56 protein-coding genes and 2 pseudogenes (1 of these 58 cut by a window edge) are annotated in these 56,912 nt (G+C 57.6%); 20 read left to right on the top strand and 38 right to left on the bottom strand.

What is annotated here, in order from left to right; translation table 11 throughout:
* Positions 1-17: 17 nt before the first annotated feature.
* From AACW30_RS22665 to AACW30_RS22650, 4 genes are all read left to right on the top strand, one after another.
* Complete coding sequence (locus AACW30_RS22665; protein WP_200623442.1) at positions 18-608, top strand: hypothetical protein; 591 nt, start codon at positions 18-20, stop codon at positions 606-608.
* A 10-nt stretch (positions 609-618) separates the two neighbouring features.
* Entirely contained in the window at positions 619-1,233 is a 615-nt protein-coding gene (locus AACW30_RS22660; RefSeq protein ID WP_200623441.1) for a hypothetical protein, read from the top strand.
* Between the two features lie 23 nt (positions 1,234-1,256).
* Positions 1,257-1,736 carry a hypothetical protein gene (locus AACW30_RS22655; protein WP_155401170.1) on the top strand — a complete coding sequence of 160 codons (480 nt, stop codon included), beginning with the start codon at positions 1,257-1,259 and terminating at the stop codon, positions 1,734-1,736.
* A gap of 119 nt (positions 1,737-1,855) precedes the next feature.
* The gene (locus AACW30_RS22650) at positions 1,856-2,680 is read left to right on the top strand and encodes a hypothetical protein (RefSeq protein WP_200623440.1); all 825 of its coding nucleotides are present in this window, start codon (positions 1,856-1,858) and stop codon (positions 2,678-2,680) included.
* A gap of 35 nt (positions 2,681-2,715) precedes the next feature.
* Here the strand turns inward: AACW30_RS22650 and AACW30_RS22645 are convergent, their stop codons facing one another.
* Together AACW30_RS22645 and AACW30_RS22640 are read right to left on the bottom strand one after the other, a co-directional pair.
* Complete coding sequence (locus tag AACW30_RS22645; RefSeq protein WP_155401171.1) at positions 2,716-3,378, bottom strand: hypothetical protein; 663 nt, start codon at positions 3,376-3,378, stop codon at positions 2,716-2,718.
* Positions 3,379-3,468: 90 nt separating this feature from the next.
* The gene (locus AACW30_RS22640; protein ID WP_042560866.1) at positions 3,469-3,819 is read right to left on the bottom strand and encodes a hypothetical protein; all 351 of its coding nucleotides are present in this window, start codon (positions 3,817-3,819) and stop codon (positions 3,469-3,471) included.
* A 128-nt stretch (positions 3,820-3,947) separates the two neighbouring features.
* Here AACW30_RS22640 and AACW30_RS22635 point away from each other — a divergent pair, with 128 nt between their 5' ends.
* Together AACW30_RS22635 and AACW30_RS22630 are read left to right on the top strand one after the other, a co-directional pair.
* Positions 3,948-4,229, top strand: coding sequence for a hypothetical protein (locus AACW30_RS22635; protein WP_042560867.1), 282 nt, complete (start codon positions 3,948-3,950; stop codon positions 4,227-4,229).
* 59 nt (positions 4,230-4,288) lie between these two features.
* Positions 4,289-4,582: a hypothetical protein gene (locus AACW30_RS22630; protein ID WP_042560868.1), complete on the top strand. Its 294-nt coding sequence runs from the start codon at positions 4,289-4,291 to the stop codon at positions 4,580-4,582.
* Positions 4,583-4,714: 132 nt separating this feature from the next.
* Here AACW30_RS22630 and AACW30_RS22625 read toward each other — a convergent pair whose 3' ends face one another.
* The 3 genes from AACW30_RS22625 to AACW30_RS22615 form a co-directional block, all read right to left on the bottom strand.
* A complete protein-coding gene (locus AACW30_RS22625) occupies positions 4,715-5,113 on the bottom strand; it encodes a hypothetical protein (protein ID WP_042560869.1) in 399 nt (132 codons plus the stop codon).
* Entirely contained in the window at positions 5,110-5,883 is a 774-nt protein-coding gene (locus AACW30_RS22620; protein WP_042560870.1) for a ParA family protein, read from the bottom strand. Before AACW30_RS22620 ends, AACW30_RS22625 begins: the two co-directional genes overlap by 4 nt.
* A 443-nt stretch (positions 5,884-6,326) precedes the next feature.
* The gene (locus AACW30_RS22615; protein ID WP_042560871.1) at positions 6,327-8,219 is read right to left on the bottom strand and encodes a recombinase family protein; all 1,893 of its coding nucleotides are present in this window, start codon (positions 8,217-8,219) and stop codon (positions 6,327-6,329) included.
* Positions 8,220-8,269: 50 nt separating this feature from the next.
* On the opposite strand from AACW30_RS22615, the pseudogene AACW30_RS22610 reads away from it, so the two are divergent.
* The 3 genes and pseudogenes from AACW30_RS22610 to AACW30_RS22600 all read left to right on the top strand — a co-directional run.
* Positions 8,270-8,359, top strand: a pseudogene (locus AACW30_RS22610) (pilin assembly protein); the annotation flags it as partial.
* A 283-nt stretch (positions 8,360-8,642) separates the two neighbouring features.
* Positions 8,643-9,068, top strand: coding sequence for a DUF4398 domain-containing protein (locus AACW30_RS22605; protein ID WP_106577199.1), 426 nt, complete (start codon positions 8,643-8,645; stop codon positions 9,066-9,068).
* Positions 9,069-9,122: 54 nt separating this feature from the next.
* Positions 9,123-9,908, top strand: coding sequence for an OmpA family protein (locus AACW30_RS22600; protein ID WP_106577200.1), 786 nt, complete (start codon positions 9,123-9,125; stop codon positions 9,906-9,908).
* A gap of 51 nt (positions 9,909-9,959) precedes the next feature.
* Here AACW30_RS22600 and AACW30_RS22595 read toward each other — a convergent pair whose 3' ends face one another.
* The 16 genes from AACW30_RS22595 to AACW30_RS22520 all read right to left on the bottom strand — a co-directional run bounded on the left by AACW30_RS22595 (position 9,960) and on the right by AACW30_RS22520 (position 26,856).
* Entirely contained in the window at positions 9,960-10,253 is a 294-nt protein-coding gene (locus AACW30_RS22595) for a hypothetical protein (RefSeq protein ID WP_106577201.1), read from the bottom strand.
* Between the two features lie 126 nt (positions 10,254-10,379).
* Complete coding sequence (locus tag AACW30_RS22590) at positions 10,380-10,706, bottom strand: hypothetical protein (protein WP_106577202.1); 327 nt, start codon at positions 10,704-10,706, stop codon at positions 10,380-10,382.
* Positions 10,703-11,608 carry an alpha/beta hydrolase gene (locus tag AACW30_RS22585; RefSeq protein WP_106577203.1) on the bottom strand — a complete coding sequence of 302 codons (906 nt, stop codon included), beginning with the start codon at positions 11,606-11,608 and terminating at the stop codon, positions 10,703-10,705. Before AACW30_RS22585 ends, AACW30_RS22590 begins: the two co-directional genes overlap by 4 nt.
* A gap of 111 nt (positions 11,609-11,719) precedes the next feature.
* On the bottom strand, positions 11,720-12,997 hold the full coding sequence (locus AACW30_RS22580; RefSeq protein ID WP_106577204.1) for a flavohemoglobin expression-modulating QEGLA motif protein: 1,278 nt from the start codon (positions 12,995-12,997) through the stop codon (positions 11,720-11,722).
* Between the two features lie 21 nt (positions 12,998-13,018).
* A complete protein-coding gene (locus tag AACW30_RS22575; protein ID WP_200623439.1) occupies positions 13,019-13,579 on the bottom strand; it encodes a hypothetical protein in 561 nt (186 codons plus the stop codon).
* 128 nt (positions 13,580-13,707) lie between these two features.
* Positions 13,708-14,424, bottom strand: coding sequence for a TetR/AcrR family transcriptional regulator (locus AACW30_RS22570; RefSeq protein ID WP_106577206.1), 717 nt, complete (start codon positions 14,422-14,424; stop codon positions 13,708-13,710).
* A 152-nt stretch (positions 14,425-14,576) separates the two neighbouring features.
* Positions 14,577-16,079, bottom strand: coding sequence for a lysine--tRNA ligase (gene lysS, locus AACW30_RS22565; protein ID WP_200623438.1), 1,503 nt, complete (start codon positions 16,077-16,079; stop codon positions 14,577-14,579).
* Positions 16,080-16,174: 95 nt separating this feature from the next.
* Positions 16,175-17,270, bottom strand: a protein-coding gene (prfB, locus tag AACW30_RS22560) for a peptide chain release factor 2 (RefSeq protein ID WP_096236834.1) whose coding sequence is annotated in 2 segments (ribosomal slippage) — positions 16,175-17,197 and positions 17,199-17,270 — 1,095 coding nt in all. Because the reading frame shifts where the segments join, the coding sequence is not laid out codon by codon here.
* A gap of 236 nt (positions 17,271-17,506) precedes the next feature.
* On the bottom strand, positions 17,507-18,508 hold the full coding sequence (locus AACW30_RS22555; RefSeq protein WP_200623437.1) for a response regulator: 1,002 nt from the start codon (positions 18,506-18,508) through the stop codon (positions 17,507-17,509).
* A 51-nt stretch (positions 18,509-18,559) separates the two neighbouring features.
* On the bottom strand, positions 18,560-19,570 hold the full coding sequence (locus AACW30_RS22550; protein ID WP_106577209.1) for a chemotaxis response regulator protein-glutamate methylesterase: 1,011 nt from the start codon (positions 19,568-19,570) through the stop codon (positions 18,560-18,562).
* The gene (locus AACW30_RS22545) at positions 19,567-21,846 is read right to left on the bottom strand and encodes a hybrid sensor histidine kinase/response regulator (RefSeq protein ID WP_200623436.1); all 2,280 of its coding nucleotides are present in this window, start codon (positions 21,844-21,846) and stop codon (positions 19,567-19,569) included. Before AACW30_RS22545 ends, AACW30_RS22550 begins: the two co-directional genes overlap by 4 nt.
* Positions 21,843-22,544: a chemotaxis protein CheW gene (locus AACW30_RS22540; RefSeq protein WP_200623435.1), complete on the bottom strand. Its 702-nt coding sequence runs from the start codon at positions 22,542-22,544 to the stop codon at positions 21,843-21,845. Before AACW30_RS22540 ends, AACW30_RS22545 begins: the two co-directional genes overlap by 4 nt.
* Positions 22,541-23,800 carry a CheR family methyltransferase gene (locus tag AACW30_RS22535; protein ID WP_200623434.1) on the bottom strand — a complete coding sequence of 420 codons (1,260 nt, stop codon included), beginning with the start codon at positions 23,798-23,800 and terminating at the stop codon, positions 22,541-22,543. The genes AACW30_RS22540 and AACW30_RS22535 overlap by 4 nt, the downstream gene beginning before the upstream one ends.
* Positions 23,797-24,309: a chemotaxis protein CheW gene (locus AACW30_RS22530; protein ID WP_200623432.1), complete on the bottom strand. Its 513-nt coding sequence runs from the start codon at positions 24,307-24,309 to the stop codon at positions 23,797-23,799. Before AACW30_RS22530 ends, AACW30_RS22535 begins: the two co-directional genes overlap by 4 nt.
* Positions 24,309-25,931, bottom strand: coding sequence for a methyl-accepting chemotaxis protein (locus AACW30_RS22525; protein ID WP_200623431.1), 1,623 nt, complete (start codon positions 25,929-25,931; stop codon positions 24,309-24,311). The genes AACW30_RS22530 and AACW30_RS22525 overlap by 1 nt, the downstream gene beginning before the upstream one ends.
* A 217-nt stretch (positions 25,932-26,148) precedes the next feature.
* On the bottom strand, positions 26,149-26,856 hold the full coding sequence (locus tag AACW30_RS22520) for a tellurite resistance TerB family protein (RefSeq protein WP_119738689.1): 708 nt from the start codon (positions 26,854-26,856) through the stop codon (positions 26,149-26,151).
* 168 nt (positions 26,857-27,024) lie between these two features.
* On the opposite strand from AACW30_RS22520, the gene AACW30_RS22515 reads away from it, so the two are divergent.
* From AACW30_RS22515 to AACW30_RS22475, 9 genes are all read left to right on the top strand, one after another.
* Positions 27,025-27,936, top strand: a complete 912-nt coding sequence (locus tag AACW30_RS22515; protein WP_003209548.1) for a LysR family transcriptional regulator — start codon at positions 27,025-27,027, stop codon at positions 27,934-27,936.
* Positions 27,937-28,069: 133 nt separating this feature from the next.
* Positions 28,070-29,527 carry a gamma-aminobutyraldehyde dehydrogenase gene (locus AACW30_RS22510; protein WP_177416146.1) on the top strand — a complete coding sequence of 486 codons (1,458 nt, stop codon included), beginning with the start codon at positions 28,070-28,072 and terminating at the stop codon, positions 29,525-29,527.
* Between the two features lie 72 nt (positions 29,528-29,599).
* The gene (gene ydcS / locus AACW30_RS22505) at positions 29,600-30,751 is read left to right on the top strand and encodes a putative ABC transporter substrate-binding protein YdcS (protein ID WP_200623430.1); all 1,152 of its coding nucleotides are present in this window, start codon (positions 29,600-29,602) and stop codon (positions 30,749-30,751) included.
* A 198-nt stretch (positions 30,752-30,949) separates the two neighbouring features.
* On the top strand, positions 30,950-31,984 hold the full coding sequence (locus AACW30_RS22500; protein ID WP_200623429.1) for an ABC transporter ATP-binding protein: 1,035 nt from the start codon (positions 30,950-30,952) through the stop codon (positions 31,982-31,984).
* A gap of 1 nt (position 31,985) precedes the next feature.
* Complete coding sequence (locus AACW30_RS22495; protein WP_200623428.1) at positions 31,986-32,915, top strand: ABC transporter permease; 930 nt, start codon at positions 31,986-31,988, stop codon at positions 32,913-32,915.
* Positions 32,905-33,714 (top strand): ABC transporter permease, encoded by an 810-nt coding sequence (locus AACW30_RS22490; RefSeq protein ID WP_106577220.1) that lies wholly within the window; start codon positions 32,905-32,907, stop codon positions 33,712-33,714. Before AACW30_RS22495 ends, AACW30_RS22490 begins: the two co-directional genes overlap by 11 nt.
* A gap of 166 nt (positions 33,715-33,880) precedes the next feature.
* Positions 33,881-35,305 (top strand): gamma-aminobutyraldehyde dehydrogenase, encoded by a 1,425-nt coding sequence (locus AACW30_RS22485; RefSeq protein ID WP_169368333.1) that lies wholly within the window; start codon positions 33,881-33,883, stop codon positions 35,303-35,305.
* Between the two features lie 140 nt (positions 35,306-35,445).
* A complete protein-coding gene (locus tag AACW30_RS22480) occupies positions 35,446-37,308 on the top strand; it encodes an NAD(P)-binding protein (protein ID WP_200623427.1) in 1,863 nt (620 codons plus the stop codon).
* A 356-nt stretch (positions 37,309-37,664) separates the two neighbouring features.
* Complete coding sequence (locus AACW30_RS22475; protein ID WP_124416585.1) at positions 37,665-39,290, top strand: glucan biosynthesis protein D; 1,626 nt, start codon at positions 37,665-37,667, stop codon at positions 39,288-39,290.
* Positions 39,291-39,340: 50 nt separating this feature from the next.
* On the opposite strand, the gene AACW30_RS22470 is transcribed toward AACW30_RS22475, so the two are convergent.
* The 3 genes from AACW30_RS22470 to AACW30_RS22460 all read right to left on the bottom strand — a co-directional run bounded on the left by AACW30_RS22470 (position 39,341) and on the right by AACW30_RS22460 (position 42,963).
* The gene (locus AACW30_RS22470) at positions 39,341-39,526 is read right to left on the bottom strand and encodes a hypothetical protein (RefSeq protein WP_106577224.1); all 186 of its coding nucleotides are present in this window, start codon (positions 39,524-39,526) and stop codon (positions 39,341-39,343) included.
* A gap of 302 nt (positions 39,527-39,828) precedes the next feature.
* Entirely contained in the window at positions 39,829-40,935 is a 1,107-nt protein-coding gene (locus tag AACW30_RS22465) for an NADH:flavin oxidoreductase/NADH oxidase (RefSeq protein ID WP_106577225.1), read from the bottom strand.
* 126 nt (positions 40,936-41,061) lie between these two features.
* Positions 41,062-42,963, bottom strand: coding sequence for a potassium transporter Kup (locus tag AACW30_RS22460; protein ID WP_200623426.1), 1,902 nt, complete (start codon positions 42,961-42,963; stop codon positions 41,062-41,064).
* A 556-nt stretch (positions 42,964-43,519) separates the two neighbouring features.
* On the opposite strand from AACW30_RS22460, the gene AACW30_RS22455 reads away from it, so the two are divergent.
* Complete coding sequence (locus AACW30_RS22455) at positions 43,520-44,425, top strand: DUF3800 domain-containing protein (protein WP_200623424.1); 906 nt, start codon at positions 43,520-43,522, stop codon at positions 44,423-44,425.
* A 48-nt stretch (positions 44,426-44,473) separates the two neighbouring features.
* Here AACW30_RS22455 and umuC read toward each other — a convergent pair whose 3' ends face one another.
* Positions 44,474-45,751, bottom strand: coding sequence for a translesion error-prone DNA polymerase V subunit UmuC (gene umuC / locus AACW30_RS22450; protein WP_200623422.1), 1,278 nt, complete (start codon positions 45,749-45,751; stop codon positions 44,474-44,476).
* Positions 45,744-46,169: a LexA family protein gene (locus tag AACW30_RS22445; protein WP_200623418.1), complete on the bottom strand. Its 426-nt coding sequence runs from the start codon at positions 46,167-46,169 to the stop codon at positions 45,744-45,746. The genes umuC and AACW30_RS22445 overlap by 8 nt, the downstream gene beginning before the upstream one ends.
* A 101-nt stretch (positions 46,170-46,270) precedes the next feature.
* On the opposite strand from AACW30_RS22445, the gene AACW30_RS22440 reads away from it, so the two are divergent.
* Positions 46,271-46,972 (top strand): SOS response-associated peptidase family protein, encoded by a 702-nt coding sequence (locus AACW30_RS22440; RefSeq protein WP_200623417.1) that lies wholly within the window; start codon positions 46,271-46,273, stop codon positions 46,970-46,972.
* 5 nt (positions 46,973-46,977) lie between these two features.
* On the opposite strand, the gene AACW30_RS22435 is transcribed toward AACW30_RS22440, so the two are convergent.
* The 12 genes and pseudogenes from AACW30_RS22435 to AACW30_RS22380 all read right to left on the bottom strand — a co-directional run.
* Positions 46,978-47,772: a DNA adenine methylase gene (locus AACW30_RS22435; RefSeq protein WP_200623416.1), complete on the bottom strand. Its 795-nt coding sequence runs from the start codon at positions 47,770-47,772 to the stop codon at positions 46,978-46,980.
* A gap of 149 nt (positions 47,773-47,921) precedes the next feature.
* The gene (locus tag AACW30_RS22430; protein ID WP_200623415.1) at positions 47,922-48,464 is read right to left on the bottom strand and encodes a lysis system i-spanin subunit Rz; all 543 of its coding nucleotides are present in this window, start codon (positions 48,462-48,464) and stop codon (positions 47,922-47,924) included.
* On the bottom strand, positions 48,446-49,009 hold the full coding sequence (locus AACW30_RS22425; RefSeq protein WP_200623414.1) for a glycoside hydrolase family 19 protein: 564 nt from the start codon (positions 49,007-49,009) through the stop codon (positions 48,446-48,448). The genes AACW30_RS22430 and AACW30_RS22425 overlap by 19 nt, the downstream gene beginning before the upstream one ends.
* Positions 49,010-49,057: 48 nt before the next feature.
* Positions 49,058-50,104, bottom strand: coding sequence for a phage late control D family protein (locus AACW30_RS22420; protein ID WP_200623413.1), 1,047 nt, complete (start codon positions 50,102-50,104; stop codon positions 49,058-49,060).
* A gap of 99 nt (positions 50,105-50,203) precedes the next feature.
* A complete protein-coding gene (locus tag AACW30_RS22415; RefSeq protein WP_032888644.1) occupies positions 50,204-50,410 on the bottom strand; it encodes a tail protein X in 207 nt (68 codons plus the stop codon).
* Positions 50,385-51,230 (bottom strand): phage tail protein, encoded by an 846-nt coding sequence (locus tag AACW30_RS22410; RefSeq protein ID WP_119739059.1) that lies wholly within the window; start codon positions 51,228-51,230, stop codon positions 50,385-50,387. Before AACW30_RS22410 ends, AACW30_RS22415 begins: the two co-directional genes overlap by 26 nt.
* Positions 51,231-51,240: 10 nt before the next feature.
* Positions 51,241-54,105 (bottom strand): phage tail tape measure protein, encoded by a 2,865-nt coding sequence (locus AACW30_RS22405; RefSeq protein ID WP_200623412.1) that lies wholly within the window; start codon positions 54,103-54,105, stop codon positions 51,241-51,243.
* Between the two features lie 150 nt (positions 54,106-54,255).
* A complete protein-coding gene (locus AACW30_RS22400) occupies positions 54,256-54,540 on the bottom strand; it encodes a phage tail assembly protein (protein WP_234452500.1) in 285 nt (94 codons plus the stop codon).
* A 39-nt stretch (positions 54,541-54,579) separates the two neighbouring features.
* Positions 54,580-54,855, bottom strand: a pseudogene (locus AACW30_RS22395) (phage tail assembly protein); the annotation flags it as partial.
* A gap of 14 nt (positions 54,856-54,869) precedes the next feature.
* A complete protein-coding gene (locus AACW30_RS22390; protein ID WP_200623410.1) occupies positions 54,870-55,373 on the bottom strand; it encodes a phage major tail tube protein in 504 nt (167 codons plus the stop codon).
* A gap of 12 nt (positions 55,374-55,385) precedes the next feature.
* Positions 55,386-56,552 carry a phage tail sheath subtilisin-like domain-containing protein gene (locus AACW30_RS22385; RefSeq protein WP_200623409.1) on the bottom strand — a complete coding sequence of 389 codons (1,167 nt, stop codon included), beginning with the start codon at positions 56,550-56,552 and terminating at the stop codon, positions 55,386-55,388.
* A 102-nt stretch (positions 56,553-56,654) separates the two neighbouring features.
* A protein-coding gene (locus AACW30_RS22380; protein ID WP_200623408.1) for a phage tail assembly chaperone crosses the window boundary here: on the bottom strand, positions 56,655-56,912 show its 3' portion. It continues 174 nt past the right edge of the window; 258 of the gene's 432 nt are visible here — the last part of the coding sequence; its start codon lies beyond the right edge, outside the window; it ends in the stop codon at positions 56,655-56,657.

Here is a 56,912-nt window from a genome sequence, read left to right as displayed (position 1 = left end):
ACAACTTCTAATTTATTATGAACAACACAATTAAAGGAATATTTGCACTTACTTTGTTAGCATCAGCCACCGCTCAAGCAGCTTATGTTATCTATGTTCCAACTGAAGCTAAACTTGGCGGCCATCTTACTGATGGTTCAATAGTTTTCACAAACAAAAGTCAAGAACCGACTGAACCAGAAGTGCCACAAGAATTATTTTGGGATGTAGAAGTCACCAGAAAGGCTAAATACTACAATTCAACAATGTTCTATTACAAAGAAACTTTGAACAATTCTGGCTTTAACATCGTAGCTGGGGGATTTGACCACTCTGTTTATAACGGTGTTTCAATCGTAAAGTATAAATTTACCGGTGGCACTAATGAGCAATTCGGTTATGAATTTGAAACCTTTACACCACCTGAATCTGTAGAAGCTGAATCCGGGGGTATTATGCTGAAATGTAACAAAACCAGCAGCACTTATGTTCCTTACTATGATGGTACATCAGGTTTTGGAATGTTAAGACCGGCTTCTTACAACGTATCATGGACTTGTGACGGTATATTTCCGGGGCTAGTATCAAATCGCCCACCTGCAATGAAGATGAAGTTCAAGGTTAAATGAGTCTATATCTATGCTAGGGATAATTATTCTAATAAATATAGCAATCATAGCTTCTGGCTTGATTGCTCTTTCTGCTTACGAACACAACAGAACACAGGATTTGATTGTTCAATCACAAGAATATGCTTCTGAAATCCTGATGGTCAAGAAATCGCTTCTGGCTTTATCAACGACTTATACAGAAACCATTGATGATGTTACGACCGTCTACCCGGCTGTTCCTGCAGGTCAGAATCAGGGAATTATTCACACGCTTCCAGCTATGATGATGAAGCCATTAAACCCATTGAAGAAGCCCTATGTCTATTGCCCCTTTGGGGCACGCTCAGACCTTCCATTGACCGAAACCATCAATGGTGGTGCAGGTGGCGACTACAACGCCGGTAAAGCGGTGCTGGTGCAGAATGGTAAATCTAGGGACTACATCACCAGCACGGGACTTAATCAGTTGAACGGCTCAACCATCCTAGCGTTCATCATCAGCCCTAATCCACCATTTACCGGCTCTACACGCTGTCAAGATGTGATGTATGACGCTGACCTTCAACGTTTCGTTGTACAGGGTGGAAGAGTAGAAATAATTACTGCTTTGGAAGTCGAAGCAACCAATCTAAACAAACAATAACAAACAATAACAAAGGAAAACATATGAGAAAATTACTAACATTCACATTATTATCAATCATGGCTAGTACATCACACGCTTCATACACGTATCACCTAGCCCTTCAAAGCACAAATTCAACCACAGGTGCATTGCCTGATGGAAGCATTAGATTTGTCAAAGCGGGTGATGGTACTGGTTTGCCACCAACAGAAATCATCACACCACCTCCTATTGTTGATGGTGGTTCTGGTGAAGTCGAATACAGCGAAGAACAATCATGCTTGGACGAAGGGAATGCAAACAGTGCGAAAGCTCAGGTTGAGCAGTTTCCATCAGTAGTATTTGGTGGACTTTTCTACAATGCCTCATCAGAAAAAGCTTGTATTGCTCATGCCTTACTTCCCATGAAAACGTACAGTTCAGCTTGCAAAGCCAGCAACGTAAACAAACTGAACGGCATAATCTCTAACATGGAATACACCATGTTTGGATTCACATATGAATTTACCGGCAGTTGTTAATCAAGATGATGACAAACAAAACGAACCTCTTAATTGAGGTTTTTTGTGCCTGTCAATAACATAATTGCAATATACAATACAAATGGTAAAATTAAGATATAAACTAAAATAAGGAAGCCATGACTACAAACAATCAAACAAAATCACACATAGTTCTGTTAGAAGAAATGCTTGAACAAGATATTAAAATATTAGTAGCAGCTACTGACAAATACCTCATTGCGAACCCTAACGGCACCGCCTTCATACCTAAGCAATTGCTCAGCGTCTTTGAGAGCCATAGCAGCCTTGCCGGGAAAGGTCGCTATCACAAATCAACTGTTAAATACGCCTACATCTCACCGTGGACGAAAGCACCGCGTAGTAAGCATAATTATCTTACCAGCTTCAAGCAGCACCCGCTAATACACAACCTCTTTTTAGCAATCGCATATCAAGGGTATCAATACACTGACCACACCCTTCTAAGCGTGCTTCCTAGGGTTGTAAAAAGCTCTATCGCCAAACTAGCCTTATGGGGCATCAAAACCATGAACACAACATATGATAATGTTGGTGCTCTATCATCAATCAATAAGGTATTCACCCTTGTGACGGTTGGCACAGAGCTTGATTACTTGAAGCATATAATGAACAAATTCAATCTTGATTTGAACGCTTCTGAAATTAATAGGGTAACGACCATCAAAACCGATTCTGGAGTGAACGTAACGTTCATCGTCTCCGACGCTCATTGTGTGGCGTTGATTGAAGATAAAGTTTATGTGGCGAAGGTAGCAGACGGATTAGAGCTTTGCGTGGGTGATTTAGAATTCTTGCTCACACCAGATGGCGTGACTGTTCAAGAAATGAAATACATACACAATTCAATTACGTCATTTGATTTCAGGCAGGAAGTGAAGCAAACGTTAGCCAGCAAGCCAACCTTCAAGACTAAAAAATAAACCCTCAAATGAGGGTTATAGAACTTGATAGGATATTATCTATATAGTTTAACTAAAACATGAGTATCAGTCGCGGGATAGTCCCATAATTTTCCACCTGTACACGTTAACCAACCTCCTGAACCACCTGTAGCATCCAGCCAGCTAAAACCACTACTACATTCATAACCGTCTACTACTATGCGTTTCACTTGCAATAATATTGCTTTTGCATTCGCGTTCGGAGCAAAAATAGTAATATTATAAAACGATTGAGGTTTTAAATCAGCCCCACACCTGTATCTTTGATTGATTATAATACCCCCTTGAAAGGTTGCGACGGGGCGAACTGGACAGTTATCAATCTTTGCTGGAACATAATCATAAAAGCTGGTTAAGAACGCCGGATTTGTATCTTGTTGAGGTTGGCATAATTCAACATCTTTGTAATTTTGTGGCCAAAACCTTTTCTCAGAAGGAAAATCAGGATTGACATAATCAGCACATTTTTCAGGTACGATTGGCTCATCAGGGTCAATTGGCTCTGGTTCAGTTGGAACAGTTGGTGTAGTCGCACCCCCATTACCGAAAGTGATTGTGCCATTTGGAAGAGAACCACCACCCGCTACTTCAAGTGGTAGTTTATAGACGTAAGCAGCTTGGGCTGTTGATGATAAAGCGATGGTTGCTAATGCTATTGCAAGTAATGATTGCTTCATGATTTCCTTTTGTTGTTTATATAATATCATTATAACATATGAATACCCAATAGCAATTAAAGTCAACCATTATTTGCGATTATTTACAAATTAATTTATGTGTGTGATGGTTGGTTCATACATCTTAAATTTCAAATCTTTCATCATGTAAGCTCTAAAATCAGCTTGTAGCTTTTCAACCTCAGCCATGCTTTTAACACTGACTTCAAAGGTCATGTTGCAATTTGCCATTTCTTTGATTACTGGCTCATTTCTGTTGATAGTAATTTGTGTAAACTTACCCTCAGCATGGGCTTTTTGTAATGCATTATCTAGAGCTGTAACATTTTCCAAGCACTCAGGATTGATAACAGTCACCTTTTGAAAGTCAGCATGAGCGAAAGCAGCAGTCATCACTAAGGCAGTGGTTAATACTAGTTTTTGTAATTTATTCATTGTCATTTTATTTATCCTCTCCCTAAGTTATACCATTCCTTTTCCGTTATACAATATGAATGCCCTATTTTCTTTTATATCATTGACGAATGGTTACTTTATGAGACAATGAACCTATAAACATATGATTAGACATGAACAAAGAAAAAGTAATTGAGCTAAGAGTTATCTTGCAATTCAAGAACCTTCTAGCATTGAAGCTTAAAGAATTGAATGCACCAGCACACGCTGTTAAGTCAATTAACCAAGAGTTACAGAGCCATTTGGACGAGTACAAAGGGTTTGATAGCCCATTGGTTCAGTTCAGCTTGAACCACGCCAGAAGGACTAGATACGGGATTGATATTAGCTATGAAGCAGCGACAAGGCTTCATCACTTTACAGAAAACAAGCTTGAATATTATCTCATCGACTAAACGTCAAAACCCTACTGAGATTAGGAGCAATAAACAATTAATCAACAAAGGTGAAAAATATGGGAAAAGCAAAACAGGTTGAACAAATGATAATCAAGAAATTTGAGAAAGCATTAAATGAGAAATTTCAAGAATTGAATATTTCAGAGAAAGGATTAGACGCATTCCCAATCATCTACAATATGCAAATTTCTGAAATTCAAGCTATGCGTTGTAGAATTAAGAAACTGTTTATAGTAGATGTTATTAAAACATCAGCAAAAACCGCTATTCAGTATCAGATAACCACAGATAGGGGGCCATACTGGTATGAGATAGGTTTGAAGACCATCCCCATGCACACGCTTCATTGAGAACACACAGCCCCTGATGGGGTTTTGTTTTGCCTTCAAGACGCAAGGTCAAAAGCTATTCTGGTGTAAGTCAAAATCAAGAGCGTTAAAAACAACAAAACCCCTAAGAGTGGGGTTTAAAGTGTTGCTGTATTATTGTTCTTTATCTTTCTTCCAAGCTTCAAACTTGTCTTCAATCAGAAAGGATATGAACTTTGATTTAGAGCTGAACATTGATTTTGCATCTTCAAACATAATGTCTAACTTCTTATCAACAACTGGTAGCTTTGTAAAGCTGTCAATCAACGTTCTAGGTTTCTTGCCCGATTCTTCCCACATTTCATTTTCTTCTTTTACCAACTCATCAAGCTCAGCCAAGAGCTTTTCAAGTCGGGACAATGGTTTTGTTTCAACGATGATTACAGGTTCAACCTCAACCACGTTACGTTGATTTGTGGTTGCAGCACCTTTGATGAATGCTTCTTTTGAGTCGGTCACATCAGTGATTTCTGGCTGTGGGGTTGCTCTTTTCCCGAATAATGGTTGATTCATGCTGCCTCCTGTGCATTGTTGATTTGAGCGTAACGAGTTTGGATTTCATCTAAGAGACTGTTGTATTCAGTCTTAGGGTCTAGTGATACACCGCGAGCCGCTTCAAACACGTTGTAGCCTTTGGTCATTTCCCCATAAAACGCTTTGTAAGAAAGCTCAGCCTTTGCGATGAATACATTATTCTCAGCAGCGGTTTTGCCGTTGACAGCAAAGATTTCATCAATGATTGCGTTTACTTCTTCACGGCCTTCACGATTTTTGGCAGTGGCTTTCTTATCAACCTTGTTCAAAACAACCATGACAAGCATATCTGGATTGAATTTCTGTCCCTTCTTGACGATTTTGAGGGTGTCAGCCAATGATTGCTTGTCGAAGCCATAAGGGCTAAGTGGTATCAACAGGATATTTGCAAATGTTGTCACTTCACGGCTTGTGTCGGATTCCGCACCTTTCGTATCAATCACGATGAAATCATGACGTTCTTTAACCAAGTTCACGTAAGACTCAACGTCTTGGTCTTTAAAAATATGTTCGATAGGCTGGAATGGTTGGTAAACACGCTTCACCGTCATACCGCCAAGCTTTGCCCTAGCGTTGCAAGTTTTTGTACTTGTTTGCTGGTCATCAGCGTCCACAAGCAACACATTGAGGTTCATTGATTTGTTATCTTCATCTTTCATATTTGAAATGGCATGTTGAATATTTAAAGCCAACGTTGACTTACCAACACCACCTTTGCCATTTGCTAATGCTATTACGATTGCACTCATGTTTGTATCTCCTTTTGTAGTTTAGTTATTACTTATACTTAATAATGTAGCATGTCTAAATTGAATTACAATATCATTCAGTGATATTTTTTATCATTGAATAGTATTTAATATTATTGAGTATCAGCCACTGATAGCGGCTATCAATGAATAATATTCGCTGATAGTGAATATCATCGGGCAATATTTTTCTGTATTTACAGGATTAACCTTCACACTGATAGCGGTTGATAGTGACTGATATTCATTTTATTCACTGATATTTGATAGTTTTCGCTACCATCACCTATCAGTAACTATTATTAACTATCAACCACTGATAGCGAATATCATTAAATATCACTCACTACTAACCAACCATTTTGGCTACCACTGACTATCATTTCTTATCAGGCAGTGATAGCAGGTATCACACAATATCAATGACTATCACCGGCTATCAGTCACTGATATTCACTATCAACGCCGTTTTCATCGTCCCCCCTATGGCCTAGGTCTACGGCCTGATTGACTTTGGCTTGCTCATCATCATAAATTTCAAGATCAGTGAAATCTGGCACATCAAACCATTCGTCTTGTGCCTTTTGTGCTTCCAGATAATAACCATCGTCTCTAACAACCCCTTGCAGCGTATCAAGGAACAGCTCACCATCACTGTCATAGCTATAAGCAGTGGTTTTGCCTATCAGCATGTGATGACTGAAATCTTTGTTCTTGAACATCACTTTGACGTAATCACCGTCACGGTTGTGGGCCTTCCCAAAATCAACCACCATTTTGTCAATAACTTTGGTCAAGTAATTGCTCAATTCAAGGCGACCATCCTTAGTCTCAACCATCTTAGAAACAAGCTGAATTGCGTCAGAAATGGTTTCAGCATCAGTATCTACATAGACAATTTTCGCCCGCAGAGCCTTAGCCTTAGCTTCCATCAGCTTGATTTTCTTGTTTCTGGTGATTAAAGCGGCTTCTTGCTCGGCAGGAATATCACCATCAAACATATCAAAGAGCTTTTCAGTGAATTTTTGAGCTTTGTATTTTTCAGCAGCAATGGTTTCTTCAATCTCAGTGATTTCTTTGACAACAACCTCATTGTCATTACCACCAGACTGAATAAGAAGCTCAAAATTGTAGTGTTGAGCATATTTGAAAAACACTTCATGAAACCGCTCATATTGCATACTGAGAGTTTTAGGGTGCTTACACAGCTTGATTTCTGAATTTCGGCAAACAAGGTAGGAATACTTTTGCTTCTGCGAGAAACGAACATTCCCACCACAGAAGGCACATTTAATCAAACCATGATAGATATTATAGTATTGAAGGTCACGTTTCGTTGGCCGTTCTTTACTGGTCATACGGCTTGAAATCTTGGCTTTCAGCACATCGACTTCATGTCTTGTAAATGCGGCTGGATAGAAATTGTCCATCACCTTGATGGTTTTTCGGTCTGGTGTGGCTTTGCCGTTCTCATAGATGTATTCACACAGCTCTAAGCTACCGTAGAGACTGGGCGTTTCAATCATCCTTTTGATACCGCGAGCCGTCCAACCATAGCTGTCAGGATTCTTGCCGAAACCTACCTTCAAAGGGTTGTTCTCATTGATGTAGGCAGCAGCAGCACGCAAGCCAAGGTTTTTGACCATCATCAGCTCATAGATGGTTTTCAGCTCAGCCACACGCTCAGGTATCAGCGAATATGCCCCGGTCGATTCATCAAGAGCTATCCACCAAGGAACGTTCTTGTTCAAGAATTTCTTCTCACCCTTGATAATTCGTTCCCGGCGACCTTCCCACTTGGCTTTTTGCCTATCAGATTTGGTTGTGCTTTCGTTGTTCGCACGTTCCAGCAGAACCGTAATCATGATGGTCTGTTCAAGGTCTTTACCCTTGATAGACAGGTCATAGAGCTTCAAATCATCAGTTGTGATGATCTTGATACCCTTGCGGAGAATGGTCAAAACGACGGTCAAACCATCGGTCATACGCTCACGGCTCAGCCGGTCAAATGACTCAATGAGCAGATAGGCACCAGACGGAATTTTCCCCTGATCCAGACTAGCAAGGAACAACGACAAGGCACCTTTCAGCCGGTGTTTGCCCCGGAAGGCCGACTTGCCAAGGTCTTCAAAAACGTCAACCACATGCAGGTTGTACGTCTCTACGGCTTTGCGTTGGTTCTCCATTTGACGACGAACCGAGTCACCAACCTCACCGTTCTTTTTAGTCATCTGTTGCTCAGACGAGTAGCGAACGTAGGAGTAAGCTAGCCGCTTTGGTGCATCAGATTGAGCAGGCTGAACGTCAACCGCTGGAAGGGTTTGAGTGGTGGTCATCGTGGAAGTCTTCCGTGTGCCGATTTTTCTCTATCATAGCACCAACATAGGAAGACGTTGGCCCGACGCCACGCTTTCTCACGTTGTCCCGGCGCTATCTGCATGATTTGTCAGACAGTGCTGAAGAAAAAAAGCACTGATACACGCCCCCTAAACTTTATCTAACCCAAGTATTCCGGGCCTTTCACGGGCTCGGAGTACCTCTGCGCGTTGCAAAAGTTCCAACTTTTAAACGCTGACCATTCAGTCAGATATTTTTTTAGGCAATTCGCCATCTTCTCTGAACTTTTGAAAAAAGCCTCCGGTCACAGCCAGTAAGCCATCACTTGGAACGGCCGTTTGAAAGCGTGTTTCGAGCTTAACCGCCGAGACCCGAACCGCTGACCAGTGCCATGGATTTTGATGTTTTTCAGGAGTTACCCAATGGAGTTGAAGACGATGAAGACCAGCACTGCCAAAACCTCGTTTAACCACCTGCGCGGGCTTAAATTGGCCGCGCTGGCAATCGGCACCAGCTTCCTTCTGGCAGGCTGCGCCGGCAACCCACCGACTGAGCAATATGCCGTGACCCAATCTGCGGTCAACAGCGCTGTGAGCGCCGGCGGCACCGAGTACGCAGCCGTGGAAATGAAGTCGGCTCAGGACAAGCTCAAAGAAGCCGAAATCGCCATGCATGACAAGAACTACGACAAGGCTCGTCAGCTGGCCGAACAAGCCGAGTGGGACGCTCGCGTTGCAGAGCGCAAAGCCCAGGCCGCCAAAGCCCAACAGGCTGTGAAGGACTCCCAGAAGGCTGTTCAGGAGCTGCGTCAGGAAGGCATGCGCCCAGCTGTTATCCAACAGCAATAAGCCAACGCCCTGATTGCATTGCACCCGAAATCGAATTGAAAGGACGACACGACTATGCGTAAACAATTGATGATCCCTGCCCTGCTGGCGATGAGCGTTGCCCTGGCGGCCTGCTCCACCCCGCCGAACGCGAACCTGGAAAACGCACGGACCAATTTCTCGGCCCTGCAGACCAACCCACAAGCCACCAAGCTTGCGGCGCTGGAAACCAAGGACGCCAGCGACTGGCTGGACAAGGCTGACAAAGCCTACCGCGACAAGGAAGACGAGAAGAAGGTCGACCAACTGGCCTACCTGACCAACCAGCGCGTTGAAGTGGCCAAAGACACCATCGTGCTGCGTGAATCCGAAGCCAAGCTGAAAAACGCTGGTGACGAACGTGCTCGCGCCCTGCTGCAAGCCCGTGATGCCCAGATCAAGCAACTGCAAGACAGCTTGAACGCCAAGCAAACTGATCGCGGCACCCTGGTGACGTTCGGTGACGTGCTGTTCGCCACCAACAAGTCCGACCTCAAGTCCAGCGGCCTGGTCAACATCACCAAGCTGGCGCAGTTCCTGCGCGACAACCCGGACCGTAAAGTGATCGTCGAAGGCTACACCGACAGCACCGGCTCCGACTCCTACAACCAGAGCCTGTCCGAGCGTCGTGCCGCTTCCGTGCAGCGCGCACTGGCTCAACAAGGCGTGGATATCTCGCGCATCGTGACCCAGGGTTACGGCAAGGAATACCCGGTTGCCGACAACGGCAGCGCATCGGGCCGTGCCATGAACCGTCGCGTTGAAGTGACCATCTCCAACGATAACCAACCGGTCAAGCCACGTTCGTCCGTCGCTAATTGATCGATTGAAGCAGTAAAAAAAAACCCACCTTTCGGTGGGTTTTTTTATGCCTCAGACTTCGATTTTACGGCTGCTGTCATCGGCGGGCATCATGGCCTCCATGCCTTGTCGACCCGCCATCAGTTTCTCCAGCTCCTGCGGACCTTTCTGGTCCTCGGCGCCACTGCCCTGAGCCCCACCCGCGGCCTTCGACAGCATGTCCATGAGCATCTTCATCGGGTCTTGTTTCTCTTGCTTCTGGGCGTCCTGCCCGCCTTGGGCGCCGTCTTCACCGCCCTGCCCCAGCTTTGCTGCGCCCTGGGCCATTTCCAACATCTTACTGATCGCGCCAATTCCACCAACCATGATCACTCTCCCGGATTCGATATACGCAAGTTAACTATCAGCAACACTGACACGTCATTCAGTGGCTTCTTACGCGATACGGTTCCAGATATTTCCGTGATCATGTGGCGGGGATGAAGCGCAGGGTCACTCCTGCAGTTGCGGCGTCTCCTGGCCCATGCAGCGCACGGCCTGCTTCTTGTTGTTCACCAGCACGCCGCTCAAGCCTTTTTGTTCGGTATCAAACATCACCAACACACCGTCGACGCACTGCGCCACTTGCGCAGCTGGCGTGAGGGAGATTTTGTAATCCTCGCCCGGCACCGTCTTGAGCAAAGTGAAGTCGCTGAGCAGCAACGCATCTTCCGGCTTGGCGAAGTGCAGGTAGCCGTAGTACCACAGGCAACCGACGGTGCCGATGATGGTGCCGACGCCGGTGAGGATCAGCGGGATCATGTTGCGTTCTTCGCTCATTGCGGGCTCTCTGACCTATCAACGTTAGGGTTCGGGTAATTGGGGATTTCCCCCAGGCGGCGCAGGCCGTTGAAGTGCTGCGGGTCGTCCAGATAACGCAGCATCACGGTTTGCCAGGTCTTGTCGGCAAATGTCTGCACATGGCCGCCACGCGTCAACTGCAACACCCTGGGCGGCGGCGCGGCCTGATACAGGCGAATGCCATTGGCCATCGGCACGATCGGATCATCCAGGCTATGGAACAGCAGCTTGGGTACGCCGGTCAGTTGCGGCATGGCGTTGATCGCACTGTCAGCGTCGGGCACCAGCCACGACAGGGGCACTTGAAACGGCCATGTTATCCAGGACGTACTCAGGGCGAATTGTCCTACGTCACGATAACTGGCGGGCACACCGTCCAATACCAGCGCCTTGAGCTGCGGCTGGCGCTCCGGGTGCGCCGCCAGGTAATGCACGGCGAGTGCGCCACCCAGGCTTTGGCCCAACACAATCAACGGCCGCCCCTGGGTTTCAGGCGCCTTGTCGATCCAGTTGAACGCCGCATCAATGTCCTGGTAGATCGCCGGCAACGACGGCTTGCCTTCCGACAAACCATACCCGCGGTAGTCCAGCAGCAGCACTTGATAGCCCTGCTCCGGCAGCCACCAACTGCCCCCGAGGTGCCACGCCAGGTTGCCGCCGTTGCCGTGCAAATGCAGCACCGTGCCTTTGACTGGCACGCCGGATTTGGCTGGCAGCCACCAGGCGTGAAGTTTCACCCCGTCGGCGGTGGTCAGGGTGACATCGCGGTACTGCAGATGGGCTTTTTCCGGCGTGAACGGCAGACCGGGTTCGGGGTAGAACAGCAGTGAGCTGCAGCCGTTCAGTGTGAGTAGCAGGCAAAGAATGCCGAGGATTCTCATCCGTTGAAGCCTCGCAAGTGGGTTGGAAATCAATCTTGAGATCAATAGGGATCAGAGGTGGGAGCTGGCCTGCCTGCTCCCACCTTTTGATCCGTTTTTCAGGACTATCGCCTACAGGATATTCGAGTAATCGGCCTCGATCCGGTCCAGGCTCAAGTGATTGAGGAAGTTGGAGAAGCACATCCACGCCGCCAGCGCGTTCATGTCGCGAAACTGCTCGGGCAGGTACTTGGGCGGCACCACCAGGCCTTCATCGACCAACTGGCGCAGGGTGCGCATGTCTTCCAGCGTGGTCTTGCCGCAGAACAGCAGCGGCACTTGTTCCAGCTTGCCTTTGCGCACGGCCAGCTGGATGTAGTTGTAGACCATGATAAAGCCCTTGAGGTAGGACAAATCCTTGGTAAACGGCAGACCGGTCGGCGTCGAGCCGCGGAAAACCCGGCTGGCATTGCCGTAGCTTTCGGCCATCTCAAAGCCTTGCTCACGGAAGAATTCGAACACCTGCAGGAAGTCGGCGCCCTCTTCGACCATATGGATGGCACGGGTGCGGTTAGTCAACTTGCGCAAGCGGCTCGGGTAAGAGGCGAAGGTGATGATCTCCATTAGAATCGCCAGGCCTTCCTGGGTCACGGTGGACGACGGCGGGCCCTTGGACAGGAAGGTGCAGATCGGCTGGTTCTGGCCGTTGAGCGTGGTGCCGACGTGCACCAGGCCTTCATGCACTTCCAGGGCGCGCACGTCGCGGTCGTTGAACATCGCATCGGCGCGGATCTTGATGTAGTCGGCGCCAGCCGCCGCGTCCGCGACAATCCCGTCGGACTCAAACACGCGGATGGTTTCCTCCGCTTCGCCAAACACCTTGTTCAGGCGGGTTTGCAGCAACGCCACTGCATCCTTGGCGGTGAGGGTCTTGGCTTCGTCCTTGAGGTCGCCACGGCCGTCGATGTTGTTCAGGTAGTCAGACAGCATCAAGCCCAGGTCAGCCAGGGTCGGGTCGCCAGCGTGGAACGCATCGGACGCGGCGCCATACAGCTCCTGGGAGATCAGGCCGAAATCCTCGGTGCCGCGCGCCTCGAGCATGCGCACCACCATGCGGTATTCACGGCACATGCGCCGCATGATCTGCCCCACCGGGCTGAATTGGCCGAGGCGACGAGTGATGTCGCGCTCGATGTTCTGGAACTCCAGCTTGACTGCGCTGGAATCGAACGACAGTGGCCGGTTCAGGTAGTAATCGCGGTCCACGGCCGGCATCGCCTTGCCCTTGGCCTTGAGGAAACCCTGGCGAATGTTCTCGTCCCACTTCACGGCGTCGAGGACGCGAATCGGTGTTTGCGCCAGCACAATGCGATCAGACAAGGTGCGTATCGTCTGCTGGTAATCGTCCACCCGGTGCTTCCTCTTTAAACGTTATTTGCCCGCGCGCTGGTAGCGCACGGCTTCAACGAACACATCGGCATTGGCCGGGTCATCCAGGTAGGCAAACACCTGGTCCATGGAGCTGTCCACCAGCACGCCGGCGCCTTCGACCGTGTCGACGGTGCTGCCGTGCAACACGTTTTGGCCGATGGCTTGGTGGATCTGCTCAAGGTCGAGGTTGTAGACCACCAACTCAGGCTTTTTGCCGCCCTCACTTTCAAAGTCAAAGCCGGCGAGGATGAAATGTCCACCCAGTTTGCCCGGCAAGGGCGCCGACAAATACCAGCGGTTGCCATGGCGCGCCACGGTAAACAGGTACTCATCGCGCTGGGCCGGCTTGGCTTTAGGGTAGCTCACGGCTTTGTAGCGGTGCTCACCAACCCGAGTGATCTGCAGGTTAAGCGGCTCGCCCCAGGCATTTTTGCTCGACCAATGGCCGAGCAAGGCAGCCGGCGCGGCTTCACGGGCTGGCAGCGGGTCCTTGAAGGTCACCAGGCAACCGCTGAGCAACAGGAATGACAAAGCGATTAGCGCGACATGCCAGGCTTTCATTGCGTACTCCATCAAGTGTGGGCGCTGGCTTGCCTGCGATACAGGCGCCTCGGTGCATCAGGTCATCCAAGGCGATGCTGTCGCAGGCAAGCCGGCGCCCACATAAAGCGGATAGCGCACAGGGTGTGCTAGACCGAGGCCAACACCAAATGCATGTAACGCTTGAGGATTTCAAGCATCTCGTCAGCGGTGAGAGGCTCTGGCCCGCCAAGCAGGCCCTGATATTCCATCCGACCGATTATCGCCGTCAACACTTTGGCATCCTGTTGCGGCTCGCGGGAACCCAATACCTGGAAAAACTGCCCGGTGCCCTGCAACAGAATCTGCTGATGAGACCGCACCAGTTGCGCCAGCCGCGGGTTGAGCAAGGCTTCCTGGCGAAAGGCCTGCTCGGCCATCAGGTGTTCGCGGCGGTTGGTCAGTTGGCGCATCACGTAGTCGGCGGTGAGCCGCGCAATGTCATCGGCCAATTGCGAGCGCGACTGCGGGCTGCCATCGCCATAGGCGACCATCTCGCGCAGCAGGCCTTCGTTGCGCACCCACAGCTTGCCCATGAAAGCGGCGCTGCGTTCCACGTATTGGGCGAAGGTATCGGTGAGCAGGTCATCGATGTCCTTGAAATAGTAGGTGGTGGCCGACAACGGCACACCGGCCTCTGCCGCCACGGCGCGATGGCGCACGCCTCGTACACCATCGCGCACAACGATGCGCATGGCCGCATCGAGAATATCCTGCCTGCGCTGCTCGCTGCCCCGCCGGCTGGCCTTGCGGCCCTGATACTGAACGCTTTCAGCCACGGCAGCAGCAATGCCGGCGGCACCTTCTTGAGCCATTACGCGGTTCACGACAGATCTTCCTTTAAAAGGTGACGCGCTGCGTCACGGGCTGCATTCCCACGCAGAGCATGGGAACGATCACCTGGCGCCGTTCTCTTGACGGCTGAATGTGCCACACAAAAAAGCCGCCTTATAAAAGGCGGCTTCGGATTTCGCTACGGTTACGCTTGTGGCCGCATGTGCGGGAACAAGATCACATCGCGGATCGACGGCGAGTTGGTCAACAACATTACCAACCGGTCGATGCCGATCCCTTCACCGGCCGTTGGCGGCATGCCGTATTCCAGGGCGCGGACGAAGTCGGCGTCGTAGTGCATCGCCTCGTCGTCGCCAGCGTCCTTGTCGGCCACCTGGGCCATGAAGCGCTCGGCCTGGTCTTCCGCGTCGTTAAGCTCGGAGTAGGCGTTGGCGATTTCACGGCCGCCGATGAACAGCTCGAAACGGTCGGTGACGTTCGGGTTGTCGTCGTTGCGACGGGCCAGCGGCGACACTTCGAACGGGTACTGGGTAATGAAGTGCGGCTGTTCCAGCTTGTGCTCCACCAGTTCTTCGAAAATCATCACCTGCAGTTTGCCCAGGCCTTCAAAACCCAGCACCTTGGCGCCGGCTTTCTTGGCGATGGCGCGGGCCTTGTCGATGTCGGTCAGGTCGTCAGCGGTCAACTCAGGGTTGTACTTGAGGATCGAATCGAACACCGACAGGCGCACGAATGGCTCACCGAAGTGGAACACCTTGTCGCCGTACGGCACGTCGGTGCTGCCCAGAACCAGCTGCGCCAACTCGCGGAACAACTCTTCGGTCAGGTCCATGTTGTCTTCGTAGTCGGCGTACGCCTGGTAGAACTCCAACATGGTGAATTCAGGGTTGTGACGGGTCGAGACACCTTCGTTACGGAAGTTGCGGTTGATCTCGAAGACTTTTTCGAAGCCGCCAACAACAAGTCGCTTGAGGTACAGCTCAGGCGCGATGCGCAGGAACATTTCCATGTCCAGCGCGTTGTGGTGGGTTTCGAACGGCTTGGCTGCGGCACCACCGGGGATGGTTTGCAACATCGGCGTTTCCACTTCCAGGAAGTCGCGCTTCATCAGGAAGCTGCGGATGTGCGCAATCACCTGCGAACGCACGCGGAAAGTCTGGCGCACGTCTTCGTTGACGATAAGGTCAACGTAGCGCTGGCGGTAGCGCTGTTCGGTGTCGGTCAGGCCGTGGTGCTTGTCCGGCAGCGGGCGCAGGGATTTGGTCAGCAGGCGCACGCTGGTCATTTCTACGTACAGGTCGCCCTTGCCGGAACGGGCCAGGGTGCCAACGGCTGCAATGATGTCGCCCATGTCCCAGGTTTTCACCGAGGCCAGGGTTTCTTCCGGCAGGGTTTTACGGTTGACGTAGACCTGGATGCGCCCGGTCATGTCCTGGATCACCATGAACGAGCCACGGTTGAGCATGATGCGACCTGCCACCTTGACCGGGATTGCAGCCTCTGCCAGCTCTTCCTTGGTCTTGTCCGCGTATTGCTTCTGCAAGGCATCGCAGTAGTTGTCGCGGCGGAAGTCGTTCGGGAAGGCATTGCCCTTGGCGCGCTCGGCAGCAAGCTTTTCCTTGCGCAGGGCGATCAGGGAGTTTTCTTCCTGTTGCAGGGCTTGCGGGTCGAGTTGTTGGTCGCTCATGTCTTTTGAAATTCCATCACAGGTACGTTTTCCCCAACCTTCGGCTGGGGATCGCCGGGCAAGGACTGGGCGTCCCGCCGGCTCCTACAGTCTTTTTACAGGCCCGATTTCAGGCTGGCTTCCAGGTATTCGTCAATGTCGCCGTCGAGCACCTTGTCGCAGTCACTGCGTTCGATGTTAGTGCGCAGATCCTTGATCCGCGAAGCATCGAGCACATACGAACGGATCTGGTGACCCCAGCCGATATCCGACTTGGTGTCTTCCAGCGCCTGGGAAGCGGCGTTGCGCTTCTGCATTTCCTGCTCGTACAACTTGGCCCGCAGCATTTTCATGGCGGTGTCCTTGTTCGCGTGCTGGGAACGTTCGTTCTGGCAGCTGACCACGGTATTGGTCGGTACGTGGGTAATACGTACGGCCGAGTCGGTGGTGTTAACGTGCTGACCACCGGCACCGGAGGAGCGATAGGTGTCGATCCGCAGGTCGGCCGGGTTGATCTCGATTTCGACCTTGTCGTCGATCTCTGGCGAGACGAACACCGCAGAGAACGAGGTGTGGCGACGGTTGCCGGAGTCGAACGGGCTCTTGCGCACCAGGCGGTGCACGCCGATTTCGGTGCGCAGCCAGCCAAAGGCGTATTCACCCTTGATGTGCACGGTCGCACCTTTGATGCCAGCAACTTCACCGGCCGACAGCTCCATGATGGTCGCGTCGAAACCGCGTTTATCAGCCCAGCGCAGGTACATGCGCAACAGGATGTTGGCCCAGTCCTGGGCTTCGGTGCCGCCGGAACCGGCCTGGATGTCCAGGTAGGCGTTGTTCGGGTCCATTTCGTGGCTGAACATGCGGCGGAATTCAAGCTTGGCGAGGTTTTCCTCGAGACGGGCCAGCTCGGCGACGACATCGCCCACTGCGCCTTCGTCGTTTTCTTCAACGGCCATGTCCAGCAGGTCGCGGCAATCGCCCAGACCGGTGTTCAGTTCGTCAAGCGTGTCGACGATCTGTGCCAGCGCAGCGCGCTCGCGGCCCAGTTCCTGGGCGTATTCAGGTTTGTTCCAGACAGCCGGATCTTCAAGCTCGCGATTGACTTCGGTCAGACGCTCATGCTTTTGATCGTAGTCAAAGATACCCCCGAATAGTTTCGGAGCGCTCGGACAGGTCCTTGATGGTGTTAAGGATCGGGTTGATTTCCATGGCGGGCAGCACTCGTTGGCGAACTTTTGAAAGCCGACGAGTATAACGACAAACCAGTGGAAACGGCAGCCCGCTTGGCGAAAAGGCCGGATTTGTACACAATCCAAGCCCCATGAAGTTCCAAATATGGAAGGGAGCTTGCCCCCGATGGCAGCCTGTCACTCAATGATGTTGTGACTGACCCGCCGCTATCGGGGGCAAGCCCCCTCTCACATTGAATGGGGCACGACCTCAGGTCACTCGATACCCACCTGATTGCGCCCATTATGCTTGGCCGTATACAGGCCTTTATCGGCCGCCATGATCAGCTGCCGGCAATCCGTGCCCTGCACCGGCGTCAGGGTCGACAGGCCGATGCTGATGGTCAGGCTCGCGCCTTCAGCCGGAGCAATGTGCGGAATTTTCAGCGCCGCCACGGCCATGCGCAGCTTTTCTGCCACCAGACGTGCGCCGCCTGGCGAGGTGTTCGGCAACACCAGCGCAAACTCTTCACCGCCATAACGTGCCGGCAGATCGGAAGGACGACTGCTGGCTTCGCGGATCGTCGCAGCGACTTTGCGCAACGCTTCGTCACCTTCGACATGGCCAAAGCTGTCGTTGTAGGTCTTGAAGAAATCCACATCGATCATCAACAACGACAACTGAGTCTGATCACGCATGGCGCGACGCCATTCCAGCTCAAGGTACTCATCGAAGTGCCGGCGATTGGACAGCCCGGTAAGGCCGTCGGAGTTCATCAACCGTTGCAGCACCAGGTTGGTGTCCAGCAACTGCTGCTGGCTGACCCGCAGTGCGCGATACGCCGCATCCCGCTGCAGCAGCGTCATGTACGAGCGCGAGTGATAGCGAATGCGCGCCACCAGTTCGATGTTGTCCGGCAGCTTGACCAAATAGTCGTTGGCCCCGGCCGAGAAGGCCGCGCTCTTGATCAGCGGATCGTCCTTGGTCGACAGCACGATGATCGGGATATTCGCGGTGGCCGGGTGGTTGCGGTATTCACGCACCAGCGTCAGGCCGTCGAGGCCGGGCATGACCAGATCCTGCAGGATCACCGTGGGCCTGATGCGAATCGCCTGGGCAATCGCCTGATGCGGGTCGGCGCAAAAGTGGAAGTCGATGTTTTCCTCATGGGCCAGGCCACGCCGCACCGCTTCGCCGATCATGGCCTGGTCGTCGACCAGCAACACCATGGCGGCATTTTCGTCGGTCTTGATGTCGTCGATCTGTAGATCATTCATGTGCAGTCACCTGAATTACTTTCCTGCAAGCCGGCACCGCGGAGGGTTCGATCATTTTGCAAAGACCTCCAGCAATCGGGGCGCAATTCTGTCCAGTGGGCGAATTTCAACAGCGGCATCAATGGCCGCCGCCGCTTTGGGCATGCCATACACCGCCGAACTCTGTTGATCCTGGGCGATGGTCAAATATCCTTGTTCACGCAGCAATTTGAGCCCCTGGGCGCCGTCGCGCCCCATGCCGGTCAGCAATACGCCGACGGCGTCGCCGTTCCAATGGCTGGCGACGCTTTCAAAAAACACGTCGATGGAAGGCCGGTAAATCTCGTTAACCGGCTCTGCGGTATAGGCTAGCGTGCCGTTTTTCAACAGGCGAATGTGGTGGTTGGTGCCGGCCAGCAGGACCACACCGCTTTGTGGCGGCTCGCCCTCACGCGCCAGGCGCACCGGCAGGCCGGACGCGCTGCTCAGCCACTCGGCCATGCCGGCGGCAAACACCTGGTCCACATGCTGCACCAGCACGATGGCCGCAGAAAAGTCGCGTGGCAAACCCTTGAGCAGGATTTCCAGGGCAGCCGGCCCGCCTGCCGACGAACCAATCGCCACCAGGCTTTGACGTTTGCCGGTGCCGCGCTGGGGCGCCGTTTCGGTGCGCACCCGGCTGCCGCGCTGGCCGACCAGCCAGCCAATGTTGAGGATTTTGCGCAGCAACGGCGCCGCTGCATCCTTGGCGTTGCCAACGCCCAGCGCCGGCGTATCCACCACATCCAGGGCGCCATGGCCCATGGCTTCGAACACGCGGCTGACATTGGCCTGGCGGTCCACGGTGACGATCACGATCGGGCACGGGGTCTCGGCCATGATCCGCCGAGTGGCCTCCACGCCATCCATCACCGGCATGATCAGGTCCATCAGGATCAGGTCCGGGATCACCTCGGCGCAGTGCTGCACGGCTTCCAGCCCGTTGCTGGCGACCCACACTACCTGGTGCGCGGGTTCGAAACTCAAGGCGCGGCGCAAGGCCTCTACTGCCATGGGCATGTCATTGACGATCGCAATCCTCATGCCCGGGCGCCTCCGATCAGTTCCATCACGGCGTCCAGCAAGGCATCGTCATGGAAACTGGCTTTAGCTAGATAATAGTCGGCGCCGGCATCCAGTCCACGACGCCGGTCTTCTTCGCGATCCTTGTACGACACCACCATCACCGGCAACGATTGCAGGCGACTGTCACGGCGCAAGAGTGTGACCAATTCAATACCGTCCATGCGAGGCATATCAATGTCAGTGATGAGCAGGTCGAAGTCTTCGGAACGCAACGCGTTCCAGCCATCCATGCCATCGACCGCGACAGCCACTTCATAACCGCGATTAAGTAACAATTTGCGTTGCAGTTCACGCACGGTGAGCGAGTCGTCCACCACCAGCACGCGTTTACGCGGCGCCTCGGTAGCCTGCTGGCTACGCCGGGCGATGCGTTCCAGCCGGCCGGTATTGAGCAACTTGTCCACCGAACGCAGCATGTCTTCAACGTCAACGATCAACACCACCGAGCCGTCGTCCAGCAAGGCACCGGCTGAAATATCCTGAACCTTGCCGAGGCGATCATCCAGCGGCAACACCACCAGCGTGCGCTCGCCGATAAAGCGCTCCACCGCGATGCCATACACCGCATCGCGCTCGCGGATTACCACGACTTTGAGCGTCTCCTGGTTGCTCTGCCCCGGCGGGCGCTGCAGCAACTGGCTGGCGGCGACCAGGCCGACGTGGCGGCCCTCGTGCCAGAAATGCTGGCGGCCTTCCAGTTGCACGATGTCATCGGGGGCCAGGTCGCACATGCGTTCGATGTGCGCCAGCGGGAACGCATAGGCTTCCTCGCCGACTTCCACCACCAGGCTGCGCACCACCGACAGGGTCAGCGGCACCTCAAGGTGGAAGCGGCTGCCGCGCCCCGCCGTCTGCTCCAGCACCACCGCGCCGCGCAGTTGGCGCACCATATGCTGCACCGCATCCAGGCCGACGCCGCGCCCGGACACTTCGGTGACCTTGTCACGCAGGCTGAACCCGGGCAGGAACAGAAACGTCAGCAGTTCTTCTTCACTCAGGCGCTGAGCGGTTTCCAGTGGCGACAGGTGCCGGTCGACGATGGTGCCGCGCAGGCGCTCAAGGTCGACGCCGTTGCCGTCGTCGCTCAACTCCAGCACCAGCAAACCTGCCTGGTGCGAGGCGCGCAGGCGGATCAGGCCCTCGGCCGGTTTACCGGCCAGCATGCGCTGCTCGGGCATTTCGATACCGTGATCGACGGCATTGCGTAACAGGTGCGTGAGCGGTGCTTCGAGCTTTTCCAGGACGTCGCGGTCAACCTGGGTTTTTTCGCCTTCGATTTCCAGGCGCACTTGCTTGCCAAGGCTGCGGCCCAGGTCGCGGACCATACGCACCTGCCCGGCCAGTACATCGGCAAACGGGCGCATGCGGCAGGCCAGTGCGGTGTCGTAAAGCACCTGGGCACGCTGCCCGGCCTGCCAGCCGAACTCGTCCAGCTCGGCGGTTTTTTCCGCCAGCAAGGCTTGGGCTTCGCTCAACAGGCGCCGGGTGTCGGCCAGCGCTTCCTGGGTTTCGAGGTTCAAATCCAGGGCCTTGAGCTGGCCGTCCAACGTGTCCAGGGCGCGGGCGCTGTTGCTTTGAATGCGTTTGAGGCGCTGCATGCTCGCCAGGTAAGGCTTGAGCCGCTGGGTTTCCACCAGGGATTTACTCGACAGGTCGAGCAGGCTGTTCAAGCGCTCGGCGGTGACCCGCAACACGCGCTCGCCGCCTTCGGTCATGCGTTTGTTCTGGCGTGGCAGCTCGCTGGTCACGGGCGGTGCAGGCTCGGGTTCCGGCGGCAGCTCTTCGACAATCGGCGCCGGTGCAGATTGCACAGGCGGCGGTGGCGCGATGCTGGCGGTCGGCTGCGACGGATCGAGCAAGCGCTCCATCAACGCCACATAAGCCTCGATGTCCGCCGGGCCAACGTCGTTGCCGGGCGTGGCGATGCGCATCAGCAGGTCGGTGCCTTGCAGCAGCGCGTCGATATGCTCGGGTTGCAAGTACAGGCGGCTTTCCTGAGCGCTGACCAGGCAATCCTCCATGACGTGGGCCACGCTGACCCCAGCGTCCACGCCGACAATCCGCGCCGCGCCCTTGAGCGAATGCGCGGCGCGCATGCACGCCTCCAGCTGGTCGGCTTGGGTCGGGTTGCGCTCAAGCGCCAGCAGACCGGCGCTCAGCACCTGGGTTTGCGCATCGGCTTCCAGGCTGAACAGCTCCAGCAGCGAGGCATCGCGCATCTGGTCGGGGGTCATGTGAGGCTCCGGGTCACGGCGGACAACAATTGCGCCTCGTCCAGCCAACGCAGGCTGCGGCCTTTCCACTGCAACACGCCCTGGGTGAAGCGCGCACTGGCCTGGGTGCCAGAGGCCGATGCGGCCTTCAAGGTGCGCTCATCAATGGAGTGGATGCCGTCGACTTCATCGACCGGCACCACGACCGGGCCGTCCTGCGCGGCGATGATCAACATGCGCGGCATGATGCGCCCGCCGCTGGCCCCGTTGCTGGTCGCATCCAACCCCAGCAGCTCCACCAACGACAGGCACGCCACCAAGGCGCCACGCACATTGGCCACGCCGAGCAGCGCCCGGGAACGCTGGTGCGGCAGCGAATGAATCGGTTGCAGCGGCGCCACTTCGACCAGGCACCGGGTGGCGATGCCCAGCCATTCCTCGCCCAGACGGAACATCAACAGGGAACGGGTAACGATGTCTTCGTCGAGTTCGGCCACGGCATAGGCGCGCTCATCGCCCTGCTGCAAGGCATAACGGTCGAGCAAACGGGTGGCGGCGGCGGAATACACCGAGCAGTTGCGGCAGTGAATATGCTCCGCCAGCAGCGGGCAGGACTTGTCGCCATGGATGCCGATGCGGTTCCAGCAGTCGTCAATGGCTTGGGTGTCGGCCAGGGTCAGGTCCAGGCCCGCGGTGTTGAGCGCGTCGGTGCTACTCATAGTTTGGACTCACTGTCAGCTCGCTCGCTACGCGCGGCCCGCGCCTGCAAACGGCGCGCCCCCGCACTGTCGCCCTGAGACTCGAGCAACGCCGCCAGGTGCATCAAGGCCTGCGGGTGCTGCGGCTCCAGGTACAACGCTTTTCGATAATAGCCCTGGGCTTCCAGGGCGCTGCCGGCCACATCGCTGAGCAACCCCAGCCAATAAAATACCTGGGCGGCCGGCGGATGGTTACTCAAATACTGCTCGCAGGCGGCGCGGGCTTCGGCGCTTTTGCCTTCATTGGCCAGCGTGGCGATACGGCTGAGCAAGTCGCCGGCATCCGTGTGCGGCGCCTTGATCGGCAGCACCTGCGCGCTGACCGTGCTGAACGGCCGTGGCTTGACCGGAATCGGTGCGGCACTGCGTTGTGGAACCGGCGCAGGCACGGGCACAAACACCGGCTCAGGCTTGACCGGCTCGACGTGCCGACTGAAGGCAAAAGATTGCGGTACGCCAATCGAGCGCATGCCATGGCGGCCCAACAGGCTGCCTTCGGCCGGGCCGATAAACAGCACGCCGTCCAGGTGAGTCAGGCCCTTGAGCACATCAAAGACTTGCTTTTGGGTCGGCTGGTCAAAGTAGATCAGCAAGTTGCGGCAAAACACGAAGTCATAGCTCGGCTCATTGGCCAGCAGGCCCGGATCGAGCAGGTTGCCGACTTGCAGGCGCACTTGTTCGCGCACCCGGTCGGCGATGTGGAAGCCGTCGGCCTCTTCGGTGAAATGGCGCTCGCGAAAGTCGATATCGCTGCCGCGAAACGAATTCTTGCCATACACGCCACGCTTGGCGCGCTCCACCGACAGCGGGCTGACATCCAGGCCCAACACCTTGAACTGATGCGGCGCCAGGCCCGCATCGAGCAGGGCCATGGCAATCGAATACGGCTCCTCGCCGGTGGAACACGGCAAGCTCAGAATACGCAGCGCGCGCATCTGCTTGATCTCGGCCAGACGTGCCTTGGCCAGCCGCGCCAGGGTGGCAAACGACTCGGGGTAACGGAAAAACCAGGTCTCGGGCACGATCACGGCTTCGATCAGCGCTTGCTGCTCATCATGCGAGCTCTGCAGATGCCTCCAGTAAGCCTCTGGCGTCTGCACCAGCACAGCCTGACTGCGCTGGCGCACCGCGCGCTCGATGATTGCCTCGCCCACTGACGCGACGTCCAGGCCGATGCGTTCCTTCAAGAAGGCAAAGAAGCGCGGGTCGTTGCTCATAGACTCGGCTCGGCAGAAAACAGCAAGGTGCGCACGGGCTCGGTGAGCAATTCGTTGACACCAATCCATTGCATCAAGCCCAAGGCGTCCTCACGCACCAGCCCCAGGTAGGGCGCCTCGCGATTGTCCAGGCCATAGGGCTTGAACTCCCCGAGGTCGCAGCGCAGGGTGTCGGTGGCCTGTTCCAGGATCAGCCCCAGCCAGCGCGCTTCAATCCACGGTTGCGGCTGGTAGTTGATCAGCACCAACCGCGTACTGGTGCGGGCTTGGGCCGGCGCGCCGAAGGTCAGCGCACACAGGTCGATCACCGGCACCAGCGCGCCACGATGGGCAAAAATCCCCGCCACCCAGACCGGCGCATGCGCGATGGGTTTGAGCGGCAGGCGCGGCAGCACCTCGGCCACTTCCGTGGCTTTGAGGGCATAACGTTCGCCGCCGATGTGAAACACCAGAAACAACGCCTTTTTCGCTGCCGGGACGGCGCCGCGTTTAGCCGCGAGGTCGCTCATCAGACTTTGAAACGCGACACGCCGCTGCGCAGACCGACCGCAACCTGGCTCAATTCATCGATGGCAAAGCTGGCCTGGCGCAGGGATTCGACGGTCTGGCTGCTGGCATCGCCCAATTGCACCAGCGCGTGGTTGATCTGCTCGGCACCGGTGGCCTGCGCCTGCATGCCCTCGTTGACCATCAACACGCGTGGCGCCAACGCCTGCACCTGATGAATGATCTGCGACAGTTGCTCGCCCACTTGCTGCACTTCGAACATGCCGCGGCGCACTTCCTCGGAGAACTTGTCCATGCCCATCACACCGGCCGATACCGCCGACTGAATCTCGCGCACCATCTGCTCGATGTCGTAGGTGGCCACGGCGGTCTGGTCGGCCAGGCGCCGCACTTCGGTGGCGACCACGGCGAAACCGCGGCCATATTCACCGGCCTTCTCGGCCTCGATGGCGGCGTTGAGCGACAACAGGTTGGTCTGGTCGGCGACCTTGACGATGGTCACCACCACTTGGTTGATGTTGCCGGCTTTCTCATTGAGGATCGCCAATTTGGCATTGACCAAGTCGGCGGCGCCCATCACCGAGTGCATGGTTTCTTCCATGCGCGCCAGGCCCTGCTGGCCGGAACCGGCAGCGACCGAGGCCTGGTCGGCGGCGGTGGACACTTCGGTCATGGTACGCACCAGGTCTTTGGACGTGGCGGCGATCTCCCGCGACGTTGCGCCGATCTCGGTGGTCGTTGCCGCGGTTTCGGTGGCGGTGGCCTGTTGCTGCTTGGAGGTGGCGGCAATCTCGGTGACCGAGGTGGTCACCTGCACCGATGAGCGCTGGGCCTGGGACACCAGGGCCGTCAGCTCGGTCATCATGTCGTTGAAGCCGGTTTCGACGGCGCCGAATTCGTCTTTGCGCTCCAGGTTCAGGCGTTTGCTCAAATCGCCATCGCGCATGGTGCCGAGGATCGAGACGATGCGCTGCATCGGCGCCATGATCGCGCGCATCAGCAGCAAACCGCACAGGCCGGCGGCGAGGATGGCCAGGGCCAGCGACACGAACATGCTGACCTTGGCGGCGGATACCGCCTCATCGATGGCGGTGGTCGCACGGTCGGCGACGTTTTTGTTTTCGGTGATGATGTCGTTGAGCTTCATGCGCCCTGCCGTCCAGGCGGGCGTCAGGTTGGCGTTGAATTCCTTGCGTGCAGCAACCAGGTCATTGCGCTGCAGGGCATCGAGTACTGTGGCCAGGCTCTTGTTATAGGCCTGGTGCAAGGCTTCGAATTTGTCGAACTCGGCCTGGTCATCGCGACCGTGGATGGTTTGCTGGTAGTTGGCCATCTGCGCCTGGATGCGCCCTTCAAATGACTTGAAGTCAGCCCTGTCGGCATCGGTCAGGCCCTTGTCGTCACGCAGACCGAGCAATTCCTGGGTTTGCAGGTAGCTGTCGACCCAGGCACTGCGGATCACCGAGCTGAGATAAACCCCCGGCACCGCGTCATCGCGGACAGCCGTCTCGCTGACCTCGATCTTCAGCAACCGTGAATAAGAGACCACGACCATCAACAGCATGATCGCGATAATGACCGCAAAGCTCGCCAAAATCCGTTGGCGCAAGGTCCAGTTCTTCACAGTAATTCCTCGAAGGGCCATTCAAATGGAGGGGAGTATAGCTGAGCCTTTGCCCTCATTTATCAATGGGTTTTGATGGAGCGTGCACAGAATGCGAATAAATGTGGGAGGGGGCTTGCCCCCGATGACAGTCGCTCAGTTGAAATATCTGCAACTGATGGACCGCCATCGGGGGCAAGCCCCCTCCCACCTTTTTTGATGTGTGAACAGCCTGGGTTTATGGGGTGAGCCGCACCTGTTTTTCCAGCTCGGCCTTCAAGCCGGGTTCCAGTTTCAGCTGGCGCGCCAATTCATCCAGATAGGCCTTTTCCATAAAATTCTCTTCGTCTACCAGCATCACACTGGCGATGTACATCTCGGCGGCCATTTCCGGGGTGCTTGCCGCGCGCGCCACATCGGCCGGGTCCAGGGGTTTGTTCAACTCCGCGTGCAGCCAGCTTTGCAGCTCACGGTCGTCGTCCAGCTTGGTGAACTCGCCTTCGATCAGTGCGCGCTCACGCTCATCCACATGCCCGTCGGCCTTGGCCGCCGCAACCAGCGCTTTAAGAATGCCCTGGCTGTGCTGCTCGACTTGGGCCGGTGGCAGGCGGTCGATGGTCTGCGGCTCACCCTGGGGCGCATTGGCCTGTTGCGCCTGCCAATTACCGTAGGCCTTATAGGCAATCACGCCCAAGGCCGCCAAGCCGCCATAGGTCAGGGCCTTGCCGCCGAAATTGCGCGCTTTCTTGTTACCCAGCAGCAAGCCCATGGCCCCCGCCGCCAGGGCCCCGCCACCTGCGCCACCGAGCAGGCTGCCCAGGCCACCACTGCCGAGCAGCCCGCCGAGGGCGCCCTTGTCGTCGGACTTGGGCTGGCCGCCGGCTTTCTTCTGCAACATGTCCTGGCCAGATTTGAGCAACTGATCGAGCAATCCACGGGTATTCATTCGCAGCCTCCAGGCACTTGGGTTTGTAGGAGTAATAGGTCGCCAGCGTAAAACTAAGTGCCAAAAAGCCGCGATCTAGAGTGCTTCCAGATGTAACGCCACTGCCCTTCGATTAAAACGATATACACTCGGGCAAATCTATAAAAATACCCCACTGGTAATTCCAGCATGATGACCTTGCGTCAAATCCGGCACTTCATCGCCGTGGCCGAGACCGGCTCGATCTCCGCCGCCGCGCAAACGGCGTTTATTTCCCAGTCGACCCTGACCCTGGCGATCCAGCAACTGGAACAGGAAATCGGCGTCAACCTGTTCAACCGCCACGCCAAGGGCATGACCCTGACCCATCAGGGCCATCAGTTTCTGCGCCAGGCGCACCTGATCCTCGCCACCGTCGACAACGCCAAGCGCAGCCTGCAACAGAGCACCGACCAAGTGGCCGGCCAGTTGATCATCGGCGTGACCAGCCTGGTGGCCGGCTATTACCTCGCCGACTTGCTCACGCGCTTTCAACGCGCTTACCCGAATGTGGAAATCCGCGTGATGGAGGATGAACGTCCGTACATCGAGCACCTGCTGGTCAGCGGCGAAATCGATGTCGGCGTGTTGATCCTCTCCAACCTTGAAGACCGCCACGCCCTGCAGACCGAAGTGCTCACCCATTCGCCCCACCGTTTATGGCTGCCGGCCCAGCACCCGCTGCTGGAACACGACAGCATCAACCTCGCCGATGTGGCGCGCGAACCGCTGATTCAGCTGAACGTGGATGAAATGGGCCACAACGCCCAACGGATGTGGACCGGCGCCGGCCTGCAACCGCGCGTGACCTTGCGCACCGCCTCCACTGAGGCCGTGCGAAGCCTGGTGGCCGCCGGCCTCGGCGTGTCGATCCAGCCGGACATGACGTACCGCCCCTGGTCGCTTGAGGGCGACATTATTGAAGCGCGGCCGATTGCCGACCTCAGCCAGACCCTCGACGTGGGCCTGGCCTGGCGCCGCGGCACCGCGCGGCCGGCGCTGGTTGATCCATTCCTGACGGTGGCCCGCGAACAGCCACATCCGCGCAAGCCATCTATTTAATCGAATGCTGCTTTCAGTATTTAGTATTTGTTGACCTCGCGCCTGACCTCTAGTCTCTGCCTATCCCATAAGAGAAGGTCAGGCGCCTTGTAAGAGAACGCCCATGGCCACACAAGAAAAGAGATCGCGAAAAATGTCCGGCGCGCCCACCCCGCTGCTCACTGCGTTGCTGATCGACGGCGAACTGGTCCAGGGCCAGGGGCTTGGCGAGCCGATCATCAACCCGGCCAGCGGTGAAGTTCTCACCCAGATCGCCGAAGCCAGCAGCGAGCAGGTCGAAAGCGCCATCCTCGCCGCTCATCGCGCCTTTGCCGGTTGGTCGCGGACCACGCCGCAGCAACGCTCGAACATCCTGCTGGGGATTGCCGACGCCATTGAAAAACAAGCCGACTACCTCGCCCGCCTGGAATCGCTGAACTGCGGCAAGCCGTTGCACCTGGCGCGCCAGGATGATTTGAGCGCCACCGTGGATGTATTCCGCTTTTTCGCCGGTGCCGTGCGTTGCCAGACCGGCCAGCTCAGCGGCGAATACCTGCCCGGCTACACCAGCATGGTGCGCCGCGACCCGATTGGCGTCGTCGCCTCGATTGCGCCGTGGAACTACCCGCTGATGATGGCCGCCTGGAAAATCGCCCCGGCACTGGCCGCCGGTAACACGCTGGTGTTCAAACCGTCAGAACATACGCCGCTGTCGATCCTGGCTCTGGCCCCCGTCCTCAAGGACCTGCTGCCGCGCGGGGTGATCAACATCCTGTGTGGCGGCGGTGAAGGCGTTGGCAGTCACTTGGTCAGCCATCCCAAAGTGCGCATGGTTTCGCTGACCGGCGATATCGTCACCGGGCAGAAGATTCTGCAGGCCGCCTCCAAAACCCTCAAACGCACGCACTTGGAACTGGGCGGCAAGGCGCCGGTGATCGTGTGCAACGACGCCGACCTGCAGGCCGTGGTCGAAGGCGTGCGCGCCTACGGTTACTACAATGCCGGCCAGGATTGCACCGCCGCCTGCCGCATCTATGCCCAGGCCGGCATTCACGACAAATTGGTCGCCGACCTCGGCGCTGCCGTCAGCAGCCTGCGCTTTGCCGGCAAGCGCGATGCCGACAACGAACTCGGCCCGCTGATCAGCACGCGCCAGCGCGACCGCGTTGCCAGTTTTGTCGAGCGCGCCCTTGGCCAGCCGCATATCGAGCGCGTCACCGGTGCGGCCGTGCACTCCGGCGCCGGCTTCTATTACCAGCCGACATTGCTGGCCGGTTGCAAACAGAACGATGAAATCGTGCAGCGCGAAGTGTTTGGCCCGGTGGTTACCGTGACCCGCTTCGACGAACTGGAACAGGCGGTGGATTGGGCCAACGACTCCGAATACGGCCTGGCCTCTTCCGTCTGGACCCAGAACCTGGACAAGGCCATGCAAGTGGCGTCGCGCCTGCAATACGGCTGCACCTGGATCAACAGTCATTTCATGCTGGTCAGCGAAATGCCCCACGGCGGCTTGAAGCGCTCGGGGTATGGCAAAGACCTGTCCAGCGATTCGCTGCAGGACTACAGCGTGGTGCGCCACATCATGGCCCGCCACGGCCAGCACCTTTAAAACAACAACGACGCTCACGCATTACCTGCTGCACAAACTGCCCCGACCATAATTAAAGAAGAGGGAACCCCCATGTCTGCGCACAAGACCGCACTGCTCAGTGCCCTGACCACCGCGCTGCTGGCCAGCGCCAGCCTGCAGGCCGCCGAACCGCTCAAGGCGGTGGGCGCCGGTGAAGGCCAGTTGGATATCGTCGCCTGGCCCGGCTACATCGAACGTGGCGAAAGCGACAAGGCCTACGACTGGGTCACCGGTTTCGAGAAGGAAACCGGCTGCAAGGTCAATGTGAAAACCGCCGCCACCTCCGACGAAATGGTCAGCCTGATGGCCAAGGGCGGTTATGACCTGGTCACCGCTTCCGGCGACGCGTCGCTGCGCTTGATCGGCGGCAAGCGCGTGCAGCCGATCAATACGGCGCTGATCCCGAACTGGAAAAACATCGACCCGCGTCTCAAGGATGCCCCGTGGTACGTGGTCGGCCAGCAAACGTACGGCACTCCGTACCAGTGGGGCCCGAACGTGTTGATGTACAACACCAACGTGTTCAAGACCGCGCCCACCAGTTGGAATGTGGTGTTCCAGGCGCAGGACCTGCCGGACGGCAAGCCGAACAAGGGCCGCGTGCAAGCCTATGACGGCCCGATCTACATTGCCGACGCGGCGCTGTACCTCAAGAGCACCAAGCCGGAACTGGGCATCGAGAACCCGTACGAGCTGACCGAAACCCAGTACAAGGCCGTGCTCGAATTGCTGCGCGCCCAGCAACCGTTGATCCACCGCTACTGGCACGACACCACCGTGCAGATGAGCGACTTCAAAAACGAAGGCGTGGTGGCCTCCAGCGCCTGGCCGTATCAGGTCAACGGCCTGGTCAACGAGAAGCAGCCGATTGCCTCGACCATCCCCAAAGAAGGCGCCACCGGCTGGGCGGACACCACCATGCTGCATGCCGAGGCCAAGCACCCGAACTGCGCCTACAAGTGGATGGACTGGTCGCTGCAGCCCAAAGTCCAGGGCGATGTCGCTGCCTGGTTCGGCTCGCTGCCGGCGGTGCCTGCGGCCTGTAAGGAAAGTGAATTGCTGGGCGCCGAAGGGTGCAAGACCAACGGCTTCGACCAGTTCGACAAGATCGCCTTCTGGAAAACCCCGCAGGCTGAAGGCGGCAAGTTCGTGCCGTACAGCCGCTGGACCCAGGATTACATCGCGATCATGGGCGGCAGGTAAGACCCTGCAGACGGCATAGATCCCCTGTGGAAGAGGGCTTGCCCCCGAGAGCGATGTGTCAGCCAACCTATCGGTCACTGACCAACTGCTATCGGGGGCAAGTCCCCTCCCACATTGACCGCATTCACAGATGTTTGATTTTTCAGAAGTCCAGGCCGGGCCGCTGCGACGACCCGCGCCTTTTTGGAGCACCGCACCATGACGCTTGCAGTCCAATTCACCCACGTTTCCCGTCAGTTCGGCGAAGTGAAAGCCGTTGACCGGGTTTGCATCGATATCCAGGACGGCGAGTTCTTTTCCATGCTCGGCCCTTCCGGCTCCGGCAAGACCACGTGCCTGCGCCTGATTGCCGGGTTCGAGCAGCCGAGCGCAGGCTCGATCCGTATTCATGGCGAGGAAGCCGCCGGCTTGCCGCCGTATCAGCGCGACGTAAACACCGTGTTCCAGGATTACGCACTGTTCCCACACATGAATGTGCGCGACAACGTGGCCTACGGCCTCAAGGTCAAAGGCATCGGCAAGACCGAACGCCTGAACCGCGCCGAAGAAGCCTTGGGCATGGTCGCCCTCGGCGGCTATGGCGAGCGCAAGCCGGTGCAGCTCTCTGGTGGCCAGCGCCAACGGGTGGCCCTGGCCCGCGCGCTGGTCAACCGCCCCCGCGTGTTGCTGCTCGACGAACCGCTGGGCGCCCTCGACTTGAAGCTGCGCGAACAAATGCAAAGCGAGCTGAAAAAGCTGCAGCGCCAGCTCGGCATCACCTTCATCTTCGTCACCCATGACCAGACCGAAGCGCTGTCGATGTCTGACCGCGTGGCCGTGTTCAACAAGGGCCGCATTGAACAGGTTGATACCCCGCGCAACCTGTATATGAAACCGGCGACCACTTTCGTCGCCGAGTTTGTCGGCACCTCCAACGTGATTCGCGGCGAGCTGGCCCAACACCTCAGCGGCAGTGCGCAGCCATTTTCGATTCGCCCGGAACACGTGCGTTTTGCCGAAGGCCCGCTGGGCGCCGGCGACGTCGAAGTCAGCGGTTTGCTCCACGACATTCAGTACCAGGGCAGCGCCACCCGCTATGAGTTGAAACTGGAAAACGGCCAGGCGCTGAACATCAGCCAGGCCAACACCCAATGGCTGGACATCAGCAGCGGCCATCAGGTCGGCCAGTCGATCACCGCGCGCTGGGCGCGGGAAGCCATGACCCCGCTGACCGATACCGCAGGCGAGGTGTGACATGAGCCTGGCCCTTTCCCAACCGCCGATGCGCAGGTTTTCGAACCTGCTGTACAAGAAGCCCAACCTGTACCTGGCGATGCTGTTGATACCGCCGCTGATCTGGTTCGGCGCGATCTACCTGGGCTCGCTGCTGACCCTGCTGTGGCAAGGTTTCTACACGTTTGACGACTTCACCATGGCGGTCACGCCAGACCTGACCCTGGCCAACTTCGCCGCGCTGTTCCAGCCGTCGAACTTCGACATCATCGTGCGCACCTTGAGCATGGCGATTGTGGTGTCGATCGCCAGTGCCGTGGTGGCCTTCCCCATCGCCTACTACATGGCGCGCTACACCACCGGCAAGACCAAGGCGTTTTTCTACATCGCGGTGATGATGCCGATGTGGGCCAGCTACATCGTCAAGGCGTATGCCTGGACCTTGCTGCTGGCCAAGGGCGGCGTGGCGCAGTGGTTCGTGCAGCATTTGGGCTTGGAACCCCTGTTGCAGTTCGTGCTGGGCATTCCCGGCGTGGGCGGCAGCACCTTGAGCACCTCGCACCTGGGGCGATTCATGGTGTTCGTCTACATCTGGCTGCCGTTCATGATTCTGCCGATCCAGGCTTCGCTGGAGCGTTTGCCGCCGTCGCTGCTGCAAGCCTCGGCCGACTTGGGCGCCAAGCCGCGCCAGACCTTCATGCAGGTGATTTTGCCGCTGTCGGTGCCGGGCATTGCTGCCGGCTCGATCTTCACGTTTTCGCTGACCCTGGGCGACTTCATCGTGCCGCAACTGGTGGGCCCGCCGGGGTACTTCGTCGGCGGCATGGTCTACGCGCAGCAAGGCGCCATCGGCAACATGCCCATGGCCGCTGCATTCACCCTGGTGCCGATCGTGCTGATCGCGGCTTACCTGTCCATCGTCAAACGCCTGGGGGCCTTCGATGCACTCTGAAAAAGCCTCACTGGGTTTAAAAATCGCGGCCTGGGGCGGGTTGGTTTTCCTGCATTTCCCGATCCTGATCATCTTCCTCTACGCCTTCAACACCGAAGAAGCCGCGTTCAGCTTTCCGCCCCAGGGCTTTACCCTGAAGTGGTTCAGCGTGGCCTTCGCCCGGCCGGATGTACTGGAAGCGATCAAGCTGTCGCTGCAGATCGCCGCCATCGCCACCCTGATCGCCATGGTGCTTGGCACATTGGCTTCGGCCGCGTTGTATCGCCGTGAGTTCTTCGGCAAGCAAGGCGTGTCGCTGATGCTGATCCTGCCGATTGCGCTGCCGGGCATCATCACCGGTATCGCGCTGCTGGCGACGTTTAAAACGCTGGGGATCGAGCCGGGGATGTTCACCATCATCGTCGGCCACGCGACCTTCTGTGTGGTGATTGTCTACAACAACGTCATCGCGCGTTTGCGCCGCACGTCCCACAGCCTGATCGAAGCCTCGATGGACCTGGGCGCCGACGGCTGGCAGACCTTCCGCTACATCATCATGCCCAACCTGGGCTCGGCGCTGCTGGCCGGCGGCATGCTCGCGTTTGCGCTGTCGTTCGACGAAATCATCGTCACCACCTTCACCGCCGGCCATGAGCGCACCTTGCCGCTGTGGCTGCTCAACCAGCTGAGTCGCCCTCGCGATGTGCCGGTGACCAACGTGGTGGCGATGCTGGTGATGCTGGTCACGATGTTCCCGATTCTCGGTGCCTATTACCTGACACGCGGCGGTGAAAGCGTGGCCGGGAGTGGCGGTAAATAACGGTGCCATTGAAGGAACACGGTTCAAATGTGGGGGGCCTGCCCCCGATGGCAGTGGGTCAGTTGTAGAGGGTATGACTGGAAGATTGCTATCGGGGGCAAGCCCCCTCCCACATTTAGAGCCAGTTTATTCAAGGAAATAACGATAGTTGGTGGAGAGCTGAACCATGCAAACCAAATTACTGATCAATGGCCATCTGGTCGAAGGCGAGGGCCCGGCCCAAGCGGTATTCAACCCGGCACTCGGCCGCGTGCTGGTGGAAATCAAGGAAGCCAGCGAAGCCCAGGTCGACGCCGCCGTGCGTGCGGCCGATGCAGCCTTCGAAGGCTGGTCGCAAACCGCGCCGAAAGATCGCTCGCTGTTGCTGCTCAAACTCGCGGACGCGATCGAGGCCCATGGCGAAGAACTGGCCAAGCTTGAATCGGACAACTGCGGCAAACCCTACAGCGCCGCGCTGAACGACGAGATCCCGGCAGTTGCCGACGTGTTCCGTTTCTTCGCAGGCGCCAGCCGGTGCATGAGCGGTTCGGCCGGCGGTGAATACCTGCCGGGCCACACCTCGATGATCCGCCGCGACCCGGTGGGCGTGATCGCGTCCATCGCGCCGTGGAACTACCCGCTGATGATGGTCGCCTGGAAAATCGCCCCCGCACTCGCTGCCGGTAATACCGTGGTGCTCAAGCCGTCGGAACAAACCCCGCTGACAGCGCTGCGCCTGGTCGAACTGGCGTCGGAAATCTTCCCAGCCGGTGTACTCAACCTGGTGTTTGGCCGTGGGCCGACCGTGGGCAGCCCGCTGGTCAATCACCCGAAAGTGCGCATGGTCTCGCTGACCGGCTCCATCGCCACCGGTGCGAACATCATCTCCAGCACCGCCGACAGCGTGAAGCGCATGCACATGGAGCTGGGTGGCAAGGCGCCGGTGATCATCTTCAACGACGCGGACATCGACGCGGCCGTCGAAGGCATTCGCACCTTCGGCTTCTATAACGCTGGCCAGGACTGCACCGCCGCCTGCCGCATCTATGCCCAGGCAGACATCTACGAGGCGTTTGTCGAGAAACTCGGCGCGGCAGTCGCCAGCATCAAGTACGGCTTGCAGGATGACCCGGCCACCGAACTGGGCCCGCTGATCACCGCACAACACCGCGACCGCGTGGCCGGGTTTGTTGAACGCGCCGTGGCTCAGTCGCACATCCGCCTGGTCACGGGTGGCAAGGCGGTGGAAGGCAATGGGTTCTTCTTTGAGCCTACGGTGTTGGCGGATGCGCAACAGGACGATGAAATCGTGCGCCGCGAGGTATTTGGCCCGGTGGTGTCGGTGACCAGGTTCACCGATGAAGCGCAGGTATTGGGTTGGGCCAATGATTCGGACTACGGGCTGGCGTCGTCCGTATGGACCGCCGATGTAGGCCGTGCCCATCGCCTGGCCGCACGCCTGCAGTATGGCTGCACCTGGGTGAACACCCACTTCATGCTCGTCAGCGAAATGCCCCACGGCGGTCAGAAACTGTCGGGGTATGGCAAGGACATGTCCATGTACGGGTTGGAGGACTACACCACCGTCCGGCATGTGATGTTCAAGCACTGACACCCTGCCCTGTGGGAGCGGGCTTGCCCGCGAATGCGGTCCATCAGGCACACCTGTGTGGAGTGACACACCGTATTCGCGAGCAAGCCCGTTCCCGCAAGGGATCTTCTTATAACAATAAAAATTCGCAGGTTCTTCCCATGGACATCACCCGCCGCGACTTCCTCAACGGCGTCGCTATTACCCTTGCCGCCAGCATGACCCCGCTGCAATTGCTCCAGGCCGCGCCCGATGGCCGTTACTACCCACCCGCCCTCACCGGCTTGCGCGGCAGCCATGTCGGCTCGTTCGAGGTGGCACACCAGATGGGCTGGGAAAAGAAGGTGTTCGCCACCGAGCAACTGCCGATCACCGAGGACTATGACCTGGTGGTGGTCGGCGGCGGCCTGAGTGGCTTGTCGGCCGCCTGGTTCTATCGCGAGAAGCACCCGAAGGCGAAAATCCTGATCCTGGAGAACCACGACGACTTCGGCGGCCACGCCAAGCGCAATGAATTCCAGGCCGGTGGCCGCATGATCATCGGCTACGGCGGCAGTGAGGCCTTCCAGTCGCCGAAACACCTCTACAGTCAACACGTGAATGGCTTGCTGAAAAAGCTCGGGGTGAATATCCAGCGTTTCGAAACCGCCTTCGACCGCCAGTTCTACCCTGGCCTGGGGCTGTCGCGCGGGGTGTTTTTCGACAAGGAAAACTTCGGCGAAGACAAGCTGGTGACCGGCGACCCGACGCCGATGGTGGCCGACGACATCGCCCCGGACCAATTGAACGCGCGCGCCATCAGTGACTTCATCAATGACTTTCCCTTGCCGCCGGCAGACCGTCAGGCATTGATCGAACTGCACACGGCGCCCAAGGATTACCTGGCGGGTAAATCCGCAGAGGAAAAAGCCGCCTACCTTGCCGCCACCAGCTACCGCGATTTTCTGCTCAAGAACGTCGGGTTGTCGGAAGGCGCGGTGAAGTACTTCCAAAGCCGCACCAATGACTTCATGGCGTTGAGCATTGATGCGGTGGCGGCGGCCGATGCTTACAGCGTAGGTTTCCCAGGCTTCGGCGGGATGAACCTGGCGCCGATCAGCGAAGAGGCGGCGGCGGAAATGGAAGAGCCCTACATCTACCACTTCCCGGATGGCAACGCGTCGGTGGCACGCCTGCTGGTGCGCAGCCTGATCCCGGGCGTGGCGCCGGGGCACACCATGGACGATATCGTGTTGGCGGCGTTCGACTACGCCAAGCTCGACCAGCCCAAGGCCGCGGTACGGCTGCGACTCAACAGCACGGCGGTGAGTGTGCGCAACGTCGGCGATGGCGTGCACATCGGCTACAGCCGTGGCGGCCAAGTCGCACAGGTGCGCGGTAAACGCTGCATCCTGGCCTGCTACAACATGATGATTCCGTACCTGCTCAAAGACCTGCCGGCAGCGCAGGCGCATGCGCTGAGCCAAAACGTGAAATACCCGCTGGTGTACACCAAAGTGGTGATCCGTAATTGGCAGTCGTTCCAGAAACTGGGCGTGCATGAGATTTATGCAGCGACCCAGCCTTACAGCCGAATCAAACTGGACTACCCGGTGAGCATGGGTGGCTACGATCACCCGCACGACCCGACACAGCCGATTGGCTTGCACATGGTGTACGTACCCACCAGCCCCAACAGCGGCATGAACGCCCGCGACCAGGCGCGCGCCGGGCGAGGCAAGCTGTACGGGCAGACGTTCGAGCAGTTGGAAGCGCAATTGCGGGATCAGTTGCAACGCATGCTCGGCCCGGGTGGGTTCAACCACGAGACCGACATTCTGGCGATCACTGTCAACCGCTGGTCACACGGTTATGCGACGTTCTCCAACAGCTTGTTTGATGACGCCAATGACAGTGAGGCGTGGATGAAGCTGGCGAAAAAGCCGGTGGGGCATGTGAGCATCGCCAACTCGGATGCGGCGTGGAGCGCGTATGCGCATGCGGCGATTGATGAGGCGTATCGGGCGGTGGGTGAAGTAGCCTGAAATAAGGCCTATAGGCCAATACAGGTTCCATTGTGGGAGCGGGCGTGCTCGCGAATGCGCTGTGTCAGTCTCGGGATTTAATGACTGATTCAAACCTTTCGCGAGCAAGCCCGCTCCCACATTGGCTCTTCATCATTTTTGAGTAAGGTGTTGGACCGAGCCCCCGGAAATAACTTGTTTCACATGCAAGGCCATCACGCCGCCATCAATCAATTTTCCTACGTCACCGAACCGCTTAAGCTATCCGGCGTCTGTTTATAGTCCGTTGCGTTTGGCCGAAGGCATGTCCGAACCGTTATTTCTGATCCAGCACGTGCCAGGAACGGCGCGGGATTTGCTCACGACAGGTTGTCTCTATGCATCGCAGGAATTTGCTTAAAGCGTCCATGGCCATTGCGGCTTACACCGGTTTGTCGGCCAGTGGCCTGCTGGCCGCGCAGGCCTGGGCCGGTAACCGTGCCGCCGATGGCAAGGCCGTGGCGTTTGACTTTGAAACACTCAAAGCCCAGGCCAAACAGCTCGCCGGCACCGCGTATAAAGACACCAGACAGGTGCTGCCGCCGACCCTGGCAAACATGACGCCGCAGAATTTCAATGCCATCGGCTACGACGGCAACCATTCGCTGTGGAAGGAATTGAACGGCCAGCTCGACGTGCAGTTTTTCCACGTCGGCATGGGTTTCAAGACGCCGGTGCGCATGCACAGCGTCGACCCCAAGACCCGTGAAGCCCGCGAGGTGCATTTCCGCCCGTCGTTGTTCAACTATGAAAAAACCACGGTGGACACCAAGCAACTGACCGGCGACTTGGGTTTCGCAGGTTTCAAGCTGTTCAAGGCGCCGGAGCTGGATCGCCATGACGTGCTGTCGTTCCTTGGCGCCAGCTACTTCCGTGCGGTGGATTCCACCGGCCAGTACGGCCTTTCCGCACGTGGCCTGGCGATTGATACCTACGCGAAAAAACGCGAAGAATTCCCCGACTTTACGCAGTTCTGGTTCGAAACCCCGGCCAAGGACGCCACGCATTTTGTGGTCTATGCCCTGCTCGACTCGCCGAGCGCCACCGGTGCCTACCGCTTCGACATCGATTGCCAGGCCAATCAGGTAGTGATGGCCATCGACGCGAACATCAATGCGCGCACCGCCATCGAACAACTGGGCATCGCGGCGATGACCAGCATGTTCAGCTGCGGCACCGTTGAGCGCCGTATGTGCGACACCATCCACCCGCAGATCCACGATTCTGACCGCCTGGCGATGTGGCGCGGCAATGGCGAGTGGATCTGCCGCCCGCTGAACAACCCGGCCACACTGCAATTCAACGCGTTCGCCGACACCGACCCTAAAGGCTTCGGCCTGGTGCAGACCGACCATGAGTTCGCCAGCTACCAGGACACCGTCGACTGGTACAGCAAGCGCCCAAGCCTGTGGGTTGAACCGACGACCGCATGGGGCGAAGGCTCCATCGACCTGTTGGAAATCCCCACCACCGGCGAAACCCTGGACAACATCGTGGCCTTCTGGACCCCGAAAAAGCCCGTGGCCGCCGGCGATTCACTCAACTATGGCTACAAGCTGTACTGGAGCGCATTGCCACCGGTGAGCACGCCGCTGGCGCAAGTCGATGCCACCCGTTCAGGCATGGGCGGCTTCACCGAAGGTTGGGCACCGGGCGAGCACTACCCCGAAGTGTGGGCGCGCCGCTTTGCCGTGGACTTCAAGGGCGGCGGCCTGGACCGGCTGCCAGCCGGCACTGGCATCGAGCCCGTGGTGACTTGCTCGCACGGTGAAGTGAAAGACTTCAGCGTGCTGGTGCTCGACAACATCAAGGGCTATCGCATTCTGTTCGATTGGTACCCGACCAGCGACAGCGTCGAGCCGGTGGAATTGCGGCTGTTTATCCGCACCCAGGACCGCACCTTGAGTGAAACCTGGTTGTACCAGTACTTCCCGCCTGCACCGGACAAGCGCAAGTACACCTGACCCACAAAGTGGGGGCTGGCTAGCCAGCGCCCACACGGTTTCAGGGCTGTCTAAAACCGCGACACACTCTTCATCGCCCCTATCAGATACCGCATCGCGACCTGATCGTTTTCGGTCAGGGCGCGATATTGCGCCAGCAATTCGGCTTCATCCGAACTCAACCTGCGGCCACGCAAGAACATCCTGCGGGTCAGAAAAGACGCCACCACACCCGCTACACCATAGGACTTGGCCATGGACTGTTTCTCCTGATATCGATCTAAGACTCCTGTCGCCCATCACCCACCTTCCCTGAGGCGCAATGCCTTCGCGGACACACCGACTGACTCCCTGGGCCAGAAATCAGACTTACCTTAAGCGTAGAAACAATCTCGTCACGTGTGGGATTTTTTTAGAGTATTAACTTAAATAATTCGCTTAGGTAACAAAGACCTACAACCCTTTCGCACGCAGCAACCGCCAGCGCTGGAAGTTGTAAGAAACGCGCGCAAGAAAAAACCCACCGGGTCAGGGTGGGTTTCGGTGAACCAGGCACTGATCAGTCGCGCAGATCAGACTCATGAATCGGCTGATCACGATGGGTCGCCCGTTGGTACTGCGCCGGCCACGTCGCCTGGCGCCCGCCCAAGTCATCGTCGGCATGCAGCGGCCAGTACGGGTCACGCAACAGCTCGCGGGCCAGGAAAATGATATCGGCCTGACACGTGCGCAGAATGTGCTCGGCCTGGGCCGGCTCGGTAATCATGCCGACCGTGCCGGTGGCGATGCCCGACTCTTTGCGCACCCGCTCGGCAAAGCGCGTCTGGTAGCCGGGGCCAGTGGGGATCTCGGCGTTGGCGGCGGTGCCACCGGACGACACGTCGATCAGGTCTACGCCCAGGTCTTTGAGGCGGCGCGCCAGTTCCACGGTTTCATCCGGGTTCCAGCCGTCTTCCACCCAGTCGGTGGCCGACACGCGCACAAACAGCGGCAACTCCTGTGGCCAGACCTCACGCACAGCCTGGGTTACTTCCAGCACCAGCCGTATGCGGTTTTCAAACGAGCCACCGTAGTGGTCCTGGCGCTGATTGCTGATGGGCGACAGGAATTGATGCAGCAGGTAACCGTGGGCCGCATGGATTTCCACCACCTCGAAACCCGCCGTAAGCGCGCGTTTGGCAGCGGCGACAAAATCGGCGATCACTTGCTGGATTTGCGCATCATCCAATGGTTTGGGCTGGGTGTGGTTGGGATCAAAGGCAATCGGCGAAGGCCCAACCGGCACCCAGCCGCCCTCTTCCGGCTTGACGCTGCCGTGCTTGCCGATCCACGGCCGGTGCGTGCTGGCCTTGCGCCCAGCGTGCGCCAGTTGAATGCCTGCCACTGCGCCTTGGGCAGCAATGAAACGCGTGATGCGTTGCAACGGTTCGATCTGTGCGTCGTTCCACAGGCCCAGGTCCTGGGCAGTGATGCGGCCATCGGCGGTCACGGCGGTGGCTTCGGTGAAAATCAGCCCGGCGCCGCCCACGGCGCGGCTGCCAAGGTGCACCAGGTGCCAGTCATTGGCCAGGCCATCGTCGGATGAGTACTGGCACATCGGCGAGACGGCAATCCGGTTGAGCAGGGTCAATTGGCGGAGGGTGTAGGGTTCGAGCAGCTGACTCATGGCGCACCTCTTCTGGGTTCTGTGGGCACTATTCAAACAGTGCTTAGAGCCTAGTCGACAACGGTGGCTTGCATAGGGTTCAGATGGAAAACGGGAGCCGATTGCCGGCTCCCGTGCAGCAGCGGCTTACATTTCGACCTGGGTGCCCAACTCGATCACCCGGTTGACCGGGAGTTTGAAGAAGCGCAGGTTGCCGTTGGCGTTCTTCAACATGAAGGCAAACAGGCTTTCTCGCCAACGGGCCATGCCCTTGATGCGCGAGGCAATCACCGTTTCGCGGCTGAGGAAGTAGGTGGTGCGCATCGGGCTGAAATCCAGGTCGTCCAGATGGCACAGCTTGAGTGCTTCGGGCACGTCCGGCTCATCGGTAAACCCGAAGTGCAGGATCACCCGGAAGAACCCTTCCCCGTAGGCGTCCACCTCAAAGCGCCGCGAGGCCGGCACACGCGGAATGTCTTCGTAGACCACCGTCAGCATCACCACTTGCTCATGCAACACCTGGTTGTGCAGCAGGTTGTGCAACAGCGCGTGGGGCACGGCATCCGGGCGCGCGGTGAGGAACACCGCGGTGCCCTGCACGCGATGAGGCGGCTGCACGCGAATACTGCTGATGAAGATCGGCAACGGCAGGCCGCCCTCGTCGAGGTGGTCCATCAGCAGTTCCTTGCCGCGTTTCCACGTGGTCATCAGGATAAACAGCACAATCCCCGCCAACACCGGGAAGGCACCGCCCTGCACGATCTTCGGCACGTTGGCGGCGAAGAACAGCCCATCGACCAACAGGAAGCCGATCAACACAGGAATCGCCAGCACGGGCGGCCATTTCCACAGCAGCAGCATTACCGCCGACACCAGGATGCTGGTGATCAGCATGGTGCCCGTCACTGCCACGCCGTACGCCGAGGCCAAGGCGTTCGAAGATTCGAAGCCCAGCACCAGCAGGATCACGCCGACCATCAGCGACCAGTTCACCGCGCCGATATAGATCTGGCCCTGCTCGGCACTGGAGGTGTGCTGGATATGCATGCGCGGGATGTAACCCAACTGGATGGCCTGGCGGGTCAGCGAGAACGCGCCGGAAATCACCGCCTGGGAGGCAATCACCGTAGCCAGGGTCGACAGTGCCACGAGCGGGATCAACGCCCAGTCCGGCGCCAGCAGGTAGAACGGGTTGCGCGCAGCTTCCGGGTTTTCCAGCAGCAAGGCGCCCTGGCCGAAGTAGTTGAGCACCAGCGCCGGCAGCACCAACGCGAACCATGCGCGCGCAATCGGCTTGCGGCCGAAGTGGCCCATGTCGGCGTACAGCGCTTCGGCACCGGTCAACGCCAGCACCACCGCGCCGAGAATCGCCACGCCCATGCCGGGGTGGACGACAAAGAAGCGCACGCCCCACACCGGGTTCAGTGCATTAAGAACTTCCGGATGTTGCGCAATGCCATGGATGCCGAGCCCGGCCAGTACCAGGAACCACACCACCATCACCGGCCCGAACAGTTTGCCGATGCGGTCGGTGCCGTGTTTCTGGATCAGGAACAGGCCCACCAGCACCACCAAAGACAGCGGCACCACCCAACGCTCCAGTCCATCAAAGGCCAGTTCCAGGCCCTCGACCGCCGACAACACCGAGATCGCCGGGGTGATCATGCTGTCGCCGTAAAACAGCGCCGCGCCGATCAGACCAAGGATCACCAGCACCGAACGCAATTTGGGGTACGGCGACGCCGCACGCCGCGCCAGCGCCGTCAGGGCCATGATGCCGCCCTCGCCCTGGTTGTCCGCGCGCAGGATAAACAGCACGTACTTGATCGAGACGACCCACACCAGCGACCAGAAAATCAGCGCCAGAATGCCGAAGACCCCGTCATGGTTGACTTGAACTCCGTAACCACCAGTAAACACTTCTTTAAGGGTATAGAGCGGGCTGGTACCGATATCGCCGTAAACCACCCCGACTGCCGCCACCAGCATGCCAATCGGCTTTGCATTGGAATGCTCGGCACCTGCCGCCTGACTATTTGCCTGACCCATCAACCACTCCTGCCTTTTGACCCAAGGTCTTTTATAAACAACGCGTCTAAGCTGACCGTAGCATGCGCTGTTTTACTTCTCGTAACAGACGTTTTATTGACCCAAGGGTTTTACCCATGCGCAACGGCGCGAAGCATAGCGCAGCACTCGTCGCATTTCCCGGTATAAAGCTGGTCAAGTGCGTTGCCCGTCGCTAGAATTGCGCACTTTTTGATCAGAGGCGCACCAAGCGCCCGCCTACCGCCGTGTCGTGCCCGACTGGCGGCGCCATTCAATACCGAGGTTAGACATGTCCACCACCATCGCAAAAGCCAACCCCAAGGTCGGCTTTGTATCCCTGGGTTGCCCAAAAGATACGCTATCTATCCTTATATGATTCGGCACCTAGCTCGGTTCGCAAGCATCTACAAGGGTTGACAAGGTGATTCGCTGTGCTCAATATAGGTCCACAGCCGTCGAACGGTTGACCAAAGTGTCGGTTAAGTCCGATGCAACATACTGCGCATGCAGACCACAGCCACCTTTAAGGTGGCTGTTCTATTTCTGGGGGTTGTGAATGCACATCTGCTACATCGACGAGTCCGGCGACTCACAACCTGTCCAAAGCAACGTTGACGATAAGCAGCCTATGTTGATCGTTGCAGGGCTTTTTGTGGATGCGCAACGCATCAGCAGAATCACCGACGAGTTCATCAGCCTCAAACGCCGGTTCTATCCCAAGCTCTTCAAAGATGAGAAGCACGCCCTTAACGTGCTACTCAAGGAAATTAAAGGGTCGGACTTGAGGAGCGATGTTAGACGACACCCTGTGACCAATCCACGGATCGAGCATCACTTCAAATTTATCGATGGCGTTCTGAGCATATGCAAAGCTCACGGAATCAAGCTAGTAGCGCGAGCTTGGGTCAAAAAGTACGGTCAAGCTCTTGATGACCGGTCTGTATACACCATCACCGCTCAAAACATCGCGAAGCGGTTCCAGCATTTTCTAATTGACCAAGAATCCCGAGGCATGATCATCGCGGATTTTCGTGACCCTGCGCGTAACCGGTATGTGGCTCACTCAATCTTTACTCAAAAGCACAAACTGGGCAAAGGCGGAGATGCCTATCCCTCTATTGAGGAAGCCGCAGTCTTCGGTATCAGCGACAACCATGCCTGCCTGCAAATTGCGGACCTGATCTGTTCAACTATCCTTTACCCTATCGCTGGCCGCATTGTTTGTGATGGTTCTTTCAACAATGTTCACACCCATCCAAATTACGACTCGATCGTTCAGCGATATTCCAAACGCATCAAGGCTATGCAATATCACTGCGCAGAGAACGGCCAAAGGAGGTGGGGAATTACCGTGGACGACCCGCATGGTCGCCAGACCTCAATTTTCCCCCAACCACAACCTCTAGCACCTACACAAGTGGCCCCGCCACTGCAGGCCAGCTCCAATGATGGGGCTGTGTAGATCACGCGATTTACAAAATCCTAGACCAGGGATTTTCGAATACTGAGACTAATCGCAGGCAACCGACCAAAGCTGATCAAGCCGCGTTGTATAGCTCTGGCTCATCATCTCACGCCGCATACCCCATTCAGGGTTGACGGGCACGCTGGCTGATCGCAGTGTCCCCCTACCCCACCGTTCGTTGATTTGGTCCAGAACCGTCATCACCCGAGTTGCCTCTGCCGGCTGTGATTTAGCGAACAGATCATCGGTGTACTCGCCTGGCTGGCATAGGTCGATCAGCATCACCTCGGCCTTGCTATATTTGAAGCCTGGTCGAAATATACGATCAAGCGCCCCTACCGCCGCCTGGGTGAGCAGGCGAACGTCGTCAGTGGGGTAAGGCATATCTACCACCACACCGTTGGAGTATTTCGCCTCTTCGGGATTGAACATGCCGGTACGGATGCTCACGCGCACCTTCTTGCACAGCGAGTTCTGGGCGCGAAGCTTCTCAGAAGCTCGCATCATGTAGGTGGCCACCGCCTCTTTGATAGGCGGCAGCTCCGTCAGCCGCTGACCGAACATCCGACTGCAGCAGATCTCCTGCTTTGGTGGATCCGGCTCGTCCAGCTCCAAGCAAGGCGTGCCGCTCAGCTCCCTGGCCGTCTTCTCGACCACAACGCTGAACTTCTTGCGAAGCGTCCACGGGTCCGCCCTAGCCAAGTCCATTGCAGACTTTATGCCCATCGTATCGAGGTGAAGTTTCATCTTTCGGCCAACGCCCCACACCTCCGCCACGTCCGTATTACGCAGCACCCAGTCCCGCTTAACCGGGTCGGTGATATTGACCACACCACCGGTCTGCGATTGCAGGCGCTTCGCGGTGTGGTTTGCCAGCTTCGCCAGGGTCTTTGTATGAGCGATACCAACACCAACAGGTATGCCGGTGCAGCGAAGTACCTGGGCGCGGATTTGCCGGCCCAAGGCATCTAAATCACCGACACCGGTCAGATCGGCGAATGCCTCATCAATGCTGTAAACCTCAACTGCCGGCACCAATGACTCGATCAGACTCATCACGCGTTCGCTTATGTCGCCGTACAGCGCATAGTTGGAGGAGAACGCGACAACGCCGTGTTGCTTGAGCTTGTGCTTGATCTGAAAATACGGCTCCCCCATCTTGATGTACGGCTTTGCGTCGTAGCTGCGCGCGATTACACATCCATCGTTATTGCTCAGCACCACAATAGGCACCTTCGCCAGGTCCGGCCGGAACACTCGCTCGCAACTGGCATAGAAGCTGTTGCAGTCGACCAGCGCAAAGGTCGGTTGCTGCTTAGACATGGCTGCGCACTGTGCTGGTGATCACACCCCAGATTGAGAGTTCATCGCCTTCAAGCACATAACGCGCCGGGTATTTAGGGTTTTCTGATAGAAGGATCACCTCCCGGCCGCGCTTACATAGGCGCTTGCAAACGGGCTCGTTGTTCAGCAGAGCCACCACCACATGCCCGTGCGCCGGCTCAATGGCACGATCCACCACCGCGAGATCGCCTTCGAAGATACCAATCCCTTGCATGCTTTCCCCGGTGATGGCTACCAGGTACACGTGCGGTGCGCGGATATTCAGGACCTCATCCAAGGAGATGTGCTGCTCAATATGATCCGCTGCCGGCGAAGGGAAGCCAGCCGGAACCTTGAACGAACACATAGGCAGCTTCGCGCCTGCCTCGGCGATAGGACCTAAAATGTTGAAGCTCATGATGCGGCCTTTTACATGCACTGTACGAATGTACAGTTAACTTTGTAGGACGGTTGAGGTCAATTTTTCTGTAGGGGATTTCGACAGACGGAGAACGGCATATGTGCGGACGATTTGTGCAGTACGAAGGGATGGCAATCTTCATTGAAGAGTTGAGCCCCCAGATAGAGCTGTTCAGCGGCTATGACGCTCAGCCAATTGATCGCTACAACGTCGCGCCGTCGACACGGGTTCAGTTGCTGCACACCGCAGAGGATGGGCTGCATATCGATGCAGTTAAATGGGGATGGGCGCCGTTCTGGGCCAAGGGCAAACGCCCCGACCCGATCAACGCACGCGTAGAGACGGTCACCACGGGGAAGTTCTTTAAGCAACTTTGGCCGAATGGCCGAGCCCTGGTGCCGAGTGAAGGATGGTATGAGTGGGTCAAAGACCCTGACGATCCGAAGAGAAAGCAGCCCTACTTCATTCGCCTGAAGAGTCATAAGCCGATGTTTTTTGGCGTGCTTGCTCAAGTGCATCCTGGCCTGGATCCGCACGACGGCGATGGGTTCGTGATCATCACCGCCGCCAGTGATCAGGGCATGGTGGACATCCACGACCGCAAGCCGTTGGTGCTAACACCTGAGCACGCCAGGGAATGGATTGACCCCAACCTTCCCCCAACCAGGGCCGAGGAAATAGCAAAGGAATGTTGTCAGCCTGTGGAGGACTTTGAGTGGTATGCCGTTGGCAAAGCAGTGGGGAATGTAAAAAACCAGGGAGCTGATTTACTGCTGCCGGTGCCATCCAAGGATGTTTGACGCTATCAGAACAGCCCTCCCAGTGCGGCCGGCTCCCAGTTCATGATCACCAGTTCACCGCTAACCTCAGCCTTTCCCTGACGCTGATTGGTATTGCAATAGCGGATATCGAGCGTCTCAAAGTGAAAGCCTTCAAATACCTGTCGAATATCCGGGTGATCGTTGACGCTGACCATGACCTTCCCTTTGCAGCGCCGCATGAAGTCGGCCATGCGCTCGTAATTCTCAAAGGGAAAATCCACACCATAACCTGCCGTCTGCCAGTAAGGAGGATCCATGTAGTGGAAGGTATGAGGACGGTCATAGCGCTCGGCACACTCAAGCCAGCCAAGGTTTTCAACGTAGGTACCGGACAGCCGCTGCCACGCTGCCGATAGGTTTTCCTCAATCCGCAGCAGATTGATGGCCGGGCCAGTGGTCGCGGTACCAAACGTCTGCCCCGTCACCTTGCCGGCAAAGGCGTGATGCTGCAGGTAGAAGAACCGGGCGGCACGCTGGATGTCAGTGAGGGTTTCCGGGCGGGTCATCTTCTGCCACTCGAACACCTGGCGGGAACTGAGCGCCCATTTAAACTGGCGCACGAATTCTTCCAGGTGATTCTGCACGACGCGGTAAAGCGTCACCAGGTCGCCGTTGATGTCGTTAAGGACTTCAACAGGAGCGGCCTGGGGGCGCATGAAGTAGAGCGCGGCGCCGCCGGCAAAGACTTCAACGTAGCATTCGTGTGGCGGGAAGAGCGGGATAAGGCGGTCGGCCAGGCGGCGTTTGCCGCCCATCCAAGGAATGATGGGTGTGGACATATAAAAGCAAGACCTTTGCTGTATAGATAAACAGTGCTAGGCTCGCTCCGCTTTGTGCACGAAGCAGGAGCCTTGGCTGGACTTGCAGGGACGTTCTGCGGGGAAGGTGGTCGGGTTGGATGTTGACGCATCCTACCCGGCCGCTCCTTTTACTTCGATGTAGAAACTTCTTTTGCGTAGGCCTGACAGGCCCGCAGGGCGATCAATCCTTGGTCGCCGGCATCGGTGATTCCGATAATTCGTTGAGCATGCGCTGGGTCAAGTTGGACTCTTGTGGGGCCATGAACCACGCGGCCGGTGGTGGCGGTGGTTGACACTGAACAGCTGCTGGTGGCATCGGTGGCGGCGAGTACGACTGACAACCGCAGATCAGCAGTAGCCAGGCGATCACGCAGACGAGCCTGCTTCGTTTGCTCATCGGTCAATTCCTTGTGGTGGGTTTCGTCTTTGTTCTGCAGGCGATGCTCCAGGGCGAAGCGCTTCTCCTGCTCAGTGCGCTGCAGGGCAGCAGCGGCTTGGGATAACTCGTTGAGGGTGTCAGCCTGCAGCCTGGCCTGGCGCTCCAGCTGCTGGCCGTAACGCCAGCCTTGAGCGGTCCATGCCAGGGCCGCAGACCCGGCTACCAAGATCATGAGCAACACACCGATGGCCGCGATGCGGTATTGAGCAGGGATCAGGTCGAGGAGACGCATAGCACCTCCCTCGCCCTGGCCCAGATCTGCAAGCGATCCTCCAGGCCATTCAACCCGCCGTTGATCCGCCGGGTGATGGTGTTGAATTGCTCCTGATCCGCGAGCGCGTTCAATCCGTTTACCGACCAGAACCATGCGGCAGACTCTGCTGCCCACTCGGGCAGTTCAAGCAACTCCGGCGTGCGTAGTAATCGCTCATCGCCGAACAGTGCCAGGCTGCAGCGCAGGTAGTTGTCGTGACCGGTGATCTGGATCAGGCCGCGACCACGATAGCGCTGTCCATCGCCGTCTGGTTCCGGGGTATTACCGAGTTTGGCAGCCAGGGTACCGGTGTCGTATTTGCTCAGGTACTTATCGCCGCCCAGCTCACGGACGTACTGCAGTTGACCCGACTCGTGACCGACCTGCGCGAGGAACGCGGCCTGTCGTTTGGGTGTGTTGATCTGTCGATGCCCCATGGCCGCGTTCAGGGCAGATACAAAAACGCCCGCTTGGCGGCGGGCGTTCGGCATGATGCGTTGCAGCTGTTGCTCGGTAACAGACATAAAAACTCCAGACATAAAAAAACCGCACTCAGGCGGCGATAGGATGCGCTACAGCTTCTCGACGCTCACTACCTTGAGCGGCTTCTTTTCTTTCTTTTTCTTGCCTTTAGATTTGCCTTGCTTGCCGGCATTGCACTCCACCGTGGTCGACCAGCCAGACTGGGTGAACACCTGCTCGACCGAATCCACCAGATACTCGCCATCAAGGCCGACTTTAAAGCCCTGGGCGTTGATCAGACGTTCGGCAAAAATGTCTGTCCGGCCAGGCATCTCAAAACGCACGTCGGCGGTCGAGCGATTGAACGCCGCCAGCCGTGCCTTGGCGGCTGCCTCGGCGGCGGTCTTGTTCGGGTAGATATGCCGATCGGTATGCACCGCCGGCAATCCATCTGGGGCGTCGTCGTTGTCAACGGTGACTACCGACAGCTTGCCGTCCTTCTTGTTCTGATGCTTGGCCGCCACTGCCTTGTGAGAGTTGCGATCCCCAAGGCTGAATTGCCATCGACTGAGATCGCTCTTCGTCAGGGTGATCGCGCCGAAGGTCTTGCCGCTGGCAGTCTGGCTGCCTTGACGTGGCATCACCAACAGCTTGCCGTCGGCCACCTTGGCCGTGCAGTCGTATTGCTTGGCAAGGCGCGTGACGAAATTAAAATCGGACTCGTTGAGCTGATCCACCCGGGCGACCTTCGTTGCCACCGGACACACCGCCTGCCAACCATTGCGCGCCGCGATATCGGCCACGATTTTCGACAGCGGCACGTCCTCCCAGCTTCCGCTGCGGATGGTTTTGCCACTGCCGCGCATGTCGCTGGCCTTGCCCTTGATCACTATCGTTTCCGGTGGACCCGACACTTCGACCGTGTCCACCGCGTAACGCCCCAGGCGCATCAAAGATGTTTCCGCGTAGCCCAGGTAGATCTCGATAGAGCTGCCACGCCTAGGCAGCAGCACCTGTCCGTCTCGGTCATCGATGCGAAGTTCAAACTCATCGGACTCCATCCCGGGCTTGTCAGAGGTGCGCAGTAGCAGCAACCGATCATTGATTTTGGCCGTCACATCGGCGCCATCCGCCACGATTCGAAACATCGGTGTCATGGATTTAGTCCAAAAAAAGCCCGCACATGGCGGGTCACAGAAAATCAAATGGCCGTCACGTGTAACGCAACGGGCCGGCGACGTCGGGAGCGCCCGAGGTCAATCCCACAAGCTGACCCCCTCCCCGGTCGGGCTGGGCAGATCGGGCAGATAGATCACCACACCGGCGCGGTAGGGCTGGGGTTCATCCGCCAGCCCCTGATTGGCGTCCAGCACCGCCTCGGTGCTACCGTTCAGATGGCCATAAACGTTATGGCAAATGACATCGAGCATGTCCCCGTCAGACGTTCTGCATGTCGTCGCCATAGCGCACAAACTCCAGACTGAACCCTTGTTTACGCGGAATCCCGCCGTGCAACAGCGCGCCCTGCTCCTCGTTGATGTTTTTCAGGCACCAGGTGCCGATCACATCGCCGTAGCCGGTGGTCAGGCTCAGCGGCTGAAGCTTTGCCCCAATGCTGCGCAACGTGTCGAGCTGCTTAAGCCCGCCCTTGAAGCCTGGGTAAATCGTCCCTTTGAGCGTTAACTTGTCGTCTCCAATGCCTACCGCCTGCTGCGCCGGGCGGCGCGACAGGCGCTCCTGTGAGGCCCAGCGAAATTCGGTCGAGCGACTCAGTTCGTCAAAGGCCGCAGTGTCCAAATTGAAATAGTACGGCTGCTCCTTAGGGTCACGGGGCTGGATAATCAGCAAATGCGGGAACGGCTTCACGGCTTCCGGTGCCGGTGTGGCATCCATGGCAAATGCGCTGGTGGGCACGATGTTAGCCAACGACGGGCTGACCTTTCCGGCAATCTTATTGATCGCCGTCGCAGCCTTGCCCGCTTGTTCTTTCAGCGCGCCCATCCGTTCCTGAACTTCGGCGGCCGCCCGTGTCGCACGGCCGTACACGGATACCACCTGGCCGACCTTGGCCTGTGCTGCATCCACGCCGCGCATCACCCGCTGTAGCTTGGCACCGACAGTCGGCCCCACGAACGGGATGTTTTCCAGCTCGGACGCAGCGCCGGTTAACTCCCGAATGGCGCCATTGACCGGCCCCAGCATGCCGTCAGCACTGCGCCGCCCAGCCTCCCCAGCCTCGACCAGGTACTTGAGGCTCGACAGCATTTGTTCCATGTAAGCCATGGAGGCCTCCTTACAGGTGCGGTTCGTCGTACAGCTTCGCAGCGTTTTGTTTGGCCGCATCTGCCATCATTAACCGCATGTGCGGCATGAGGTCTTGCGCCAGGCGCTGCGGGTCTTTCACATCCCCCTGCACCGTTACCGGCATACTCAGTGAGTATTCAAACTTCTGATCTACCTTGGCCGGTGCAGACCTCTCCGTCTCTTTAGGCTGAATTGCCACCGCCGCCGATTTGATCGGCGCGGACACTGCCAGGGAGCGTGCCGCATCCCCCATCGCCGGTGCCTGAGGTGCTGGTGCCATCAGCAGCGCACCCGAACCACTCGCGCCATTGAATGACTTGCCCATGGTGGCCAGGCTCGGAATAGCTGGACCCGGCCGGGGCGCCATCAGCAACGGCGTTACCGGTGGAGCGGGCTTTTCGTCATCACCACCAAACCAAGATTTACCCGCTGCTCCACCCAGCGCAGAGCCGCCCATGCTGCCCAAGTAAGCACCCACCAGCCCGCCAATTGCGGTGCCAATGATCGGTACCACGGAGCCAATCGCCGCCCCGGCTGCAGCGCCCGCCATAGTGCCGGCAAGGTTGCCGGCGGCAGCGCCATAGCCCTCGGCCTTTTCATCCTTGGTCTTGGCGGTCTCATAGGTCTCGAAGGCCATGGCGCCGGCCTCCATCAGCGAGCCTCCGGGTATCATCTTGGCGGCTTTACCGATCTTACCGACCGCTTGCACGACCCCGCCCAGCTTGGACAAAGCACCGCTGGGCACCGGAACCGGTGGAATCGGTGGCCGCGGGATGGGCACCGGGGGGCGTGGCACTGGCGGTCGCGGTGGTCGACCCGCCCGTGGTGGCGGCGGCCGACGTCGCGGAGGGTTGCGCCGCGACCCGGGCTTACGCCGACGCGCTTCCCTCGGGCCTCCAGCACCGCCACCAAGGGATCCGGCGTTAACCACGAAAACTTTCTTGACCCCGTCACCCTCCAATCCCGCCGCCGCACCACCATCATCAGCGCCTGAGGCGGCGTCCTTGGCAAGAGAAACCACCTTGAGGCCGGTCGCTATCACATCGAACTTGCCCGGCTTCTTGCCACCTTCCCCCGCCGCATCTGCGTCGCCATCGACAGACTGGCCCTTGAAGGCAGCAACCGCCTTGAGCCCGGTCTCCACCAGCGACAGCGCTTTGCCGGCCTTACCTTTGGGCTCGCCATTATTTCCGCCGCCGTTGCCGTCCTCAGCGTTGGTCACAAAGACCTTTTGCACTTCGCCGGACTTGCCACCCAGCGAGCCCCGCGCCACGTTGAGCAACCCTTTAGCGATTTTGAAGGAGCTGAGCAGGCCTTTGAGCGCAATCAATCCGCCACCAACCGCTGCGATCCCCGTCACCACCCCCGGCGCGCTGTCAGACAGCGAGGTAATGCCCTTGGTGACTTTGGTCAGCGTTTCGGCCACGGTATCAGTGACAGGCCGCAGTGCGTCCCCCACGCTGCGCATGGCGTCATCCATCGACTGAGCCATTTCGGCCCACTTCTGCGACGACGCTTCACGCCGCTCGCTGAGGTTTTTGTCGAGGATGCCCGTGGCATCACGCGAGTCGTTTTTAAGCTGGGCGTACAGCGCCTTGTTCTGCATGAACGCCGTAAGCGCCGCCTTAACCTGCATGTCGGCGAACAGGTCGCCAGTGCGCAATGACTCCTCAAGAGAGGTCATCATGGCCTTGGCTTTCTCCGGGTCCGCTTCCTTGCTGATTTTCGACGTCGCTTCAGCCATCGCCGCAGCGCGTTTCGGATCGGTGGCCTGAATGTACTTCTGAGCCAACGCCATGCTGGTTTCAAGCGTGGACATGCCGTTTTGCAACCCGGTCTGCATCGACCCCTTGTAGTCGATGCCGGCCTTTTTGTAGGCCTGGACGGTGTCGGTCGAGCCGATTTTGCCCATCCAGTTTTTGAGGTTGTTGGCCGCCTCGTCCGAGCTGCCGGCCGTCTTCATCTGCACTTGCAGCATCGCGCCCAACTGAGTCACCGCATCCATGCCGGTGATCCCATTCTTGCCCATTTCCGCCAACAGCTCAGGGAACCACTTGGCCATGTCGGATGCTTCAAAGCTGCCCGCCTGCCCTTGATAGGCAATCGCTTCAAGCGCCTGCTGCATCTGTTTGGCGTCGGTGATCTTGGCGTTTTGCCCCAGGGCGTTGATCATCTTCGCCGTGTCGACACCGCTCGACCCTTGGCCCACAACAAACTTGGCCGCGACCGGCGCATATTCGAGGGCCTTGCTCAACTCCATGCCAGCGCCGACCAACTGGTTGACGACGTCGGCTACATCGTTACGCGCCATGCCGGTGTCGCGAGAGGTATCGATGATCTTGCGCGACATCTCCTTTTCTTGTGGTTTGTTGGCAATGCCGGCCTTGATCGCGATGTCACGAACAATGGCCCCAAAGTCCGCGCTAACCTTGGTCGGTACAGCGAGCATGCCGACACCAACAACAGCGGCGCCGACTGTGCTTTTCATGCCGTTCTTACCAGCATCCAGTTGCTGATGCCCCCGGGCCTTAAGCTCGGCTTTGTTGGCGGTCTGTCCCATGGAGCGATAGGCTTTTTCCAGCCGACCGACCTCGATGCCCTGTTTTTTCAAACTGTCGAGATTGGAGTTCAATCGCCCCAGCAGCTTGGAGGCGCCCTCAGAGCCGCTGTCATGGGCTTTCTTCCATTCGTCACGCAAGCGAATGGTGTCGCCGATAGTGCGCTGTAGAACACGCGCCTTATTGCCTTCCGCCTCAAGACGCTTGATGCGCCCTGTTACATCTTTAAACGCAGCACCGACAGTCGAACTGACGGCGCCGCCGATCACCAGCCCGAGGGCGATTTTGTTCGCCATGTCATGGCCCTCATTTGCACAGCGTTACCGAAGGCAGCTCAATCCGTGAGCCACCACACCATCTCGGCAAACGGCATTGACTGAATCTCGGCGGCGGAAAATCCGGTTTCCGCCGCCAGACGTTTCGCGGCCATTTTTATGACGGCAGGATCAAATCCCGTCGTCTTGGTCCATGCGAAAATAGCCGGCCTGCAGGCGGTTAAAATCCACCAGCTTCAGGCCCTCCAGATCCGCAATAGGCGCGCCGGCCAGCGAGGCAAACAACACCAGCTCACGCTGCTCAGCATCACCGGCAGCGTCCCGATTTGCCGCGCGCACGTCGCCCACTGTCGGGGAGCGCAGGGCCAATGTATCGACCGACACCCCGTTGATTTCACTCGGACAGGAAAGCGTCACCACGGCCTGATCGGTGGTCACCGACAACCACGATGGCATTTCGTCCGTGTAGTCGGTTTCGGGAACCAGGTGCGAATAAGCGGCTTGAACACGGCGATAGTCCGTCAGCTTGAGGCCTTCAAGATCCTTAACCCCCACCTCGGCCAACCCTGCGAACAACATCAGCTCACGCTGTTCCTCATCACCATTCGACGCCTTATCGGCAGCCCGAACTTCGCGCACGACCGGGGCACGCAAGGTGAACGTTTCGACCAGCACGCCGTTGGCGTTGCTTGGACGCGTGAGCGTCACGACGGCAGCCAGCGCACTGAGAGACAACCAGGCCGGCACTTTTTTAACAGTTGCTTGATTCATCTGGATCTATTCCCTTAAAGGCCGAGTGCGGTGCGAATGTCGGCAAGCTGGTCTTTGCCGTCGACGACTTGAATACCCGCGACCATGTCGATTTCGTACATGACGCGGCCGTCGATTTCGAGCTTGTAATAGGACGCCGCAACGGCGTGCTTGATCTCCGCCGAATCACCGGCCTTCCAGTCTCCCAGGTCGACCTCTTTGAGCAAACCGCGAATGGTGGCAACTACGGCCGTCACTGCTCCCTTTTGCCCCCTGAAAGCCCCCCGGAACGTCGCGTTGAAGGCCGAGCCATCGGCCAAGCCGAAGTACTTCAACGACTCACGGCGCACGCCCTTGGTGACAAAGGACGGCTCCATTTTTTCCAACCCTTGGGCCATCTCGATGGGACCGGCCATGCCACCGCCGCGATACTCGTCGGTCTTAACCGTCAGCTTGGGCAGGGTCAGACTTGGCACGTCGCCGGAGAAGTTCACGCCGTCAACAAACAGGTTGGTGTTAAACAAAGTTTGAGGAATCATTTTCCAGGCCCCTTAGGCTGCTTCAAGAACTTCGGTCATCCACTGATCGGTGACTTCGAAAAGGAAATTCGGGTTTTCTGCCGGCGGTACGTCGGTGAAGCGGATGCGCCAATAAACTTTGCCCTGGGCGATCTGGCTGGCCGTGTTCAGCTCGGTGTCCGGGTACACCTCAAAATTGATAATCGCGCCCTGGGCTTTCAGGTCGCGCATGAACGCTTCCAGGCCATCAGTCACATCCTTGACGTAGGTCTTGGTGATCGAGCGGTCTACCGCCCACTTGTGTCCGGCCTGCACCGCATCCATAAGGATGAACAGCGTGCGAACGCGCGTGACGAAGGCCCACTTCGGATCACTCGACAGAGTGCGGTTACCCCACAGGCGATAGCCGTCGTCGCGAATGATCGTCGCGATATTGGCGTTATTCAGCAGGTTGGCTCGGCACGTCTCGTCGCCATCCAGGTACTCGACAGCCCGGGTCGTGCCGGTGATACCGGTGAACTCTTTGTTCGACGGCGACGCCCAGAAACCATATTCAGCATCGGTCCAAGCAAACAGACCCGCTGCCCAGGCCGAGCCCGGCGCATCAACCGTCTGACTGAGTTCGGTGTCCCAGTACTGCACGCCCGGGTCAACCATGAACAGGTTGCGACTGCCGAAGTTATCGGCGTAGAGCATGGCGGCCTCATCGGTGGTGCCAGGACCGTCGAGAATGCCGATCGCACGCAGCTTCTGCGCCAGACTATCGAGCGCGGTGGCCACCGCTTGCTTGGCCGTGTGCCCAGGCGCAATCAACAGCCGCGGCTGTGCGTTGAACAGGCTTTTGCCGTCAAGCAACGCCTGCAGGCCGGTGCGCTGTCCCGACGCCAGAACCCCGCCGATAATCGCCGAGGTTTGCAACGCCGCGTCTTCCAGCTTCGGCACGCCGATGGCGACGATCACAGCCTTAGCCTTGGTATAGATCGCCTTACAAGACTTGGTGATCGCCGAATTAGCACCGAAAGCGGCAATGGCTTCGCGCTCAGAGGTGATCAACTTCAACTCGCCGGCCTTGGCAGTGCCACCATCCAGCCCGCCCGGGGTGAAGGTGTCGCACAGCCCGATAATGGAAGACGACGGCAAGGAAATAGTGCGCGCCCCTGTCTTGATGTCGGTCGTGGTAACGCCGTGAAAGAAACTCATAAATCTCGATCTCCAGAAACGAAAAAGCCCCGCGTGAGCGAGGCTGTTGGGATGTTCGTGTTAGTCGTGACGCAATAGAAAACGCCCCGTCTGTACGGGGCGTTATGTTAGGTCTGCAAGCCAGTCAGGTAAGACCGGACGATGAGCATCAGAAGGAAACGATCGGTTCGCGGGCCAGTCACGTAGATCCAGCCGATAGGCCTGCATCTGCTGATACTGGGCAGACGTTAGCGTTGTAGCACGGCCGGCGTCCTGTTCATCACGATGTCGGGTGACCATCGTGTCGGTTTTCGCCAGAAGCGAATCGCGCCAGAACCGCTCTCGCTCACACTGCTGCTCTATGGTCGGGCCCGGGCGATC

Origin of the sequence: Pseudomonas sp. MF6747, assembly GCF_963890955.1 — a bacterium.
GTDB lineage: Bacteria > Pseudomonadota > Gammaproteobacteria > Pseudomonadales > Pseudomonadaceae > Aquipseudomonas.
Note: the sequence above shows the minus strand (reverse complement) of the source record. Positions and strands in the feature narration are given on the sequence as shown.

Coding starts and splice junctions, on each gene's coding strand:
- AACW30_RS22545 (WP_200623436.1), bottom strand. CDS start 21,846: ATGACCCCCGACCAGATGCGCGATGCCTCGCTGCTGGAGCTGTTCAGC.
- ydcS (WP_200623430.1), top strand. CDS start 29,600: ATGTCTGCGCACAAGACCGCACTGCTCAGTGCCCTGACCACCGCGCTG.
- AACW30_RS22385 (WP_200623409.1), bottom strand. CDS start 56,552: ATGAGTTTCTTTCACGGCGTTACCACGACCGACATCAAGACAGGGGCG.
- AACW30_RS22500 (WP_200623429.1), top strand. CDS start 30,950: ATGACGCTTGCAGTCCAATTCACCCACGTTTCCCGTCAGTTCGGCGAA.
- AACW30_RS22590 (WP_106577202.1), bottom strand. CDS start 10,706: ATGAGCGAAGAACGCAACATGATCCCGCTGATCCTCACCGGCGTCGGC.
- AACW30_RS22460 (WP_200623426.1), bottom strand. CDS start 42,963: ATGGGTCAGGCAAATAGTCAGGCGGCAGGTGCCGAGCATTCCAATGCA.
- AACW30_RS22640 (WP_042560866.1), bottom strand. CDS start 3,819: ATGACAATGAATAAATTACAAAAACTAGTATTAACCACTGCCTTAGTG.
- AACW30_RS22495 (WP_200623428.1), top strand. CDS start 31,986: ATGAGCCTGGCCCTTTCCCAACCGCCGATGCGCAGGTTTTCGAACCTG.
- AACW30_RS22665 (WP_200623442.1), top strand. CDS start 18: ATGAACAACACAATTAAAGGAATATTTGCACTTACTTTGTTAGCATCA.
- AACW30_RS22530 (WP_200623432.1), bottom strand. CDS start 24,309: ATGAGCGACCTCGCGGCTAAACGCGGCGCCGTCCCGGCAGCGAAAAAG.
- AACW30_RS22605 (WP_106577199.1), top strand. CDS start 8,643: ATGGAGTTGAAGACGATGAAGACCAGCACTGCCAAAACCTCGTTTAAC.
- AACW30_RS22425 (WP_200623414.1), bottom strand. CDS start 49,009: ATGTCTGTTACCGAGCAACAGCTGCAACGCATCATGCCGAACGCCCGC.
- AACW30_RS22600 (WP_106577200.1), top strand. CDS start 9,123: ATGCGTAAACAATTGATGATCCCTGCCCTGCTGGCGATGAGCGTTGCC.
- AACW30_RS22650 (WP_200623440.1), top strand. CDS start 1,856: ATGACTACAAACAATCAAACAAAATCACACATAGTTCTGTTAGAAGAA.
- AACW30_RS22405 (WP_200623412.1), bottom strand. CDS start 54,105: ATGGCGAACAAAATCGCCCTCGGGCTGGTGATCGGCGGCGCCGTCAGT.
- AACW30_RS22470 (WP_106577224.1), bottom strand. CDS start 39,526: ATGGCCAAGTCCTATGGTGTAGCGGGTGTGGTGGCGTCTTTTCTGACC.
- AACW30_RS22455 (WP_200623424.1), top strand. CDS start 43,520: ATGCACATCTGCTACATCGACGAGTCCGGCGACTCACAACCTGTCCAA.
- AACW30_RS22575 (WP_200623439.1), bottom strand. CDS start 13,579: ATGAAAGCCTGGCATGTCGCGCTAATCGCTTTGTCATTCCTGTTGCTC.
- AACW30_RS22420 (WP_200623413.1), bottom strand. CDS start 50,104: ATGACACCGATGTTTCGAATCGTGGCGGATGGCGCCGATGTGACGGCC.
- AACW30_RS22595 (WP_106577201.1), bottom strand. CDS start 10,253: ATGGTTGGTGGAATTGGCGCGATCAGTAAGATGTTGGAAATGGCCCAG.
- AACW30_RS22440 (WP_200623417.1), top strand. CDS start 46,271: ATGTGCGGACGATTTGTGCAGTACGAAGGGATGGCAATCTTCATTGAA.
- AACW30_RS22620 (WP_042560870.1), bottom strand. CDS start 5,883: ATGAGTGCAATCGTAATAGCATTAGCAAATGGCAAAGGTGGTGTTGGT.
- AACW30_RS22415 (WP_032888644.1), bottom strand. CDS start 50,410: ATGGCGACGACATGCAGAACGTCTGACGGGGACATGCTCGATGTCATT.
- AACW30_RS22430 (WP_200623415.1), bottom strand. CDS start 48,464: ATGCGTCTCCTCGACCTGATCCCTGCTCAATACCGCATCGCGGCCATC.
- AACW30_RS22400 (WP_234452500.1), bottom strand. CDS start 54,540: ATGCCATCGTGGTTGTCGGTGACCACCGATCAGGCCGTGGTGACGCTT.
- AACW30_RS22535 (WP_200623434.1), bottom strand. CDS start 23,800: ATGAGCAACGACCCGCGCTTCTTTGCCTTCTTGAAGGAACGCATCGGC.
- umuC (WP_200623422.1), bottom strand. CDS start 45,751: ATGTCTAAGCAGCAACCGACCTTTGCGCTGGTCGACTGCAACAGCTTC.
- AACW30_RS22625 (WP_042560869.1), bottom strand. CDS start 5,113: ATGAATCAACCATTATTCGGGAAAAGAGCAACCCCACAGCCAGAAATC.
- AACW30_RS22550 (WP_106577209.1), bottom strand. CDS start 19,570: ATGAGGATTGCGATCGTCAATGACATGCCCATGGCAGTAGAGGCCTTG.
- AACW30_RS22445 (WP_200623418.1), bottom strand. CDS start 46,169: ATGAGCTTCAACATTTTAGGTCCTATCGCCGAGGCAGGCGCGAAGCTG.
- AACW30_RS22465 (WP_106577225.1), bottom strand. CDS start 40,935: ATGAGTCAGCTGCTCGAACCCTACACCCTCCGCCAATTGACCCTGCTC.
- AACW30_RS22475 (WP_124416585.1), top strand. CDS start 37,665: ATGCATCGCAGGAATTTGCTTAAAGCGTCCATGGCCATTGCGGCTTAC.
- AACW30_RS22490 (WP_106577220.1), top strand. CDS start 32,905: ATGCACTCTGAAAAAGCCTCACTGGGTTTAAAAATCGCGGCCTGGGGC.
- AACW30_RS22540 (WP_200623435.1), bottom strand. CDS start 22,544: ATGAGTAGCACCGACGCGCTCAACACCGCGGGCCTGGACCTGACCCTG.
- AACW30_RS22390 (WP_200623410.1), bottom strand. CDS start 55,373: ATGATTCCTCAAACTTTGTTTAACACCAACCTGTTTGTTGACGGCGTG.
- AACW30_RS22485 (WP_169368333.1), top strand. CDS start 33,881: ATGCAAACCAAATTACTGATCAATGGCCATCTGGTCGAAGGCGAGGGC.
- AACW30_RS22660 (WP_200623441.1), top strand. CDS start 619: ATGCTAGGGATAATTATTCTAATAAATATAGCAATCATAGCTTCTGGC.
- AACW30_RS22645 (WP_155401171.1), bottom strand. CDS start 3,378: ATGAAGCAATCATTACTTGCAATAGCATTAGCAACCATCGCTTTATCA.
- AACW30_RS22635 (WP_042560867.1), top strand. CDS start 3,948: ATGAACAAAGAAAAAGTAATTGAGCTAAGAGTTATCTTGCAATTCAAG.
- AACW30_RS22510 (WP_177416146.1), top strand. CDS start 28,070: ATGTCCGGCGCGCCCACCCCGCTGCTCACTGCGTTGCTGATCGACGGC.
- AACW30_RS22615 (WP_042560871.1), bottom strand. CDS start 8,219: ATGACCACCACTCAAACCCTTCCAGCGGTTGACGTTCAGCCTGCTCAA.
- AACW30_RS22655 (WP_155401170.1), top strand. CDS start 1,257: ATGAGAAAATTACTAACATTCACATTATTATCAATCATGGCTAGTACA.
- AACW30_RS22435 (WP_200623416.1), bottom strand. CDS start 47,772: ATGTCCACACCCATCATTCCTTGGATGGGCGGCAAACGCCGCCTGGCC.
- AACW30_RS22410 (WP_119739059.1), bottom strand. CDS start 51,230: ATGGCTTACATGGAACAAATGCTGTCGAGCCTCAAGTACCTGGTCGAG.
- AACW30_RS22480 (WP_200623427.1), top strand. CDS start 35,446: ATGGACATCACCCGCCGCGACTTCCTCAACGGCGTCGCTATTACCCTT.
- AACW30_RS22515 (WP_003209548.1), top strand. CDS start 27,025: ATGATGACCTTGCGTCAAATCCGGCACTTCATCGCCGTGGCCGAGACC.
- AACW30_RS22630 (WP_042560868.1), top strand. CDS start 4,289: ATGGGAAAAGCAAAACAGGTTGAACAAATGATAATCAAGAAATTTGAG.
- lysS (WP_200623438.1), bottom strand. CDS start 16,079: ATGAGCGACCAACAACTCGACCCGCAAGCCCTGCAACAGGAAGAAAAC.
- AACW30_RS22585 (WP_106577203.1), bottom strand. CDS start 11,608: ATGAGAATCCTCGGCATTCTTTGCCTGCTACTCACACTGAACGGCTGC.
- AACW30_RS22555 (WP_200623437.1), bottom strand. CDS start 18,508: ATGAATGATCTACAGATCGACGACATCAAGACCGACGAAAATGCCGCC.
- AACW30_RS22520 (WP_119738689.1), bottom strand. CDS start 26,856: ATGAATACCCGTGGATTGCTCGATCAGTTGCTCAAATCTGGCCAGGAC.